This window comes from Streptomyces sp. NPDC031466 (assembly GCF_055581265.1).
Genome location: NZ_JBVIJT010000015.1, coordinates 1 through 57671, shown reverse-complemented (window position 1 = coordinate 57671; position 57671 = coordinate 1). Strand labels below are relative to the sequence as shown.

43 protein-coding genes and 4 pseudogenes (1 of these 47 running past the window's edge) are annotated in these 57671 nt (G+C 72.2%); 30 read left to right on the top strand and 17 right to left on the bottom strand.

All coding sequences use genetic code 11. The features are described from left to right. Window positions 1–1184, top strand: the 3' portion of a protein-coding gene (locus tag ACZ5GP_RS31325) for an NAD(P)/FAD-dependent oxidoreductase (protein WP_468754073.1). The gene continues 235 nt to the left of window position 1, outside the view; only the last 1184 of its 1419 coding nucleotides appear in the window; its start codon lies off the left edge, out of view; it ends in the stop codon at window positions 1182–1184. A gap of 134 nt (window positions 1185–1318) precedes the next feature. Next, window positions 1319–1795: a hypothetical protein gene (locus tag ACZ5GP_RS31320; protein WP_468754072.1), complete on the top strand. Its 477-nt coding sequence runs from the start codon at window positions 1319–1321 to the stop codon at window positions 1793–1795. Here ACZ5GP_RS31320 and ACZ5GP_RS31315 read toward each other — a convergent pair. Both ACZ5GP_RS31315 and gabT read right to left on the bottom strand, forming a co-directional pair. After that, the gene (locus ACZ5GP_RS31315) at window positions 1764–2393 is read right to left on the bottom strand and encodes a phosphatase PAP2 family protein (protein WP_468754071.1); all 630 of its coding nucleotides are present in this window, start codon (window positions 2391–2393) and stop codon (window positions 1764–1766) included. The genes ACZ5GP_RS31320 and ACZ5GP_RS31315 overlap by 32 nt on opposite strands. 342 nt (window positions 2394–2735) lie before the next feature. Beyond that, window positions 2736–4070 (bottom strand): 4-aminobutyrate--2-oxoglutarate transaminase, encoded by a 1335-nt coding sequence (gene gabT / locus ACZ5GP_RS31310; protein WP_468754070.1) that lies wholly within the window; start codon window positions 4068–4070, stop codon window positions 2736–2738. 285 nt (window positions 4071–4355) lie between these two features. Here gabT and ACZ5GP_RS31305 point away from each other — a divergent pair, with 285 nt between their 5' ends. The 10 genes from ACZ5GP_RS31305 (at window position 4356) to ACZ5GP_RS31260 (ending at window position 20340) form a co-directional block, all read left to right on the top strand. Further along, window positions 4356–6761: an ATP/GTP-binding protein gene (locus ACZ5GP_RS31305; protein WP_468754069.1), complete on the top strand. Its 2406-nt coding sequence runs from the start codon at window positions 4356–4358 to the stop codon at window positions 6759–6761. A 131-nt stretch (window positions 6762–6892) separates the two neighbouring features. Further along, window positions 6893–8611, top strand: a complete 1719-nt coding sequence (locus ACZ5GP_RS31300; protein WP_468754068.1) for a PucR family transcriptional regulator — start codon at window positions 6893–6895, stop codon at window positions 8609–8611. Between the two features lie 195 nt (window positions 8612–8806). Beyond that, complete coding sequence (locus ACZ5GP_RS31295) at window positions 8807–10252, top strand: aldehyde dehydrogenase family protein (protein WP_468754067.1); 1446 nt, start codon at window positions 8807–8809, stop codon at window positions 10250–10252. Window positions 10253–10479: 227 nt separating this feature from the next. Further along, on the top strand, window positions 10480–12417 hold the full coding sequence (locus ACZ5GP_RS31290) for an acyl-CoA dehydrogenase family protein (protein WP_468754066.1): 1938 nt from the start codon (window positions 10480–10482) through the stop codon (window positions 12415–12417). 150 nt (window positions 12418–12567) lie between these two features. Continuing rightward, complete coding sequence (dxr, locus tag ACZ5GP_RS31285) at window positions 12568–13854, top strand: 1-deoxy-D-xylulose-5-phosphate reductoisomerase (RefSeq protein ID WP_468754065.1); 1287 nt, start codon at window positions 12568–12570, stop codon at window positions 13852–13854. Then, window positions 13851–15152: a M50 family metallopeptidase gene (locus tag ACZ5GP_RS31280; RefSeq protein WP_468754064.1), complete on the top strand. Its 1302-nt coding sequence runs from the start codon at window positions 13851–13853 to the stop codon at window positions 15150–15152. The genes dxr and ACZ5GP_RS31280 overlap by 4 nt, the downstream gene beginning before the upstream one ends. A 193-nt stretch (window positions 15153–15345) precedes the next feature. Then, on the top strand, window positions 15346–16503 hold the full coding sequence (gene ispG / locus ACZ5GP_RS31275) for a flavodoxin-dependent (E)-4-hydroxy-3-methylbut-2-enyl-diphosphate synthase (RefSeq protein ID WP_468754063.1): 1158 nt from the start codon (window positions 15346–15348) through the stop codon (window positions 16501–16503). A gap of 528 nt (window positions 16504–17031) precedes the next feature. Beyond that, window positions 17032–17880 carry a GNAT family N-acetyltransferase gene (locus ACZ5GP_RS31270; RefSeq protein WP_468754062.1) on the top strand — a complete coding sequence of 283 codons (849 nt, stop codon included), beginning with the start codon at window positions 17032–17034 and terminating at the stop codon, window positions 17878–17880. 65 nt (window positions 17881–17945) lie between these two features. Then, complete coding sequence (locus ACZ5GP_RS31265; protein WP_468754061.1) at window positions 17946–18488, top strand: GNAT family N-acetyltransferase; 543 nt, start codon at window positions 17946–17948, stop codon at window positions 18486–18488. A gap of 157 nt (window positions 18489–18645) precedes the next feature. Beyond that, window positions 18646–20340 carry a proline--tRNA ligase gene (locus ACZ5GP_RS31260; protein ID WP_468754060.1) on the top strand — a complete coding sequence of 565 codons (1695 nt, stop codon included), beginning with the start codon at window positions 18646–18648 and terminating at the stop codon, window positions 20338–20340. An 81-nt stretch (window positions 20341–20421) separates the two neighbouring features. Here the strand turns inward: ACZ5GP_RS31260 and ACZ5GP_RS31255 are convergent, their stop codons facing one another. From ACZ5GP_RS31255 to ACZ5GP_RS31245, 3 genes are read right to left on the bottom strand one after another with little or no spacing between them, the layout of a single operon-like run. Continuing rightward, the gene (locus ACZ5GP_RS31255; protein ID WP_468754059.1) at window positions 20422–21315 is read right to left on the bottom strand and encodes an aminoglycoside phosphotransferase family protein; all 894 of its coding nucleotides are present in this window, start codon (window positions 21313–21315) and stop codon (window positions 20422–20424) included. A 26-nt stretch (window positions 21316–21341) separates the two neighbouring features. Further along, on the bottom strand, window positions 21342–21806 hold the full coding sequence (locus ACZ5GP_RS31250) for a ferritin-like domain-containing protein (RefSeq protein ID WP_468754058.1): 465 nt from the start codon (window positions 21804–21806) through the stop codon (window positions 21342–21344). Then, complete coding sequence (locus ACZ5GP_RS31245) at window positions 21803–22324, bottom strand: hypothetical protein (RefSeq protein WP_468754057.1); 522 nt, start codon at window positions 22322–22324, stop codon at window positions 21803–21805. The genes ACZ5GP_RS31250 and ACZ5GP_RS31245 overlap by 4 nt, the downstream gene beginning before the upstream one ends. Window positions 22325–22558: 234 nt before the next feature. Here ACZ5GP_RS31245 and rimP point away from each other — a divergent pair, with 234 nt between their 5' ends. The 9 genes from rimP (at window position 22559) to ACZ5GP_RS31200 (ending at window position 34550) form a co-directional block, all read left to right on the top strand. Next, complete coding sequence (gene rimP, locus ACZ5GP_RS31240; protein WP_358587990.1) at window positions 22559–23056, top strand: ribosome maturation factor RimP; 498 nt, start codon at window positions 22559–22561, stop codon at window positions 23054–23056. 2 nt (window positions 23057–23058) lie between these two features. Further along, a complete protein-coding gene (nusA, locus tag ACZ5GP_RS31235) occupies window positions 23059–24048 on the top strand; it encodes a transcription termination factor NusA (RefSeq protein ID WP_468754056.1) in 990 nt (329 codons plus the stop codon). A gap of 155 nt (window positions 24049–24203) precedes the next feature. After that, window positions 24204–24494 (top strand): YlxR family protein, encoded by a 291-nt coding sequence (locus ACZ5GP_RS31230; protein ID WP_468754055.1) that lies wholly within the window; start codon window positions 24204–24206, stop codon window positions 24492–24494. A 146-nt stretch (window positions 24495–24640) separates the two neighbouring features. After that, complete coding sequence (gene infB, locus ACZ5GP_RS31225) at window positions 24641–27766, top strand: translation initiation factor IF-2 (protein ID WP_468754054.1); 3126 nt, start codon at window positions 24641–24643, stop codon at window positions 27764–27766. A 160-nt stretch (window positions 27767–27926) separates the two neighbouring features. Continuing rightward, window positions 27927–28220, top strand: coding sequence for a DUF503 domain-containing protein (locus ACZ5GP_RS31220; RefSeq protein ID WP_361083374.1), 294 nt, complete (start codon window positions 27927–27929; stop codon window positions 28218–28220). 51 nt (window positions 28221–28271) lie between these two features. After that, a complete protein-coding gene (gene rbfA, locus ACZ5GP_RS31215; RefSeq protein WP_358590395.1) occupies window positions 28272–28730 on the top strand; it encodes a 30S ribosome-binding factor RbfA in 459 nt (152 codons plus the stop codon). Beyond that, the gene (truB, locus tag ACZ5GP_RS31210; RefSeq protein WP_468754053.1) at window positions 28727–29629 is read left to right on the top strand and encodes a tRNA pseudouridine(55) synthase TruB; all 903 of its coding nucleotides are present in this window, start codon (window positions 28727–28729) and stop codon (window positions 29627–29629) included. Before rbfA ends, truB begins: the two co-directional genes overlap by 4 nt. Window positions 29630–29865: 236 nt before the next feature. Continuing rightward, window positions 29866–33570: a trypsin-like peptidase domain-containing protein gene (locus tag ACZ5GP_RS31205; RefSeq protein ID WP_468754052.1), complete on the top strand. Its 3705-nt coding sequence runs from the start codon at window positions 29866–29868 to the stop codon at window positions 33568–33570. A 29-nt stretch (window positions 33571–33599) separates the two neighbouring features. Further along, window positions 33600–34550 carry a bifunctional riboflavin kinase/FAD synthetase gene (locus ACZ5GP_RS31200; RefSeq protein WP_468754051.1) on the top strand — a complete coding sequence of 317 codons (951 nt, stop codon included), beginning with the start codon at window positions 33600–33602 and terminating at the stop codon, window positions 34548–34550. On the opposite strand, the gene ACZ5GP_RS31195 is transcribed toward ACZ5GP_RS31200, so the two are convergent. From ACZ5GP_RS31195 to ACZ5GP_RS31150, 10 genes and pseudogenes are all read right to left on the bottom strand, one after another. Further along, a complete protein-coding gene (locus ACZ5GP_RS31195) occupies window positions 34547–35563 on the bottom strand; it encodes an oligopeptide/dipeptide ABC transporter ATP-binding protein (RefSeq protein WP_468754050.1) in 1017 nt (338 codons plus the stop codon). The genes ACZ5GP_RS31200 and ACZ5GP_RS31195 overlap by 4 nt on opposite strands. A gap of 37 nt (window positions 35564–35600) precedes the next feature. Then, the gene (locus tag ACZ5GP_RS31190) at window positions 35601–36617 is read right to left on the bottom strand and encodes an ABC transporter ATP-binding protein (RefSeq protein WP_468754049.1); all 1017 of its coding nucleotides are present in this window, start codon (window positions 36615–36617) and stop codon (window positions 35601–35603) included. Next, complete coding sequence (locus ACZ5GP_RS31185; protein WP_468754048.1) at window positions 36614–37546, bottom strand: ABC transporter permease; 933 nt, start codon at window positions 37544–37546, stop codon at window positions 36614–36616. The genes ACZ5GP_RS31190 and ACZ5GP_RS31185 overlap by 4 nt, the downstream gene beginning before the upstream one ends. Beyond that, entirely contained in the window at window positions 37543–38637 is a 1095-nt protein-coding gene (locus ACZ5GP_RS31180; RefSeq protein ID WP_468754047.1) for an ABC transporter permease, read from the bottom strand. Before ACZ5GP_RS31180 ends, ACZ5GP_RS31185 begins: the two co-directional genes overlap by 4 nt. Before the next feature lie 3 nt (window positions 38638–38640). Continuing rightward, complete coding sequence (locus ACZ5GP_RS31175) at window positions 38641–40569, bottom strand: ABC transporter substrate-binding protein (protein WP_468754046.1); 1929 nt, start codon at window positions 40567–40569, stop codon at window positions 38641–38643. A 335-nt stretch (window positions 40570–40904) separates the two neighbouring features. Next, window positions 40905–43649, bottom strand: a complete 2745-nt coding sequence (locus ACZ5GP_RS31170; protein WP_468754170.1) for a MinD/ParA family ATP-binding protein — start codon at window positions 43647–43649, stop codon at window positions 40905–40907. A 357-nt stretch (window positions 43650–44006) separates the two neighbouring features. Further along, a pseudogene (locus ACZ5GP_RS31165) lies at window positions 44007–44135 on the bottom strand (SCO5717 family growth-regulating ATPase); the annotation flags it as partial. A gap of 306 nt (window positions 44136–44441) precedes the next feature. After that, window positions 44442–44817: pseudogene (locus ACZ5GP_RS31160) on the bottom strand (hypothetical protein); the annotation flags it as partial. A gap of 52 nt (window positions 44818–44869) precedes the next feature. Then, window positions 44870–45205, bottom strand: a complete 336-nt coding sequence (locus ACZ5GP_RS31155; RefSeq protein WP_468754045.1) for a DUF397 domain-containing protein — start codon at window positions 45203–45205, stop codon at window positions 44870–44872. Between the two features lie 218 nt (window positions 45206–45423). After that, window positions 45424–45917, bottom strand: a pseudogene (locus tag ACZ5GP_RS31150) (type VII secretion protein EccC); the annotation flags it as partial. Between the two features lie 148 nt (window positions 45918–46065). Between ACZ5GP_RS31150 and ACZ5GP_RS31145 the strand changes: the two are divergent. The 6 genes and pseudogenes from ACZ5GP_RS31145 to ACZ5GP_RS31120 form a co-directional block, all read left to right on the top strand. Then, window positions 46066–46853, top strand: a pseudogene (locus ACZ5GP_RS31145) (type VII secretion integral membrane protein EccD); the annotation flags it as partial. 194 nt (window positions 46854–47047) lie between these two features. Beyond that, complete coding sequence (gene rpsO, locus ACZ5GP_RS31140; RefSeq protein ID WP_030784357.1) at window positions 47048–47335, top strand: 30S ribosomal protein S15; 288 nt, start codon at window positions 47048–47050, stop codon at window positions 47333–47335. A 386-nt stretch (window positions 47336–47721) separates the two neighbouring features. Then, the gene (locus ACZ5GP_RS31135; RefSeq protein ID WP_468754044.1) at window positions 47722–49950 is read left to right on the top strand and encodes a polyribonucleotide nucleotidyltransferase; all 2229 of its coding nucleotides are present in this window, start codon (window positions 47722–47724) and stop codon (window positions 49948–49950) included. Then, window positions 49947–51326: a M16 family metallopeptidase gene (locus tag ACZ5GP_RS31130; RefSeq protein WP_358699223.1), complete on the top strand. Its 1380-nt coding sequence runs from the start codon at window positions 49947–49949 to the stop codon at window positions 51324–51326. Before ACZ5GP_RS31135 ends, ACZ5GP_RS31130 begins: the two co-directional genes overlap by 4 nt. A 46-nt stretch (window positions 51327–51372) precedes the next feature. Next, window positions 51373–52125, top strand: coding sequence for a 4-hydroxy-tetrahydrodipicolinate reductase (gene dapB, locus ACZ5GP_RS31125; RefSeq protein WP_468754043.1), 753 nt, complete (start codon window positions 51373–51375; stop codon window positions 52123–52125). A gap of 16 nt (window positions 52126–52141) precedes the next feature. Then, the gene (locus tag ACZ5GP_RS31120; RefSeq protein WP_358583193.1) at window positions 52142–52594 is read left to right on the top strand and encodes a tetratricopeptide repeat protein; all 453 of its coding nucleotides are present in this window, start codon (window positions 52142–52144) and stop codon (window positions 52592–52594) included. Here ACZ5GP_RS31120 and ACZ5GP_RS31115 read toward each other — a convergent pair whose 3' ends face one another. Both ACZ5GP_RS31115 and ACZ5GP_RS31110 read right to left on the bottom strand, forming a co-directional pair. Then, a complete protein-coding gene (locus tag ACZ5GP_RS31115) occupies window positions 52595–53152 on the bottom strand; it encodes a PH domain-containing protein (RefSeq protein WP_468754042.1) in 558 nt (185 codons plus the stop codon). Window positions 53153–53308: 156 nt separating this feature from the next. Then, the gene (locus ACZ5GP_RS31110) at window positions 53309–53548 is read right to left on the bottom strand and encodes a hypothetical protein (protein WP_468754041.1); all 240 of its coding nucleotides are present in this window, start codon (window positions 53546–53548) and stop codon (window positions 53309–53311) included. Between the two features lie 190 nt (window positions 53549–53738). Between ACZ5GP_RS31110 and thyX the strand changes: the two genes are divergently transcribed. The 3 genes from thyX to ACZ5GP_RS31095 all read left to right on the top strand — a co-directional run bounded on the left by thyX (window position 53739) and on the right by ACZ5GP_RS31095 (window position 57366). Then, a complete protein-coding gene (thyX, locus tag ACZ5GP_RS31105) occupies window positions 53739–54479 on the top strand; it encodes an FAD-dependent thymidylate synthase (RefSeq protein ID WP_468754040.1) in 741 nt (246 codons plus the stop codon). Window positions 54480–54669: 190 nt separating this feature from the next. Then, complete coding sequence (gene dapA, locus ACZ5GP_RS31100; protein WP_468754039.1) at window positions 54670–55569, top strand: 4-hydroxy-tetrahydrodipicolinate synthase; 900 nt, start codon at window positions 54670–54672, stop codon at window positions 55567–55569. A 111-nt stretch (window positions 55570–55680) separates the two neighbouring features. Further along, window positions 55681–57366, top strand: a complete 1686-nt coding sequence (locus tag ACZ5GP_RS31095; RefSeq protein WP_468754038.1) for a ribonuclease J — start codon at window positions 55681–55683, stop codon at window positions 57364–57366. The last annotated feature ends 305 nt before the right edge of the window (window positions 57367–57671 follow it).

Below are 57671 nucleotides of genomic sequence, written 5' to 3'. Positions count from 1 at the left end.
CCGCCTCCGGCCGCAACGGCGGCTTCTGCGCCGCCTCCCTCACGCACGGCATCGCCAACGGCCTGGCCCGCTGGCCCGGCGAGATCGAGAAGCTGGAAGAGCTGGGCGCCCGCAACCTCGACGCGATCGAGGCGGCCGTCAAGCGCTACTCCATCGACTGCGACTTCGAACGCACCGGTGAGATCGACGTCGCCACCGCGCCGCACCAGGTGGCCGAACTGCGCGAGATGTACGACGAGATGGCCGCCCACGGCCTGGCCGGCGGCTGCGAACTCCTCGACGCGGACGCCGTGCGCGAGCAGGTCGACTCACCGACGTTCCTCGGCGGCCTGTGGGACCGCGACGGCGTCGCCATGCTGCATCCGGCGAAGCTGGCCTGGGGTCTGAAGCGGGCCTGCCTGGAGAAGGGCGTACGCGTCTACGAGCACACGCCCGCCCTCGAACTGGCCCGGGCGGGCGCCGGGATGGCGGTCCGCACGCCGTACGGCAGGGTCTTCGCCCGCCAGGTCGCGCTCGCCACGAACATCTTCCCCTCGCTGGTCAGGCGGATCCGCGCGTACACCGTCCCGGTCTACGACTACGCGCTGATGACCGAGCCGCTGACCGGCGAGCAGCTGGCCGCGATCGGCTGGCGCAACCGGCAGGGGCTCGGCGACAGCGCGAACCAGTTCCACTACTTCCGGCTCTCCGCCGACAACCGCGTCCTGTGGGGCGGTTACGACGCGATCTACCCGTACGGCGGGAAGGTGCGCGCCGAGTACGACGACCGGCCCGAGACGTACGCGAAGCTCGCCGAGCACTTCTTCACCTGCTTCCCCCAGCTGGAGGGGGTCCGCTTCACGCACGCCTGGGGCGGCGCGATCGACACCTGCTCGCGGTTCTCCGCGTTCTTCGGCACGGCGCACCAGGGGCGCGTCGCCTACGCGGCCGGGTACACGGGCCTCGGTGTCGGGGCCACCCGGTTCGGCGCCGACGTGATGCTGGACCTGCTCTCCGGCGAGCAGACCGAGCGCACGAGCCTGGAGATGGTCCGCACCAAGCCGCTGCCGTTCCCGCCCGAGCCGTTCGCCTGGACCGGTGTCGCGCTGACCAAGTGGTCGCTGGCCCGCTCCGACGCCAACGGCGGCAAGCGCAACCTCTGGCTCAAGACGATGGACAAGCTGGGACTCGGCTTCGACAGCTGAACCGGCGTACGCCGGGGGGATCACCGCGCGCCGCCGCGCTACCGGCACGTAGGCGAACTCGCGTAATGATCCGCCCCGGGGCCTCTCTCTCCTGTGACACGCACCGTTGTCGTACAGGAAAGGGAGGTCCCGCCATGACTGGCTCGGGTGGCTCGGGAACGAGGGCGGCGGTCGAATGGCTGGTGTCGGTGGCACCGGATCCGGACGCCTGCCGCTGGGAATGGGAGCGCAACCCCCTCGGCGTCGCGCTGCTGCCCGCCGGGCGCCGCTGGGACGTGCTGATCCTGCCCGGCGACCTCGGCCACCCCACGCTGGACGTGCTGAGCCGCTGCGTGGACCGCCCCGGGCCGGTGCTCACCGACTTCGGGGACGGGCGCACGGGCTTCTTCGTCCCGGCCGGCACGGCGGCCCGCTGGCTCGGCACGGGAGTGCGCGGCGCGGGGCACGGCACCTGGATCGTCGTGCCCTACCCGGGCCGCGCCGCGAGCGGCGTCCGCTGGCTGATCGCCCCCGACGGCTCGGGCACCCTGACGGACCCCGCGCTGCTCGAACTGGCGATGCACGAGGCGGCCGCGGGCCTCACCCAGGGGGCCCGGGATCAGGAGTGGTGAGCCTTTGCGACCGCCCCACCGCCACCGCCACGACCTGGAGCAGCACCCCGCACAGCAGCCACGAGCCCACCACGTCCAGCGGCCAGTGGTACCCGCGCCGCACGAGACCGAAGCCGACGGCGACGTTCAGCGCCGCACAGCCGATGAGCAGGGCGACGCGCCCGTACGAAGAGCGCGGCAGCGGCAGCAGGAGCAGCGCCGCCGCCCCATAGGCGACGGCGGCCGTCGCCGTGTGGCCCGAGGGGTAGAAGCCGTCGTGGCCGGACATGCCGGGCGGGCCGGGCCGGCCGACGGCCGCCTTGAGCGGGACGACGAGCGCGGGCACCGCGGCCAGGGCGACGGCGCAGGCCGTGCCGGGCAGCCACCAGCGGGGCACGCCGGCGCGACGGCCGCGCCAGGTCACCAGGGGGAGGACGGCGAGGAGGACCGGCACGGCGACACTCGCGTTGCCGAGGTCGGCGAAGAACTCCGCGACGCCCTCGGGGAAACCGCAGCCCGCGACGGCCCGCCCCACGCGCTCGTCGGCGCGGCGCAGCGGCCCGCCGGCCACGACCTGCCAGGTGCACAGCGCGAAGAGCAGCGAGCCGAGAGCCGGCACGAGGAAAAGGGGCGACCGCCCCGGAACAGGGGGGGAGGTTCCGGGGCGGCCGGGAGGACCGGGGTGCCGCGCGCCCCGGGGGGTGTGGGGCGTGCGGCCGTCCGATCGGTGAGGAGTTCCGGAGCCAGGGGCGCCGGGTGTGTGCGCGAAGGCACGACCGGGACGGGGCCGGGAAGGCTCCGCCCTGGTGTCGCCCACCGTCCCCTGTGGGCGGGGTGTCTCTCTCATCTGCGGAAAACCGTACGGCAGACGGTGGCGGGCCGACAGGCACCTCGGCAACCCGTCATGGGGCCCGCACACCTTCTTCACACGCCCCGACGCTCGCCCGGACGCTCGCCGGACTCAGACGCCGGCGAAGGCGCCCTCGATGATGTCCAGGCCCTCGTTCAGCAGGTCGTCGCCGATGACCAGCGGCGGCAGGAAGCGCAGCACGTTGCCGTAGGTGCCGCAGGTCAGGACCAGCAGGCCCTCCGCGTGGCAGGCCTTGGCCAGGGCGGCGGTCGCCTCCGGGTCGGGCTCCTTGGTCGCGCGGTCCTTGACCAGCTCGATGGCGATCATCGCGCCGCGGCCGCGGACGTCACCGATGACGTCGAACTTCTCGGCCATCGCGGTGAGGCGGGCCTTCATGGTGGCCTCGATGTTCTTCGCCTTGGCGTTGAGGTCGAGCTCCTTCATCGTCTCGATGGCGCCGAGCGCACCGGCGCAGGCCACCGGGTTGCCGCCGTAGGTGCCGCCGAGGCCGCCCGCGTGCGGGGCGTCCATGATCTCGGCGCGGCCGGTCACGGCGGCGAGCGGCAGACCGCCCGCGATGCCCTTGGCGGTGGTGATCAGGTCGGGGACGATGCCCTCGTCCTCGCAGGCGAACCACTGGCCGGTGCGGCAGAAGCCGGACTGGATCTCGTCGGCCACGAAGACGATGCCGTTGTCGTTCGCGAACTTCACGATGGCGGGCAGGAAGCCCTTCGCGGGCTCGATGAAGCCGCCCTCGCCGAGCACCGGCTCGATGATGATCGCGGCGACGTTCTCCGCGCCGACCTGCTTGGTGATCTGGTCGATGGCCTGCTTGGCGGCCTCGGGGCCGGCGTTCTCGGCGCCGGTCGGCCAGCGGTAGCCGTAGGCGACCGGGACGCGGTAGACCTCGGGGGCGAACGGGCCGAAGCCGTGCTTGTACGGCATGTTCTTGGCGGTCAGCGCCATCGTGAGGTTCGTACGGCCGTGGTAGCCGTGGTCGAAGACGACGACGGCCTGCCGCTTGGTGTACGCACGGGCGATCTTGACGGCGTTCTCGACGGCCTCGGCGCCGGAGTTGAACAGCGCCGACTTCTTCTCGTGGTCGCCCGGCGTCAGCTCGGCGAGCGCCTCGGCGACGGCCACGTACCCCTCGTACGGCGTGACCATGAAACAGGTGTGCGTGAAGTCCTGGAGCTGGGCGGAGGCGCGGCGCACCACGGCCTCGGCGGAGGCGCCCACGGACGTCACGGCGATGCCGGAGCCGAAGTCGATCAACCGGTTGCCGTCGACGTCCTCGATGATGCCGCCGTCCGCGCGAGCGGTGAAGACGGGCAGCACGGAGCCCACACCACCGGCGACCACGGCGGCACGGCGGGCCTGCAGCTCCTGCGACTTCGGGCCGGGGATGGCGGTGACGACGCGGCGCTCCTGCGGGATGGTGCTCATGCGGGGCTCCTGTATTTCTCGGGTTGGACGGCTGCGCCGGCGCCGGGCCAGCGCCGGTCGACGGGGTTGCCTGGTTCGACGGGGTTTCTCGCAGGTTAGGGGTGGGACGGGCGGCCGGTCATGCTCCATCGGGGTGGGGTCGGCCGGCAGGGTTGTCCGACTTGGACACAAGGGGCCGTCCGGCCGCCCGGAGGGACCGGGCGCGTAACCGGTGAACTCCCCACCCGCTGGCACTAGATTGAGCCCGGATCGACGGACGGACCGGCAGGTCAGGGGGCAACGGCCATGGACACCGAGGGCACGCACGGGGCACGCGACGGGCAGCGGGCCGCACCGGCACCGCGCCCGGCGCCACCGGCGCCCCCCGCCGCGCCGCCGATGCCCCGGCGGCCGCCCGGCGACGACCGGCCCGCCACCGTCGCCGACTGGCTCGCCGCCCCCCGCCCCGAGGCCGCCCCGGGCATCTGGCGCTACCGCCACCGGCCCCCCGCACCCGAGGCCGAGAGCGAGGGCGCCGACCGGCGCCTGGTCGTCGGCATGGTGATCTCCACCCTGCTCGGACTGCTGTTCTGGTCGCTGTGGCGGCAGGGGAGCATCCCCTACCAGTGGGCCCTGCTGAAGCTGTTCACCCCGGGGGAGTGGTGGTGGATCGGCAGCACCCAGCCCAAGGTGTGGCAGGGCACGGACGCCCGGATCGTCTACGACGGGGTGGTCTTCGGGGCGCTGGTGTACGCCGTGGGACGGCTCGGCGCCTGGCCCGACTCGATCCGCCACTTCGTGGTGCGGCGCCCGCAACCGTCCCGCGCCGTGCTCGCCTCCGTCGCCGCGGTGGGCGCCCTGATCTTCGTCTGGCCGAGCGCCCTCGGCCTGGACATGCGGCCGCTGCCCGTCGCCGACCCCGTCTTCTCCCTGGTCGCGCTGGTCACAGGCGGCTACGAAGTCTTCGCCTCACCCGTGGTCATCGACGCCCTGTACGGCCTGATCACGCTCGCCGTGCTGTGGCCCTTCGCCCGGATCGGCGGCTGGTGGCAGGCGGTCCGCGAGGCCAGGAGCGCCGGCGCGCGCCGTCCCGCCGCCCCGCCCCGCCCCCCCGCCGCCCCCGCGCACGCCCACTGGCCCGAACTGCGCGCGGCCGGCCAGGACAAGGCCGCGGACCTGCTCTGCGGCGAACTGCTCGCCGGGCGCATGACCGACGTCGACTGCGCCCGCCTCGCCCACGCCTGGCGCACGGCCGCCCCCGACCCGACCGCCCTCGCCGGGTTCGTCGACACGGTCGCGAGGAGCGGCGCCGCCGCCTGGGTCCACCCCTCGGGCCAGCGCGACCTGCCGGCCCGCACCGCCGTCCACGACCTGCTCACCGGCCAGGTCAGGATCGGCCGCTTCGCGAAGGACGAACGCAACCCCCACGCCGTACGCGACGCGGGCGCGGCCCTCGACCGGAGAGTGCTCGCCACCTCGCTGCTCGCCGTGGGCCCCTCCGGCGCCGGCAAGACCGGCCGGCTCATGCGGCCCGTCGCCGAGTCGCTCGCCCTCGGCGCCCTCACCGGACAGTGCGCGGTCGTCGTGGTGTGCGCGGCGGGCACCCGGCTCGGCGCCGACGAGACGTACGACGTCGTGGTCAAACCCGGCGCCCCGGCGTCCGTCCACGACATCGACCTGTACGCGGACTGCGCCGACGCGGACGAGGCCGCCTCCTTCCTCGCCGAGGGCCTGGTCGGCGACCTCGAAGCCGTCGACACGCGGCGCGCCGCCACCACCCTCGCCCAGCTGCTCGGCCCCTACCGCGCCCTGCACGGCCGTTTCCCCTCCGTACCCGTGCTGCGGGAACTGCTCGAAGGGGACCGAGCCGCGCTCACCGCCCTCCAGGCGGGCCTCGCCGCGGGGGAACACGCCGCCATGCGCCGTGAGCTGGACGCCCGCATCCGCCAGTCCGGTTCCCCCAACGACCCGGGCCCCGCGCTCGCCGACCGGCTCGCCCTGCTCGACCGGCCCGCGTTCGCCGACTTCTTCGACCCCGGCGGCGACGGGCACCCCTTCTCCATGCGGGCCCTCGCCCACCATCCGCTGCGCGTGCGGGTGGACCTGCCCGAACACGGCCACGAGGAGGCCTCGCGGCTGCTGGCACGCCTGCTGCTCGCCCAGTTCACCTACGTGGCGCGCGGCCGCGCCCGACGTACGCACTTCGTCGGACTGATCCTCGACGACGCCTCGCGCACGCTCACCGCCGAGAGCGTGCGCGCCATCCAGCGGCTGCGCTCGCTGAACGCCGGCGTCGTGCTGGGCCTGCGCACCATAGGAGAGGTGCCGGAGGCGCTCCAGGGGCCGCTGTACGCGGCGGTCGGCTGCCGGATGGCCTTCTCCGGAGTGACGACGTGGGACGGGCGCCGGTTCACCGAGGCCTGGGGCACCGAATGGATCGAGACCAAGGAAGTCGCGCAGCACACCGTCTTCGCCGACCAGCCGATGACACGGGCGCTGCACTCGCTGCGCAAGCTCGTCACCGGCAAGGCGGTGACCACGGACGCGGTCACCGTACGCAAGATCGAGCGGGAGCGCTGGTCCGCCTCCGACCTCGCCCACGCGCTGCCGCCCGGCCACGCCGTGCTCTCGCTCACCACCGTGGACGGCGAGCACGCGCCGCCGCTGCTCGTGGATCTGCGGAGCGGGACGGCGTCCGGCCAGAACGGGTGAGGACGGGTGCGGACGGGTGCGGACGGCGGGCTTCCGTCTTGTCCCCACCGTACGGTGAGGCAGAATCGACACAGGTCGTTCATACGGACCGGCCAAAAGATCCACCCCACCGCCGCAGACCTGAAGGTCCCATGCCGCCCACGCTCGCCTCGCTCGTCCACCACTCCGCGCTCAAGCTGACCGTGCGTGCGGGCGAGGAGCGCCTGGACACCCCCGTGCGCTGGGCGCACGCGAGCGAGCTCGCCGATCCGGTGCCCTACATGGAGGGCGGCGAGCTGCTCCTGATCACCGCGCTCAAGCTGGACGCGGAGGACCCCCAGGCCATGCGGCGCTACGTGAAACGGCTCGCGGGCGCCGGCGTCGTCGGCCTCGGCTTCGCCGTCGGCGTCCACTACCCGGACATCCCCAAGGCCCTCCTGGACGCCGCCACCGAGGCGAACCTGCCGCTCATCGAGGTGCCCCGGCGCACCCCGTTCCTCGCCATCAGCAAGGCCGTCTCCGCCGCCATCGCCGAGGAGCAGTACCGCGCGGTCACCGCCGGCTTCTCCGCCCAGCGCGAGCTGACCAAGCAGGCGCTCAGCGACGGCCCCGAGGGCCTGCTGCTCGCGCTCGCCGGACAGGTGGACGGCTGGGCCGCGCTCTACGACGCCTCGGGCGCCGTCGTCGCCACCGCCCCGGAGTGGGCCGCGCGCCGCGCCGCCCGCCTCACCGCCGACGTCGAGCGCCTCCGGGAGCGGCCCGCGCCCGCCAGTTCGGTCGTCGCCGGCGCCGAGGACCGTATCGAGCTGCACTCGCTGGGCACCGGCCGCAGACCACGGGCCGCCCTCGCCGTCGGCACGGCATCGACCCTCGGCACCGCCGAGCGCTACGCCGTGCACTCCGCCATCGCGCTGCTCACCCTGACCACCGAGCGCTCCCGCTCCCTGCACGCCGCCGAGCAGCGCATCGGTGCCGCCGTGCTGCGCATGCTGCTCGCGGGGGAGCCCGACCACGCGCGGACCGTCGCGGGCGAGCTCTACGGAAGCCTCCTGGACGCCCCCTTCCGGCTCGTCGTCGCCGAGGTGGCCTCCGCCTCGGCGGCCCGGGTGCGGGCGGGCGCGGGCGCCGCACCCGGCGAGGGCGCCGAGAGCGGCACTGCTCCGGCGCAGGCCGCCGCCCCCGCCTCGGCCTCCGCCGCGGTCCTCGCCGTGGCGGGCGACGCGTCGGGCGGCGGAGATCCGCTCGCCGCGCTCGTCGACGTCGTCGACGCCGCCGCCGCCCGCTCCGGCGAGGCACTGCTCGTCGTCCCCTACGGCCGGCGGCTGGTGCTGCTGGTCGTGGACGGCGGCGCGGGGGCGCGGGCCTGCGCGCAGTACGCGGCGGCCCTGGAGGCCGGGCGGGGCGCCGCGGGGCGCGAGGCCACGGTGTCCGGCGAGGAGGCCGAGCTGGTGATGGGCCTGTCCGCGCCGGCCGGGCCGATCGCCGCCGCCACCGCCTACAAGCAGGCCGAACAGGCACTGTCCGTCGCCCGCAGGCGCGGGCGGGCGCTCGTCGAGCACGAGGAGCTCGCCGCGGGATCGGTGCTGCCGCTGCTCGCCGACGACGCGGTGCGCGCCTTCGCCGACGGACTGCTCCGGGCCCTGCGCGAGCACGACGCGACGGGCCGCGGCGACCTCGTGGCCTCGCTGCGGGCCTGGCTCTCGCGGCACGGCCAGTGGGACGCGGCGGCGGCGGACCTCGGCGTCCACCGGCACACCCTGCGCTACCGCATGCGCCGGGTCGAGGAGATCCTCGGCCGCTCACTGGACGACCCGGACGTCCGCATGGAGCTGTGGCTCTCGCTGAAGGCGACGTCGACGGGGTCGGACTGACGTAGCGGGGGGGCGGACCAGGGCGGACGGCCCACGGGGCACGCCCCTTCCGCGTACGGAAACCCCCACCCCTGCCAAAGCGGTGCGACGCCCCCCGGCAGTACGCCGAGTCGGACAAACGCCCCGGACTTCCGCTGCCCCTACGGTGAGGGACGTACCTCCAGACACAGCTCCGCGGAAGGGCCGGGAATTCGCATGACTTCCATCCACGCCTTCTGGCTCGCCGGTCGCCAGACCACCGGCGAGACCACGTTCGACGTCACCTCGCCCTGGGACGGGCGGCTCGTCGCCAAGGCGGCCGTCCCGACCGACGCCCAGGTCGAGGAGGCCGTGGCCGCCGCGTACGCCGTGCGCGACGAGTTCGCCGCGACCCCGGCCCACGCCCGCGCCGCCGCCCTCGACCACGTGAGCCGCCGGCTCGTCGAGCGCACCGAGGAGATCGCGCAGCTCATCTCCGCCGAGAACGGCAAGCCGATCAAGTGGGCCCGCGGCGAGGTGGGCCGCGCGGTCTCCGTCTTCCGGTTCGCCGCGGAGGAGGCCCGCCGCTTCAACGGCGGCGAGGCCCAGCGCCTGGACACCGACGCCGGCGGCCAGGGCCGCCTCGCCCTGACGCGCCGCTTCCCCAAGGGCGTCGTCCTCGGCATCGCGCCGTTCAACTTCCCGCTGAACCTCTGCGCGCACAAGGTCGCCCCGGCCATCGCCGTCGGCGCGCCGATCATCCTGAAGCCGGCCCCCGCGACCCCGCTGTCCGGCCTGATCCTCGGCGAGCTGCTCGCCGAGACCGAGCTGCCCGCCGGCTCCTGGTCGGTCCTGCCGGTCGCCAACGACAAGATGCCCGCCCTCGTCCAGGACGAGCGCCTGCCGGTCATCTCCTTCACCGGCTCCGACAAGGTCGGCTACGCGATCATGGACTCGGTGCCGCGCAAGCACTGCACCCTGGAGCTGGGCGGCAACGGCGCGGCCGTCGTCCTCGACGACTTCTCCTCGGACGAGGACCTGGACTGGGCCGCCTCGCGGATCGCGACCTTCTCCAACTACCAGGGCGGCCAGTCCTGCATCTCCGTGCAGCGGGTCATCGCCGACAGCGCCGTCTACGACCGGCTCGTGGAGCGCGTCGTCAAGGCCGTCGAGGCCCAGGTCACCGGCGACCCCGCCGACCCGGCGACCGAGGTCGGCCCGCTGGTCAACGAGGACGCCGCCAAGCGCGTGGAGTCCTGGGTCGACGAGGCCGTCCAGGCGGGCGCGCGGCTGCTCACCGGCGGCAAGCGCGACGGCGCCACGTACGCGCCGACCGTCCTCGCCGACGTGCCGGCCGAGGTGACCCTCGCCCGCGAGGAGGTCTTCGGACCGGTCCTCACCCTCAAGAAGGTGAACGGCGAGGCGGAGGCGTTCGCCGCCGTCAACGACTCCAAGTACGGCCTCCAGGCGGGCGTCTTCACGCACGACCTGCAGACCGCCTTCCGCGCGCACCGCGCCCTCGAGGTCGGCGGCGTGGTCATCGGCGACGCCCCCTCCTACCGCGCCGACCAGATGCCCTACGGCGGCGTCAAGCAGTCCGGCGTCGGCCGCGAGGGCGTCCGCTACGCGATGGAGGACTACACCTACGAGCGGGTCATGGTGCTGACGGGCCTCGCCCTGTAAGCGACGTTCGTCCCCAAGGCCACGGCCGGAGCCCACTGTGCGGGGGCTCCGGCCGTTCGCGTGCGTACGCGCGGCGCGGCCCGGCGCACGGGCGGTCGCATCTCATGCGAACGCTGCGCGAGGACTGGTGGGGTCGGGACGAATGGGGTACCAACGATCCAGTAGCACCAGCCGGTAACCGAAGACCGAAGCAGCATCCGACCCCTCTGCGCGGCGAGGTGAGCTTCATGACCGCACCAACCCCCAAGCCGTCCGTGAGCGAACGCGAGGCCCGGCAGGTCGCCGAGGCCGCACGCGAACAGGACTGGCGAAAGCCGAGCTTCGCCAAGGAACTCTTCCTCGGCCGCTTCCGGCTCGACCTGGTCCACCCGCACCCCCTGCCCGCCGACGAGGACGCGCGGCGCGGCGAGGAGTTCCTCGCCCGGCTCCGCGACTTCTGCGAGACGAAGGTCGACTCGGCCCGCATCGAACGCGAGGCGCGCATCCCCGACGAGGTCATCAAGGGCCTCAAGGAACTCGGCGCCCTCGGCATGAAGATCGACACGAAGTACGGCGGACTCGGCCTCACGCAGGTCTACTACAACAAGGCCCTCGCCCTCGCCGGCTCCGCGAGCCCCGCGATCGGCGCGCTGCTCTCCGCGCACCAGTCGATCGGCGTACCGCAGCCCCTGAAGATCTTCGGCACCCAGGAGCAGAAGGACGCCTTCCTGCCGCGCTGCGCCACCACCGACATCACGGCGTTCCTGCTGACCGAGCCGGACGTCGGCTCCGACCCGGCCCGCCTGGCCACCACGGCCGTGCCGGACGGCGACGACTACGTCCTGGACGGCGTGAAGCTGTGGACCACCAACGGCGTCGTCGCGGACCTGCTGGTCGTGATGGCACGGGTGCCGAGGTCCGAGGGCCACAAGGGCGGCATCACCGCGTTCGTCGTCGAGGCGACCGCCGAGGGCGTCACCGTGGAGAACCGCAACGCGTTCATGGGCCTGCGCGGCCTGGAGAACGGCGTGACCCGCTTCCACCAGGTGCGCGTCCCGGCCGCGAACCGCATCGGCCCCGAGGGCGCGGGCCTGAAGATCGCCCTGACCACGCTCAACACCGGGCGGCTCTCCCTGCCCGCCATGTGCGTCGGCGCCGGAAAGTGGTGCCTGAAGATCGCCCGCGAGTGGTCCGGGGCCCGTGAGCAGTGGGGCAAGCCCGTGGCGTACCACGAGGCGGTCGGTGCGAAGATCTCCTTCATCGCGGCGACGACGTTCGCCCTCGAAGCCGTCCTCGACCTCTCCTCGCAGATGGCCGACGAGGACCGCAACGACATCCGCATCGAGGCCGCCCTCGCCAAGCTGTACGGCTCCGAGATGGCCTGGCTGATGGCCGACGAACTGGTCCAGATCCGCGGCGGCCGCGGCTTCGAGACCGCCGAGTCCCTCGCCGCCCGCGGCGAGCGCGCCGTGCCGGCCGAGCAGATCCTGCGCGACCTGCGCATCAACCGCATCTTCGAGGGCTCCACGGAGATCATGCACCTGCTGATCGCCCGCGAGGCCGTCGACGCCCACCTGAAGGTCGCGGGCGATCTCATCGACCCCGACAAGACCCTCGCCGACAAGGCGCGGGCGGGCGCGCGGGCCGGCGGCTTCTACGCGCGCTGGCTGCCGAAGCTGGTCGCGGGCCCGGGCCAGCTCCCGCGCTCCTACGCCGAGTTCCACCCGCCCGGCCACGTCGACCTCTCCGGCCACTTGCGCTACGTGGAGCGCGGCGCCCGCAAGCTGGCCCGGTCCACCTTCTACGCCATGTCCCGCTGGCAGGGGAAGCTGGAGAGCAAGCAGGGCTTCCTCGGCCGGATCGTCGACATCGGGGCCGAACTGTTCGCGATGAGCGCGGCCTGCGTACGCGCCGAACTCCTGCGCACCACCGAGGACCACGGCCGCGAGGCCTATCAGCTGGCCGACGCCTTCTGCCGCCAGTCCCGCATCCGCGTGGAGGAACTCTTCGCCCGCCTGTGGACCAACACCGACGACCTCGACCGCAAGGTGGTCAAGGGCGTCCTGTCCGGCACCTACACCTGGCTCGAAGCAGGGGTCATCGACTCCTCCGGTGAAGGCCCCTGGATCGCGGAAGCCGCCCCCGGCCCCTCGAAGCGCGACAACGTCCACCGCCCCATCCGCTGAGACGCCCCATTCGCTGCGACGCCTCGTCCGCTGCGACGCCCCGAGAAAAGTCGGGACATTTCCCGAAGCAAGCCGTACGGAGGCCGACACCTCCCCGCCCGCCGGGCGCGCGCGGTCCGGGCGGGGAGGCGCAGCGGCCACAATGGGGGCATGAGCGACAGCCCATCTCCCCTCGCCGACCCGCATCGCGTCTTCGACCCCCTCCCCGTCACCGACGGCGGTAACGGGACGGGGCCGCGTGACATCGTCATCCTCGGGTCCACGGGTTCGATCGGCACCCAGGCCATCGACCTCGTCCTGCGCAACCCCGACCGGTTCCGCGTCACCGCGCTCTCCGCCGCCGGCGGCCGCGTCGGCCTCCTCGCCGAGCAGGCCCGCCGGCTGCGGGTGCGCACCGTCGCGGTCGCCCGCGAGGACGTCGTACCGGCGCTGCGCGAGGCCCTCGCGGGGCAGTACGAGGCGGGGGAGCCGCTCCCCGAGATCCTGGCCGGACCGGACGCCGCGACGCAGGTCGCCGCCTCCGCCTGCCACACGGTCCTCAACGGCATCACCGGTTCCATCGGCCTCGCGCCGACGCTCGCCGCCCTCGAGGCGGGCCGCACCCTCGCGCTCGCCAACAAGGAATCCCTGATCGTCGGCGGCCCGCTCGTCAAGGCGATCGCCGCGCCCGGCCAGATCATCCCGGTCGACTCCGAGCACGCCGCCCTCTTCCAGGCGCTGGCGGCCGGCACCCGCGCCGATGTGCGCAAGCTCGTCGTCACCGCCTCCGGCGGCCCCTTCCGGGGACGCACCAAGGCCGACCTCGCGCACGTGACCCCCGAGGACGCGCTCGCGCACCCCACCTGGGCCATGGGCCCGGTGATCACCGTCAACAGCGCCACGCTGGTCAACAAGGGCCTGGAGGTCATCGAGGCGCACCTCCTCTACGACATCCCCTTCGACCGCATCGAGGTCGTCGTCCACCCGCAGTCCTACGTGCACTCCATGGTGGAGTTCACCGACGGCTCGACCCTCGCCCAGGCCACCCCGCCCGACATGCGCGGCCCGATCGCCATCGGCATCGGCTGGCCCGAACGGGTGCCCGACGCGGCGCCCGCCTTCGACTGGACCAAGGCGTCGAGCTGGGAGTTCTTCCCCCTCGACGAAGAGGCGTTCCCCTCGGTCGGCCTCGCCCGGCACGTCGGACAGCTCGCGGGCACGGCTCCGGCGGTGTTCAATGCCGCCAACGAGGAATGCGTGGACGCGTTCCTCAAGGGCGCGCTGCCCTTCAACGGCATCATGGAGACGGTGACGCGGGTCGTGGACGAACACGGCGACCCCGGCACGGCGGCGTCGGGAACTTCCCTGACCGTCGCGGACGTCCTCGAAGCGGAGACCTGGGCGCGCGCCCGGGCACGCGAACTGGCAGCCAAGACGACCGCGGAGGCTCGTGCATGACGACCTTGATGATGATCCTCGGGATAGTCGTCTTCGTGATCGGGCTGCTCTTCTCGATCGCCTGGCACGAGCTGGGGCACCTGTCGACCGCCAAGATGTTCGGCATCCGCGTGCCGCAGTACATGGTCGGCTTCGGCCCGACCCTGTTCTCGCGCAAGAAGGGCGACACCGAGTACGGCATCAAGGCGATCCCCCTCGGCGGCTACATCCGCATGATCGGCATGTTCCCGCCGGGAGCCGACGGCCGCATAGAGGCCCGCTCGACGTCCCCCTGGCGCGGCATGATCGAAGACGCCCGCTCGGCGGCCTTCGAGGAGCTGAAGCCGGGCGACGAGAGCCGTCTCTTCTACACGCGCAAGCCCTGGAAGCGCGTGATCGTGATGTTCGCCGGGCCCTTCATGAACCTCGTCCTCGCCGTGGCGATCTTCCTCGGCGTGATGATGACGTTCGGCATCAGCACCCAGACCACCCAGGTCGGCAAGGTCTCGGACTGCGTCATCCAGCAGAGCGAGAACCGCGCCAAGTGCGAGAAGGGCGACAAGGCCGCGCCCGCCAAGGCGGCCGGCCTGAAGCCCGGCGACAAGATCGTCGCCTTCCAGGGCCGGCCCGTCGACGACTGGTCCACGCTCCAGTCGCGGATCCGCGAGACCATCGGCCCGGCCACCCTCACGGTCGAGCGCGACGGCAAGCGCCTGGACCTGCACGCCGACCTCATCAAGAACCAGGTCACCAAGACCGACGGCGAGGGCGCCTACGTGGAGGGCAAGTACGTCTACGCCGGCTTCCTCGGCTTCACCCCCGCCACCGGCATCGTCCAGCAGTCCTTCGGCGACTCCGTGGAGCGCATGGGCGACATGATGGAGAGCGGCGTCGAGTCGATCATCGCCCTGCCGTCCAAGATCCCCGACCTGTGGGACGCGGCGTTCGGCGACGGGGAGCGCAAGCAGGACTCGCCGATGGGCGTGGTCGGCGCCGCGCGCGTCGGCGGTGACGTGTTCACCCTGGACATCCCGCCGCAGAACCAGATCGCGATGATGCTGTTCCTCATCGCCGGCTTCAACCTCTCGCTGTTCCTCTTCAACATGCTGCCGCTGCTCCCGCTGGACGGCGGGCACATCGCGGGCGCCCTGTGGGAGTCCGTGCGCCGCACCGTGGCGAAGGTGCTGCGCCGGCCCGACCCGGGCCCCTTCGACGTGGCGAAGCTGATGCCGGTCGCCTACGTGGTGGCGGGGATCTTCATCTGCTTCACGATCCTGGTGCTCATCGCGGACGTGGTGAATCCGGTGCGGATCTCCTAGCCGTACGTGGTGCACGGCGGCCCGGCACGGAAGGTGCCGGGCCGCCTTCCATCGGGTGGTCCTGCGGACGTGATGTGCCCGGGCACCCCGGGGTGCCGTAATCTCGAAGCCTGGAGCCCGCCGATCTCGGGACCGAGATCCACACTCCGGTGACCCGCACTCTGTGATCCACACTCTTGGGGATGCTCGCCAGATGACTGCCGTATCGCTCGGAATCCCGTCCGTTCCGACCAAGCTCGCCGACCGAAGGGTCAGCCGCAAGATCCAGGTCGGTTCGGTGGCCGTCGGCGGCGACGCGCCCGTGTCGGTGCAGTCGATGACCACGACGCGTACGTCGGACATCGGGGCCACGCTCCAGCAGATCGCGGAGCTGACGGCGTCCGGCTGCCAGATCGTGCGCGTCGCCTGCCCCACGCAGGACGACGCCGACGCGCTGCCCGTCATCGCCAAGAAGTCGCAGATCCCGGTGATCGCGGACATCCACTTCCAGCCGAAGTACGTGTTCGCGGCGATCGACGCGGGCTGCGCGGCGGTGCGGGTGAACCCGGGCAACATCAAGCAGTTCGACGACAAGGTCAAGGAGATCGCGCGCGCCGCCAAGGACGCGGGCACGCCGATCCGCATCGGCGTCAACGCCGGCTCCCTGGACGCCCGTCTCCTGAAGAAGTACGGCAAGGCGACCCCCGAGGCCCTCGTCGAGTCGGCCCTGTGGGAGGCGTCCCTCTTCGAGGAGCACGACTTCCGGGACATCAAGATCTCGGTCAAGCACAACGACCCGGTGGTCATGGTCAACGCCTACCGCCAGCTCGCGGCCCAGTGCGACTACCCCCTGCACCTCGGCGTGACCGAGGCCGGCCCCGCCTTCCAGGGCACGATCAAGTCGGCGGTCGCCTTCGGCGCGCTGCTCTCCGAGGGCATCGGCGACACGATCCGCGTCTCCCTCTCGGCCCCCCCGGCGGAGGAGATCAAGGTCGGCATCCAGATCCTGGAGTCGCTGAACCTGCGCCAGCGCCGCCTGGAGATCGTCTCCTGCCCCTCCTGCGGCCGCGCCCAGGTGGACGTCTACAAGCTGGCCGAGGAGGTCACGGCGGGCCTCGACGGCATGGAGGTCCCGCTGCGCGTCGCGGTCATGGGCTGCGTGGTGAACGGCCCCGGCGAGGCCCGCGAGGCCGACCTCGGTGTCGCCTCCGGCAACGGCAAGGGCCAGATCTTCGTCAAGGGCGAGGTCATCAAGACCGTCCCGGAGTCGAAGATCGTGGAGACGCTCATCGAAGAGGCGATGAAGATCGCCGAGCAGATGGAGAAGGACGGCGTAGCCTCCGGCGAACCCACCGTGGCCATCGCCGGCTGACCCTCCCCACACCCCACGGCCCCACCCCGCCCCTCTCCCCACACTGCCCCGCCGCTCCCCAAGCGCCGGGGCACACCCATCTCTGCCCGCATCCCCCTCAGGGACCCCGCCCTCTGGCGTCCGGTGCCCCCCCGCCCCTACGGCACCACGCTGTCGCGGGGAAACGGGCAAGTGGGAGCCCTCCGCCCCTACGGCACCGTGCTGACCCGGGGAAACGGGCGAGTGGGAGCCCCCCCGGCCCCGACGGCACCGTGCTGACCCGGGCTCAACGGGCGAGTGGGCCCCGGCCCCGACGGCACTACGTTGCCCCGGGGTAAACGGATGAGCGGGAGTCCCCCCGCTCCTACGGCACCGAGCCGACCCGGGGCAAACGGGTGGGTGGGTGGGAGACCCGCCGCGAAGCGGCGAAAGACCCGCCCAGAGGAAGAGCCGCCCCCCCAAGGGGCGGACAAAAGGCACCCCCCGCACAAGGCGCCCCCGCCAGGTACAGTGCGGAGATCAGCAGACCGTATGGTGAGGCCCCCGCACGTGTTGACTCAGACCACCACCAGGGTCCTCGACCCGAGTGACCTGGACGCCGCGCTCGCCGTGCTCGACCGCGAGCCGGTCACGAACGCCTTCGTGACCGCCCGCGTCCAGGTGGCCGGCCTCGACCCCTGGCGCCTCGGCGGCGAGATGTGGGGCTGGTACGAGGACGGCATGCTGGCGTCCCTGTGCTACGCGGGCGCGAACCTCGTCCCGATCTGCGCGACCCCGCGAGCCGTCCGCGGCTTCGCCGACCGCGCCCGCAGGGCCGGTCGCCGCTGCTCCTCGATCGTCGGCCCCGCGACCTCCACCGCCCAGCTGTGGCGCCTCCTGGAACCCTCCTGGGGCCCCGCCCGCGAGGTCCGCTCCCGCCAGCCCCTGATGGTCGCCGACCGGCTCCCGGACGACATCACCCCGGACCCGTGCGTCCGACGCGTCCGCAAGGACGAGATGGACACGATCATGCCCGCCTGCGTGGCGATGTTCACCGAGGAGGTCGGCGTCTCGCCGATGGCCGGCGACGGCGGCCTGCTCTACCAGGCGCGCGTCGCGGAACTGGTCGGCTCGGGCCGGTCGTTCGCCCGCCTCGACGAGGACGGCAAGGTCGTCTTCAAGGCGGAGATCGGCGCCGTGACGCCCCACGCCTGCCAGGTCCAGGGCGTCTGGGTGGCGCCCGAGTACCGCGGCCGCGGCCTCGCGGCCCCCGGCATGGCGGCCGTCCTGCGCTACGCCCTCGAGGACATCGCCCCCGTGGCGAGCCTGTACGTCAACGACTTCAACACCGCGGCCAGAGCCGCGTACCGACGTGTCGGCTTCCAAGAGGTCGGCGCGTTCATGAGCGTCCTGTTCTGACGCCCGGCCGCCGCCGCCCGAGCGCCCTGTTCAGATGCGCGACAGCGCCAAGTAGGGTCGGCCCCATGACTGACGACGTCGTGATCGGGCCGATCGACCTCGCCGCGCGGGTGGACGAAGCGCTGGACGTCCAGGCCCACGCCTTCGGGCTGAGCGACGAGGAGGTGGCCGTGCGGCGCCATATCGTCCTGCGCCACCTCACCTACCGAGGCGCCCGCTCGTTCGGCGCGACCACGCCCGATGACCGGCTCGTCGGCTTCGTCTACGGCATGCCCAACGACCGCCACCACTGGTGGTCGACGGTCGTCGAGCCCTACCTGCGCGGCCGGGACCTGGACGACTGGCTCGACGACTCCTTCGTCATCACGGAACTCCACGTGCGCCCCGGCCACCAGAACCTCGGCATCGGCCGGGCGCTGATCACCACCATCACGGAGGGCGTCGCCGAGCCCCGCTCGATCCTCTCCGCGATCGACGTCGAGAGCCCGGCCCGCGGCCTGTACCGCTCCCTCGGCTACACGGACCTGGCGCGCCGCGTGCTCTTCCCGAGCGCCGCCAAGCCGTACGCCGTGATGGGCGCCCCGCTGCCCCTGCCGCGCCGCGTCTGAGACGAGGACGGGCCGGGGTCCGAGGAGAACCGGCCGGGGTCCGGACCCAAACCGATTTCCGCCCGCGCCCGCGCCCCGGCTAACCTCCTGTTCATTACCCTCCCCACGCTCTCGGCCGTGCCGAGCAGAGGGGACCCCCTTGTAGCAGGAGTTGATCATGGCCCAGGTCCAGCGCATGTCCCGATTGATGGTCAAGACACTGCGCGACGACCCCGCGGACGCCGAGACGCTCAACCACAAGCTCCTCGTCCGGGCCGGTTACGTCCGCCGTACCGCCGCCGGCATCTGGACCTGGCTGCCGCTCGGCAAGAAGGTCTACGAGAACATCGCCCGCGTGGTGCGCGAGGAGATGGACGCCATCGGCGGCCAGGAGGTGCTCCTCCCGGCGCTCCTGCCCAAGGAGCCCTACGAGGCGTCCGGCCGCTACGAGGAGTACGGCGACCTGCTCTTCCGCCTCAAGGACCGCAAGGGCGCCGAATACCTCCTCGGCCCGACCCACGAGGAGATCTTCACCCAGGTCGTCAAGGACCAGTGCTCGTCCTACAAGGACCTGCCGGTGATCCTCTACCAGATCCAGACCAAGTACCGCGACGAGGCGCGCCCCCGCGCCGGCGTGCTGCGCGGCCGCGAGTTCCAGATGAAGGACTCGTACTCCTTCGACACCACCGACGAGGGCCTCGCCGAGTCCTACGCCCTGCACCGCGGCGCCTACCAGCGCATCTTCGAGCGCCTCGGCCTCGACTACCGCATCGTGTCCGCCGTCGCGGGCGCCATGGGCGGCTCGAAGTCCGAGGAGTTCCTCGCCCCGGCCCCGGCCGGCGAGGACACCTTCGTGGACTGCCCGGCGTGCGACTACGCCGCCAACACGGAGGCCGTCACCTTCGCGCTCGCCCCGGTCGACGGCTCCGCGCACGGCCCCGTCGAGGAGCTGGACACCCCCGACACCCCGACCATCGAGACCCTCGCCGAGCACCTCGGCGTCCCCGCGTCGGCGACCCTGAAGAACCTCCTGGTCAAGGTCGACGGCGAGATCGTGGCCGTCGGTGTCCCCGGCGACCGCGAGGTCGACCTCGGCAAGCTCGGCGAGCACCTGGCCCCGGCCGAGGTCGAGCTGGTCACCGCCGAGGACTTCGAGGGCCGCGAGGACCTCGTACGCGGCTACGTCGGCCCCCAGGGCCTGGACAAGGTCCGCTACATCGCCGACCCGCGCATCGCGCCCGGCACGGCCTGGATCACCGGCGCCAACAAGCAGGACACCCACGCCAAGAACGTCGTGTGCGGCCGTGACTTCGAGGTCGACGACTACCTGGACGTCGTCGTGGTCGAAGAGGGCGACCCGTGCCCCAACTGCGGCGCCGGCCTCAAGCTGGACCGCGCCATCGAGATCGGCCACATCTTCCAGCTCGGCCGCAAGTACGCCGACACCTTCCAGCTCGACGTCCTCGGCAAGGAGGGCAAGCCGGTCCGCGTGACCATGGGCTCCTACGGCATCGGTGTCTCCCGCGCGGTGGCGGCGCTCGCCGAGCAGACCGCCGACGACAAGGGCCTGTGCTGGCCCAAGGAGGTCGCCCCCGCCGACGTCCACGTGGTCGCCGCGGGCAAGGCCCTCCAGACGGAGCTGGCCCTGGACGTCGCCGAGCAGCTCGGCGCCGCGGGCGCCCGCGTCCTGGTGGACGACCGCGCCGGGGTCTCCCCGGGCGTGAAGTTCACCGACGCCGAGCTGATCGGTGTCCCGCAGATCCTCGTCGCGGGCCGCCGCTCCGCCGAGGGCGTCCTGGAACTGAAGGACCGCCGCACGGGCGAACGCGAGGAACTGACGGTCGCGGAGGCCGTCGCCCGCCTCACCGCCTAGGGAAAGCGCCCCACAGGGCGCGGGGGACTGCGCGGCCGGCCACGTACGGTCCGCAGCCTCCGCGCCCACCGGGTCGACCGGTCACAACCACCCGGCGAACTCCAGCAGCAGCTCCGCGTCCTGCCCGCGCCCCACGCGCAGTGCCCGCACCCCGGACTCCACGGCCCGGAACAACGTCCACCCGCGCAGCCGCTCCTGGTCCACCTCGAGGGACTCCGCGAGCTTCTTCACGCGCCGCCGCGTGATCGAGGCGCCGGACGGCGAGGCGATCAGGTCCTCCACCCGGTCCCGGACGAGCCGCGCCAGGTCGAACGCGGGCTCACCGACCACCGGGTCGGGCCCCACGGCCAGCCACGGCATCCGCTCCCCGGCCAGCACCTTGCTCTGCCGGAACGTGCCGTGCAGCAACCGCGGCTCCGGGGTCCCGGCGAGCAGTTCCTCACGCGCCACGAGCGCCGCGTCGACCAGCGGCGCGACCTCCGCGTCGGCGGAGGCCCGCATCGCCTCGGCCTGCCGCCCGGTCCGCTCGGCGACGGTCTCGAAACGGTGCCCGGCGGGTGGCGGGGCCCACAGCCGCCGCAGCGTCCCCGCGGCCTCCAGCAGCGCCTTGGCCTCGGGCAGCGACCGCACGGAGACGTCACGGTGCAGCCGTTCGAGGAGCAGCGCGCCGTCCGAGCACTCGGGGTCCAGCAGCCGGGCCGCGCCGAGCCCGGCCCAGTGCGCGAGGGCGGCCCGCTCGCTCTGCGGGCGCGACCGGGGCGGCACCAGCTTGAGCACGGCGGGCGTGCCGTCGGCCCGGCGCACCAGCACGACCAGGCCACTGCGCCCACCGGGGACATGGACTCGCTCGACGGTCAACTCGCGGAGCGCGACGGCCCGTTCCACCGCCTCGGGCAGCTTCTCCAGCCAGTCGTCGCCGGGCTGCGCCGTCTCGCGGTATGCGGTGACGAGGCGCCGCGGCGGTTCGAAAGCCATGCGCGAGTTGTTCCCTTCTGAGCGCGTTACGCCTTGGGTGTCGCCGGTGCCGACGCGGGTGACGTCCGCTCGGCGAGCCCAGGGAAGGCTACGCTCCCGCCCCGCCAGCGCGCCGCCCGGACCGCCGCCTCGCGCAGTGCCCGGGCGGCGGTGTCACGCCGGTGGCCCGAGGAGGCGCGTACGAGATCGGAGTAGACCCCGGCGAGGCGGTCCTCCAGTTCGGTGGCGAGCCGGGCGGCGGCGGGGGCGTCCGGGACCGGGAAGGGCAGCGCGTAGGCGGCGTCCGCGGGCTGCGGCTCGCCGCCCAGATCGCGCACGGCGCGCTGCAGCGCGTCGCGCCGTGCGCGATGCGCGTCGTACGCCGTGCGCGCCTCGTCCCTGCGCCCCTCGCCGATCCGGGCGCCGACGACGCCGTAGCCGTACACGGCGGCGTGCTCGGCGCCCAGGGCGGCCTGTACGGCCTTCAGCTCCTCGTCCTTGGCCTCGCTCACTTGTCCCCCTCCGTCAGCAGATACGCGTGGGCGGCCCCCGCGGCGGCCACCGAGGCCAGCAGCCTCGCCTGTTCGGCCGGGGCGTCGACCAGCGCCGCCCCCCGCCGGTCGGCCAGCTGCCGCTCGGCCTCGGCGAGTTCCCGTACCGCCTTCTTGGGATCCGAGGACACCGCGGGCGCCGGGGAGGCGGCACCGCGCGCGGTCGGCGCGGGCGCCGGCGCGTGGCCGTCCGCGAACGCCTCGGTGTGCTTGTCCACCTCGGCCCGCAGCGGCCGCAGCCGCCCGGCGAGCGAGGGGTGGGCGGCCAGTACGGCGTCGTAGCGCGCGAGCAGCTCCCGGCCGTCCTTGGCCGCCGCGGCGCGCAGGCGGCGCGCCGCGGAGCGCTCCTCGGCGCCGGGATCCGCGGCGTCCGAACAGCCCGTGAGCAGCGCCGCGGACGCGACACCGGCGGCGCCGGCGAGCAGGCTCCTGCGGCGCGGTCGCGGGCGGGACCGTGGGGCGGTGGGGTACGACGGCACGGCAGACGTCCTCGGAAGGAAGGCCAAAAGGCGCGAGCGAGAAGGAAGGAAGTGGGCGCGGGCCCGGTGATCACCGTACCTTCGGACGGTCTCCGTACGTGTGAGCGACTCGGCGCCGACCGGGGCACCGCCCCCAGGTGGGCGGCGACACCCCTTCGGACCGGATACCCTTTGACCTGACACGCAGACTTGCAACGCACCCACAACAGCACACGCGGCCGAGGAGTCACCCGGATGAGCACCACCCAGAGCGAGAGGCTGCGGCAACTACTGGAACCGCTCGTCAGCTCCCAGGACCTGGATCTCGAAGAGATCGAAGTGGCCTCGGTCGGACGCAAGCGTGTGCTGAGAGTCGTGATCGACTCCGAGGACGGCGTGGATCTGGACCAGATCGCGGAAGTGAGCCGCCTGCTCTCCGCGAAGCTCGACGAGACCGACGCGATGGGCGAGGGCGAGTACGACCTGGAGGTCGGTTCCCCCGGCGCCGAGCGCGCGCTGAGCGAGCACCGCCACTACGTGCGCGCCGTCGGCCGCCTGGTGAGATTCCAGCTCACCGAGGGCGGCGAGGTGACCGCCCGCATCCTCACCGTGGACGACGAGGGACTCGACCTCGAGGTGCCCGGTGTGAAGGGCCGCAAGGCCACCTCCCGCCGCCTCGCCTTCGGCGAGATCGACAAGGCGCGCGTGCAGGTGGAGTTCAACCGCAAGGACAAGAAGGAAGAGGAGGCGTAGCCGTGGACATCGACATGAGTGCCCTGCGGGGTCTGGTCCGGGAGAAGGAGATCTCCTTCGACCTCCTCGTCGAGGCGATCGAGTCGGCCCTCCTCATCGCCTACCACCGCACCGAGGGAAGCTTCCGTCGTGCCCGGGTGAAGCTGGACCGCGAGAGCGGCCACGTCACGGTGTGGGCGACGGAGGACCCGGCGGACCTCGAAGAGGGCCAGGAGGCCAAGGAGTTCGACGACACCCCGTCCGACTTCGGCCGCATCGCCGCGACGACCGCCAAGCAGGTCATCCTGCAGCGGCTGCGCGACGCCCAGGACGACGCGACGCTCGGCGAGTACGCGGGGCGTGAGGGCGACATCGTCACCGGCGTGGTCCAGCAGGGCCGCGACCCGAAGAACGTCCTGGTCGACATCGGCAAGCTGGAGGCCATCCTGCCGGTGCAGGAGCAGGTCCCCGGCGAGGAGTACCCCCACGGGATGCGCCTGCGCAGCTACGTCGTCCGGGTGGCCAAGGGCGTCCGGGGTCCGTCCGTGACGCTGTCGCGCACGCACCCGAACCTGGTCAAGAAGCTCTTCGCGCTGGAGGTGCCCGAGATCGCCGACGGTTCCGTCGAGATCTCGGCCATCGCCCGCGAGGCCGGCCACCGCAGCAAGATCGCTGTGCGCTCGACGCGCTCGGGGCTCAACGCCAAGGGCGCCTGCATCGGCCCGATGGGCAGCCGTGTGCGCAATGTCATGGCCGAGCTGAACGGCGAGAAGATCGACATCGTCGACTGGTCGGACGACCCGGCGGACATGGTCGCCCACGCGCTCTCCCCGGCCCGCGTCAGCAAGGTCGAGATCGTCGACCTCGGCGCCCGCTCGGCCCGTGTGACCGTGCCGGACTACCAGCTCTCGCTGGCCATCGGCAAGGAGGGGCAGAACGCCCGCCTGGCCGCGCGGCTCACGGGCTGGCGCATCGACATCAGGCCCGATACCGAGCAGCCCGCCGACCAGTAGCGGACCGGCACCACGGCCCGTCGGCGGTCAGCTCCGCCGACGGCCACGGGAATAAATCCGGGCGCGCACCGCTTGGATCACGACAGTATGTGGCGAGTAGCCGTTCGATTCTTGCCCCACAGGGGTGAGGTCGGTGCGGGGAGGTAGACTTAAGCGTGTCTGGCCGGACGCATGCCCGCGCATGCCCTGAGCGCACCTGTGTGGGGTGCCGGGAGCGAGCGGCCAAGAGCGATTTGCTGCGCATCGTGGCGATCGAGGGCGCCTGCGTCCCCGACCCAAGCGGTACGCTGCCCGGCCGGGGCGCCTATGTGCACCCCGCCCTGGTCTGTCTGGACCTGGCGGTCCGCCGCCGGGCGTTTTCGAGGGCCTTCCGGGCCCCGGGACCGTTCGGCACAGAGGCGTTGCGCCGCCTCGTCGAGACAGTTGCCGAGCAGGCAACACCGTAAGACGTGGTCGCACGGAACCCCGTGCGGCCTTGGTATTCCGCGAGTTGGAAGTAGGTCGAGATTGCGATGAGCACTCGATGAGCACGCGATGAGTACGCCCATGAAGTAGCGACGGTCCGGCGTAACCCGGACCTAAAAGGAGCGAAGTGGCTAAGGTCCGGGTATACGAACTCGCCAAGGAGTTCGGGGTAGAGAGCAAGGCCGTCATGGCCAAGCTTCAAGAACTCGGTGAATTCGTACGTTCGGCGTCCTCGACGATCGAGGCGCCCGTGGTACGCAAACTGACTGACGCATTCCAGCAGGGCGGCAGCGGCAAGTCCGCCGCCAAGCCCGGCGCGCCGCGCAAGCAGGCCGCCCCCAAGCCGCCGGCCCCCTCGGGCTCGGCGTCCCCCTCTCCCGCGCAGGCCGCCCGTCCGGGTCCGGCCGCGCCCAAGCCGCCGGCCCCCAAGCCCGCGGCCGAGAAGCCCGCGGCTTCTCCCGCGACTCCGGGCCCGCGCCCCGGCCCGAAGCCCCCGGCCCCCAAGCCGGCCCCGGCTTCCCCGGCGCCGACCACCCCGGAGTTCACGGCTCCGCCCGCCGCACCGGCGGCTCCGGCCGCTCCGGAAGCCCCCGCCGCCCCCGCGGCGTCGCAGGCCCCGCGTCCGGCCGCGGCCCGTCCCGGCGCCCCCAAGCCCGGTGGCCGTCCGGCTCCCGCCCAGGGTGGCCAGGGTCAGGGCCAGGGCGGTCGTGGCGAGCGTCCTGAGCGCTCCCCGCGCCCCGGTGGCCAGGGCGCCCCGCGTCCCGGCGGTGCCCGTCCCGCGGGTCCGCGTCCGGGCAACAACCCGTTCACCTCCGGTGGCTCCACCGGCATGGCGCGCCCGCAGGCGCCCCGTCCCGGCGGCGCCCCGCGTCCCGGCGGCCAGGGTGGCCCCGGCGGCGCCCCGCGCCCGCAGGGCCAGGGCGGCCCCGGTGGCGCCCCGCGTCCGCAGGGTCAGGGCGGCGCCCGTCCGACCCCGGGCGGCATGCCCCGCCCGCAGGCGCCTCGTCCCGGCGGCGGTCCCGCCGGTAACCGTCCGAACCCGGGCATGATGCCGCAGCGTCCCGCTGCGGGCCCGCGTCCCGGTGGTGGCCCCGGCGGTGGCCGTGGTCCCGGTGGCGGCGGCGGTCGCCCGGGTGGCGGCGCCGGTCGTCCCGGTGGCGGCGGCTTCGCCGGCCGTCCGGCCGGTCCCGGTGGTGGCGGCGGCGGCTTCGCCGGTCGTCCCGGCGGTCCCGGTGGCGGCGGTGCGGGTCGTCCCGGCGGTGGCGGTGGCTTCGGCGGCCGTCCCGGCTTCGGTGGACGTCCCGGTGGCCCCGGTGCCCGTGGTGGCACGCAGGGCGCGTTCGGCCGTCCCGGCGGGCCCGCCCGTCGTGGCCGCAAGTCGAAGCGGCAGAGGCGCCAGGAGTACGAGGCCATGCAGGCCCCGTCGGTCGGCGGCGTCATGCTGCCTCGCGGCAACGGACAGACCGTCCGCCTGTCGCGCGGTGCCTCGCTCACCGACTTCGCCGAGAAGATCAACGCCAACCCGGCGTCGCTCGTCGGCGTGATGATGAACCTCGGCGAGATGGTCACCGCCACGCAGTCCGTCTCCGACGAGACGCTGAAGCTCCTCGCGGACGAGATGAACTTCGTCCTGGAGATCGTCAGCCCGGAGGAGGAGGACCGCGAGCTCCTGGAGTCGTTCTCCATCGAGTTCGGCGAGGACGAGGGCGGCGAGGAGATGCTCGTCTCCCGTCCGCCGGTCGTCACCGTCATGGGTCACGTCGACCACGGCAAGACCCGTCTGCTCGACGCCATCCGCAAGACGAACGTCGTCGCGGGCGAGGCCGGTGGCATCACCCAGCACATCGGTGCCTACCAGGTCGCGACCGAGGTGAACGGCGAAGAGCGCGCCATCACCTTCATCGACACCCCCGGTCACGAGGCGTTCACCGCCATGCGTGCCCGTGGTGCGAAGTCCACCGACATCGCGATCCTCGTGGTCGCGGCGAACGACGGTGTGATGCCGCAGACGATCGAGGCGCTGAACCACGCCAAGGCGGCCGACGTGCCGATCGTGGTCGCGGTCAACAAGATCGACGTCGAGGGTGCCGACCCGGTCAAGGTGCGCGGTCAGCTCACCGAGTTCGGTCTGGTGGCCGAGGAGTACGGCGGCGACACGATGTTCGTCGACATCTCCGCGCGCCAGGGCCTCAACATCGAGCAGCTGCTCGAAGCCGTGGTCCTGACCGCGGACGCCTCGCTCGACCTGCGGGCCAACCCGGAGCAGGACGCGCAGGGCATCGCCATCGAGGCCCACCTCGACAAGGGCCGCGGCGCCGTCGCGACCGTCCTCGTCCAGCGCGGTACCCTCCGCGTCGGCGACACGATGGTCGCCGGTGACGCCTACGGCCGAGTCCGCGCGATGCTCGACGACAAGGGCGAGAACGTGGAGGAGGCGACCCCGTCGACTCCGGTCCTCGTGCTCGGTCTCACCAACGTCCCGGGCGCGGGCGACAACTTCCTGGTCGTCGACGAGGACCGCACGGCCCGTCAGATCGCCGAGAAGCGTGCCGCCCGTGAGCGCAACGCCGCGTTCGCCAAGCGCACCCGCCGGGTGTCCCTCGAGGACCTCGACCAGGTGCTCAAGGCGGGCCTGGTCCAGGACCTCAACATCATCATCAAGGGCGACGCGTCCGGTTCGGTGGAGGCTCTCGAGTCCTCGCTGCTCCAGCTCGACGTCGGCGAAGAGGTCGACATCCGCGTCCTGCACCGCGGTGTGGGTGCGGTCACCGAGTCGGACATCGACCTGGCGATGGGCTCCGACGCCATCGTCATCGGCTTCAACGTCCGCGCGGCCGGCCGTGCCGCGCAGATGGCGGAGCGCGAGGGCGTCGACGTCCGCTACTACTCGGTGATCTACCAGGCCATCGAGGAGATCGAGGCGGCCCTCAAGGGCATGCTCAAGCCGGAGTACGAGGAGGTCGAGCTCGGCACCGCGGAGATCCGCGAGGTCTTCCGCTCGTCCAAGCTCGGCAACATCGCGGGTGTCCTCATCCGTTCCGGCGAGGTCAAGCGCAACACCAAGGCCCGACTGCTCCGCGACGGCAAGGTCATCGCGGAGAGCCTCAACATCGAGGGTCTGCGCCGCTTCAAGGACGATGTCACCGAGATCCGCGAAGGGTTCGAGGGCGGTATCAACCTCGGCAACTTCAACGACATCAAGATCGACGACGTCATCGCGACGTACGAGATGCGCGAGAAGCCGCGCGGCTGATCGACTGCCTCACCGCAGTCCGATGCACGCGGTGGTGTCGGGGCCGGTCGACGGGGGAAATCCCGTCGATCGGCCCCGGCCGTTGCGTGTACGGTTCTGGTGTCCCCGCCAAGTGGTTGGCGGGGCGCCGACCCCGTACCGGCGGGACATCCGGACACACATGTATGTGGGGACTCTGTCCTTCGACCTGCTCCTCGGCGACGTACATTCGCTGAAGGAGAAACGCTCCGTCGTCCGCCCGATCGTCGCCGAGCTCCAGCGCAAGTACGCGGTGAGCGTGGCGGAGGTGGGCGGTCACGACCTGCACCGCAGGGCCGAGATCGGCCTCGCCGCGGTGTCGGGCGACTGGGGCCATCTCACGGACGTACTGGACCGGTGCGAGCGCCTGGTCGCCGCCCGGCCCGAAGTGGAGCTGCTGTCGGCCAGACGGCGGCTGCACGGCGACGACGACTGAACAACAGCAAGACAAGCCCAGGGAATGCCCGGGGATAAGGGAGACGGAGCAGTGGCCGACAACGCGCGGGCGAAAAGGCTGGCGGACCTCATCCGGGAGGTGGTTGCCCAGAAGCTGCAGCGCGGGATCAAGGACCCGCGGCTCGGGACGCATGTGACGATCACGGACACCCGGGTGACCGGTGACCTGCGGGAGGCCACGGTCTTCTACACGGTCTACGGCGACGACGAGGACCGCGCGGCCGCGGCCGCCGGCCTGGAGAGCGCCAAGGGCGTCCTCCGTTCGGCGGTGGGCCAGGCCGCGGGCGTGAAGTTCACCCCGACGCTGGCCTTCGTGGCCGACGCCCTGCCGGACAACGCCCGGGCCATCGAGGACCTCCTCGACAAGGCGCGGATGTCCGACGAGAAGGTGCGGGAGGTCTCCGCGGGCGCCGAGTTCGCGGGTGACGCGGACCCGTACAAGAAGCCCGAGGACGACGCAGACGAGACGGACGGCGACGCCCGCGCATGAGCAGCACCACAACGCCGGACGGACTTGTCATCGTCGACAAGCCGTCCGGCTTCACTTCGCACGACGTGGTGGCCAAGATGCGCGGGATCGCAAGGACCCGCCGCGTCGGACACGCGGGCACCCTCGACCCGATGGCCACGGGTGTCCTCGTGCTCGGCGTCGAGCGCGCCACCAAGCTCCTCGGCCACCTGGCGCTGACCGAGAAGGAGTACCTGGGCACCATCCGCCTCGGCCAGGACACCCTCACCGACGACGCCGAGGGCGAGATCACCTCGTCGGCCGACGCCTCGAAGATCACCCGCGAGGCGATCGACGCGGGCATCGCCCAGCTCTCCGGCGACATCATGCAGGTGCCCTCCAAGGTCAGCGCCATCAAGATCGACGGCAAGCGGTCGTACGCGCGCGCCCGCAAGGGCGAGGACTTCGAGATCCCGGCCCGGCCCGTGACCGTCTCCGCCTTCACGGTGTACGACGTCCGCGACGCCGTCGCCGAGGACGGCACCCCCGTCCTGGACCTGGTCGTCTCGGTCGTCTGCTCCTCGGGCACCTACATCCGGGCGCTCGCCCGCGACCTCGGCGCCGGCCTCGGCGTCGGCGGCCATCTGACCGCGCTGCGCCGCACCCGCGTCGGCCCGTACAAGCTGGACACGGCCAAGACCCTCGACCAGCTCCAGGAGGAGCTGACCGTGATGCCGGTGGCCGAGGCCGCGCGACAGGCCTTCCCGCGCTGGGACGTGGACGACAAGCGCGGCCGGCTGCTGCTCAACGGCGTGCGGATCGACATGCCCGAGGAGTACGCGGGGGCGGGCGCCGTCGCCGTCTTCGACCAGGAGGGCCGCTTCCTGGTCCTGGCGGAGGAGTCACGGGGCAAGGCCAAGAGCCTGGCCGTCTTCGCCTGAGCCGGTCCGCCGGCATCTCGCCTCGTCGTGGAGCGGCGGACTCCAGTACGCCGCTCCACGCTCCCCCCCCATCCCCCACTCAAGGTCTATCCACCGCGCCGCCCCGATTCACCCCTTCGGACGGGCGCTCGGAGTGAACCGAGGGAGCGGAAGGGGGCGCGTTCGCACCGCGTCCTGTCCGGCCGATCACCGCCGACCTACGGTCGGGACACGGGGAACAGCCGGGAGGTTCGAGCATGGCGGGACGGGGTCCGCGGGCCACAGGCGCCGGGGACGCCGCGGGCGCGGGGGAGCGGAGCGCCTCCGCGGCGCTCGACCGTGCCCTGGTGCGGGTGTGCGACCTGGCGGGCCGCCCCCGCGGCACCGGATTCGCCGCCGACGAGCACGGCACGGTCGTCACCAGCCATGAGGCCGTCGACGGACTCGCCAGGATCGTCCTGCACGCCCCGGGCGGGCGCACCTGCGTGGTGGCCGCCGACGCCGTGGTGGCGCTGCCCGACACCGGTCTCGCGCTCGTGCGCACCGAGGGTCTGGAGCTGCGGCCCCTGCCCCTGACCGTGCGCCACACCGTGGCGACCGGGACCTACGTGCGGATCGCCGCGCTCGGCTGGCGCGAGGCCCGGGTCCTCGGCCGCTCCCCGGTGACGTACACGGCGACGGACCGCTTCCACCGGCTGGGCACCGCCCTGGAGCTGGCGATCGGCACGGAGGGCGCCGACGCGCTGCGGCGCGGCGGCGGGGCCGCGGGCGGGCCGGTGGTGGACACCTCGTCCGGCGCGGTCCTCGCCGTCCTCGGCACCGCGCTGCTGCCCCAGGAGCCCGCCCCGGGCCCGCTGGGCGAGGCGCCCGTCACCCACCGCCCGCCCGGCTTCGCGATCCCGCTGCGGGAGGCGGCCGCCGCCGACCCGGGCGGCCCGCTCGCCGCGCTCGTCGTCCGCAACGCCGCGACCGTGCCCGCGTACGGCGCCGACCTCAACCTGGCGGGCGCCCTGCACCTGACGGCCACGTCCGCGGGGTCCGACGGGCCCCGCGCCACCCGGCCCGACCCCGTCGAACGGCCCGATGTGGCAAGGCAGTTCACCCTCTTCACCGACGGCCCGGCGCACGTGCTCGGCCTCGTGGGGGACCCGGGCACAGGGCGTACGACGGAGCTGGCCGCGCTCGCCGCCCGACGGGCCAGGGGCGCCGAACCGGCCCCCACCCTGTGGCTGCGCGGCGCCGACCTGCGGGACACCGACACGGGTGTCGGCGACGCGGTGGAGCGGGCCCTGGAACGGGCCGGACGCATCCTGGCGGCCGCGCGGGAGGCGCCGGGCGGCGACCACCTCACGGACGTCTCGGCGGACCGCGTGGCACGGCTCGTGCGGGACGCGGGGCGGCCCCTGCTGTTGCTGCTCGACGGACCCGAGGAGATGCCGCCCGCGCTCGCCCACCGCCTCGCCGCATGGAGCGAGGGCACGGCCGCGTGGCTGCGGGAGACGGGCGCCCGCCTCGTGATCGCCTGCCGGGCGGAGTACTGGGAGCAGGCCGGGGCCCACTTCGACGCGGCGCTGCTGCACGGCGTGCCGGGGGAGGGTGGGCCACGCGCGCCCAGCGCCCGCGTTCCCGGGCCGGCCGCGTTCCCTGCGTGCGTGCGCCTCGACGACCTGCCGGAAGCGCGGGCCCGCCGGGCCCGCACGCTCTACGGCATCCCGGACGGGGCGCTCACCGGCGCCGACGCGCGGCATCCACTGACGCTGCGGCTCCTCTCCGAGGTGCGGGCCGCCCTGCGCGACGCGCCACCGCCCGGCACCCTCGGCCGGGAAGAGGTCTTCGCCGCCTACCTGGACCTGCTGTGCCTCAGGATCGCCGTGCGCCTCGCGGCGCCGAACGGCCTGCGTGGCACAGCCGTACGCCGCCTCGCGGCGAAGGTGGCCGGCCAGGTCCACGAGGCGGCACGGCGCTGCCTGGGACCGGGTCAAGGAGAGCTGCACCGCGAGTCCTTCGAGGCGCTCTTCCCCTGGGGCGCGCTCCCGGGCGCCCACGGCTGCACCGGGTGGGCCCCGGCCGTGCTGACGGAAGGGCTGCTGGTGCCGGCGGGCGCGGGCTACCGCTTCGCGCACGAGGAGCTGGCCGACTGGCTCCAGGGCGCCCACCTGGACGTGGACGGCGCGCTGGCGTCCCTGGTCCACCGGCACCGGCGAACCGCGCGCTCCCCGGTGGTCCCCGAGCAGCGCGGCCGAGGACCCACCTCCGCCCGCCCGATCCCGGTGCCGCGCCACCGCGTCGGCCCGGTGATCCAGGCCCTGCTGTCGCTCGGCCGCCAGCGGGGGCTGGCCGAACTGGACGAGCGGTTGCGGGAGTTGACGTACGCCCTGGCCGACCTCACGGCACAGGCGCCGGACAGCGAGGCGGACGCCGCCGCTGACGCCCGGTGGTGGGCCGCGCGCCTGCTGCGCGGCGTACTGGTGCGCGTGCCGGACGCGGCGGCCCACTTCCCGGTGCTCGAAGCGCTGGCCGAGCGCGGGGAGTTCGAGGCCGCCTTCTGGCTGGCGCTGCCGCTCGGTCCGGCGGAACGCTTCGCGCTGCTGCGGCGGCTCATCGTCCGCGACGGGCCGCCCGGCACCCCCGGCCGCTGCCTCGACGCCGTCGCCCGCCTCCTGGCCGCCGATCCCGTCGGCGTACCACCCCATCTGGTGGGCTGGTTCACCGACGAGCGGCCGCTGGACGCCGCGCCCGACGCCACCGTGGCCTCCGCCGCCCAGGCACTGCTCCACACCCACCGGCGCCGGGCCGTCGACGACCTCACCGAAGCCCTCGTCGAGTGCGCCCACGCCCGCGCCGAGGAACTGCTCGCCGCCCTCGCCGAGGAGGAGCCCGCGGCCCTGTGCCGCGCCGTCGAGCGCTGGGCGCGCGACGAGCGGCCCGACCGGCGCGCGGCCGCCGCCTCCCACGGCCCGCGAGCCGCCCGGCACACCACCGCCGACATCGACCGCGAACGGCTGCGGAACGCGGCCCTCGCCCTGCTCGCCCGCCCCGGCGACGACGCCCTGCACGGCGCGGCGCTCGCCCTCCTCGTCCGCGATCCGACGACACGCCCGCACTACCTGGCCCGTGCCCTTCGCCGCTTCGCCGCCGGGGACGCGCGCCTGCCCGCCGACACCGTCGCCGAAGCCCTGGCCACCCACCCCGAGCCGGTGCTCGCCGCGTTCGGCACCCGGCTGCACCAGCCGGGGCCGGACGCCGACGACGCGCTGCGCCGCCTCCTCGACAGCACCACGCCCGCCCTCGCGTGCCGCGTCGCCGACCTGGTGCGGGACCTGCTGGAGGCCCGCCCCGAGACGGCCGCCACCGCCGCCGCCCACCTCGACCACCTGCTCGAACAGGACCCCGGAGCGCGCCCCGCCCTCTTCCCGCTGATCGCCGGTCTGCTGCGGAGCCGCCCCGCTCAGGTGCGCGTCGCCCTCGCCCCCGTCCTCGCCGCCCGGGGCACAGCTGCCTCGCGGGAGCTGCGGGACGAGCTGCTCGACGTACTGCTCGGCCAGGAGCGCGACCCGGCGGTCCTGGAGAGCGTGCTGCGGGCCGTTGCCCGGGAGGCGGTGCGCGGCGGCGAGGTCCGCGCCCGCGCGCGTGTGCACCGCGTCGGACTGCTCCTCGGACGCACCCTGGAAGGCGCTTCCCGCTTCGACCGGTGCCTGGTCGAACAGGCCCGTCACGAGCCGCGCTTCGCCGCGCTCGTGGCGCACTGGCTCCGCGACGCACCCGAGGAATGGGCCGCCCTGACCGGCCCGAGCGCCTCCCGGACGATTCTCGGCCTCGCCCCCGGTGGTGCCCGGGTGCCGGCCCGGCACGGAGTGACCCCCGCCACCCCCTCCGAAGAGACACCGATGGCGGAGGGAACCGGTCGGCATGGCAGTCTTAGACCTGCGCAATCGGCAATGGGTACGCACAGACGTACGTGACACACACGGGTTCGGCGAGGAGCAAAGAAGTGCAGCGCTGGCGTGGCTTGGAGGACATCCCCCAGGACTGGGGGCGCAGCGTCGTCACCATCGGTTCCTACGACGGCGTGCACCGCGGTCATCAGCTGATCATCGGCCGCGCCGTGCGGCGCGCCCGGGATCTCGGTGTGCCCGCCGTGGTCGTCACCTTCGACCCGCACCCCAGCGAGGTCGTGCGCCCCGGCAGCCACCCGCCGCTGCTCGCCCCGCACCACCGGCGCGCCGAGCTGATGGCCGACCTCGGGGTGGACGCGCTGCTGATCCTGCCCTTCACCAGCGAGTTCTCCAAGCTGTCGCCCGCCGACTTCGTGGTGAAGGTCCTCGTCGACAAGCTGCACGCGCGCGTGGTCGTCGAGGGCCCCAACTTCCGCTTCGGCCACAAGGCCGCGGGCAACGTCGACGTCCTGGCCGAGCTCGGCCGGACGTACGACTACGAGGTCGACGTCATCGACCTGTACGTCACCGGTGAGGCCGGCGGCGGTCGGCCCTTCTCCTCCACGCTGACCCGGAGCCTGGTCGCCGAGGGCGATGTGACGGGCGCCGCCGAGATCCTCGGACGCCCGCACCGCGTCGAGGGCGTCGTCGTGCGCGGTGCCCAGCGCGGCCGCGAGCTGGGCTTCCCCACCGCCAACGTGGAGACGCTGCCGCACACGGCCATCCCCGCCGACGGCGTCTACGCCGGGTGGCTGCACGCCCAGGGCGAGGCGATGCCGGCGGCGATCTCCGTCGGCACGAACCCGCAGTTCGACGGCACCGAGCGCACCGTCGAGGCGTACGCGATCGACCGCGTCGGGCTCGACCTGTACGGGCTGCACGTCGCCGTGGACTTCCTCGCCTTCGTGCGGGGCCAGGCGAAGTTCGACTCCATCGACGCGCTCCTCGTCGCCATCGCGGACGACGTGAAGAAGTCCCGCGAGCTCATCGCGGAGACCGGCGCCTAGTCGCCGGGCGCCTCCTGAGGCGTCCCGCCGGCCGCCGCCCAGTGGCAGGCCACCTGCGTCCGTCCGGCGCCGGACAGCACGGCCAGGTCCTGGGTACGGCACCGGCTCGCGACGCCCGCGGCGTCCGCCTCGCCCGCGGCGAGCACCTGGCACCGCACGTGGAACCGGCACCCCCCGGGGATCCGCGAGGGGTCCGGTGGCTCACCGGTGAGGACGACGGGAGAGCCCGGCGCCTCCGGCAGCACCGACAACAGGGCCTGTGTGTACGGGTGTTGCGGCGCCGTCAGTACCTCTTCCACCGTGCCCGTCTCGACGATGCGCCCCAAGTACATCACCGCGACGCGATCCGCGATGTTCCACGCGAGGCCCAGGTCATGCGTCACCACCAGCGCGGACAGGCCCAGTTCGGCCCGCAGGCGCAGCAGCAGCGCCAGGATCTCCCCGCGCACCGACGCGTCCAGGGACGCCACCGGCTCGTCGGCGACGATGAGTTCCGGCTGCAGGACCAGCGCGCCCGCGATGACGACACGCTGGCGCTGGCCGCCCGACAGCTCGTGCGGGTAGCGCAGGAAGAACCGCTCCGGCGGCCGCAGCCCCGCCCGGGACAGCGCCTCGGCGACCGCCGCCCGCTCGTCGCCCGCGTACCGGTGGATGCGCAGCCCCTCGGCGATGGCCTCGTACACCGTGTGCCGGGGGTTGAGCGACCCGCTGGGGTCCTGGAGGACCAGCTGGACGCGCTTGCGGTACGCCTTGAGGGCGCGCCCCGAGTAGTCCAGCGGCTGCCCGGCGAACGTCACCGTGCCGGAGGTCGGCGGCACGAGCCCGAGCAGGGAGCGGGCCAGCGTCGTCTTGCCGCAGCCCGACTCGCCGACCAGGGCGACGATCTCACCGCCCTGGATGTCGAGGTCGACGCCGTCCACCGCCCGCGCGGTCGGCGCGCCCCGGCGGCCGGGGAAGGCGATGTGCAGATCGGCTGCGGACAGCAGGGGGCCGCCGGGCTCGCGAGTGGTCATGCGCGGTTCCTCTTCACGGGGTCACGGAGGCTGTCGGTCACGGCGCGCGCTCCGCGGCCGGGGGCGCCGCGGTGGGCTGCGCGCCCGCGTGGACGCACGCGGCGCGGTGGTGCGGGCCCGCGTCCCGCAGCGTCTGGTCCTGTGTCGTGCAGACGTCCAGGGAGACGGGACAGCGCGGATGGAACGTACAGCCGGTGGGCAGCGCGGAGGGGTCGGGCGGGTCGCCCGGCAGACCGCGCGGCGCGAACCGGGACGCCGCGTCCCCGATCCTCGGGAAGGCCGCCGACAGGGCCTGCCCGTAGGGGTGCCGGGCGCTCTCGTAGACCTGTGTGGCCGGGCCCTCCTCGACGACGCGGCCCGCGTACATCACCGCGAGCCGGTCGCAGGTGTCGGAGAGCACCGCCAGGTCGTGGCTGATCATCACCAGGCCGAGGTCCTGCTCGGAGACCAGCTGCTGGATCAGGCGCAGGATCTGCGCCTGGATCATCACGTCGAGCGCGGTGGTCGGCTCGTCCGCGATGATCAGCCGGGGATCGCAGGCCAGCGCCATGGCGATCATCACGCGCTGCCGCTGGCCGCCGGACAGCTCGTGCGGGTAGGCCTGCGCGCGGGCGGCGGGCAGACCCACGTGTTCGAGCAGCTCGCCGACCTTCTTCCGCGCGCCGGCCTGCGTCGCCTTCTTGTGCAGCAGGATCGGCTCGGCGATCTGGTCGCCGACGCGGTGCACGGCGTTCAGCGAGTGCATCGCGCCCTGGAAGACGATCGAGGCGCCCGCCCAGCGCACCGCGCGGACCCGCCCCCACTTCATGGTGAGGACGTCCTCACCGTCGAGCAGGACCTCGCCGGAGACCTTCGTGCCCGCGGGGAGCAGCCGCAGCAGGGCCAGCGCGAGCGTGGACTTGCCGCAGCCCGACTCGCCGGCGACGCCGAGCTTCTGGCCCGCGTCGACATGGAGGTGCACGCCACGCACGGCGGCGGCGCCGTTCGGGTACGTCACCTTCAGGTCGAGCACGTCGAGGAGCCGGGCCCCCGGCGTCTTTCGTACGTCGTTCAACGGGTGGCCCCCAGCCTGGGGTTGAGCACGGATTCCACGGCGCGCCCGCACAGGGTGAACGCCAGGGCGACGATCGCGATGGCGAGGCCGGGCGGGGCGAGGTACCACCAGTGGCCGGCGCTGACCGCCCCGGCCTCACGGGCGTCCTGGAGCAGGCCGCCCCAGGAGACGCTCGTCGGGTCGCCGAGGCCGAGGAAGGCGAGTGTCGCCTCGGTGAGGATGGCACCGGAGATGACGAGGGTGGTCTGCGCGAGGACGAGCGGCATGACGTTGGGCAGGACGTGCCGGGTCATGATGTGGCCGTGGCCGCCGCCGAGCGCCCGGGCCCGTTCGATGTAGGGCCGGGACTCGACCGCGAGTGTCTGCGCGCGCACCAGGCGGGCCGTGGTCGGCCAGGTCGTCACGCCGATCGCCAGAATGATCGTCCAGATCGAGCCGGAGAGCACCGCGGCGAGGGCGATGGCGAGGACCAGCGTCGGCATCACCAGGAACCAGTCGGTGACGCGCATGATCACCGTGGCGTACCAGCCCTTGAAGTGGCCCGCCGTGATGCCGACGAGTGTGCCGATGGCCACCGAGAGCACGGCGGCGAGCAGCCCCACGGTCAGCGACATGCGCGCGCCCCACACCAGCAGGCCGAGCAGGTCGCGCCCGAACTGGTCGGTGCCGAGCGGATAGGCGGCGCTCGGCGACTCCATCGGCCTGCCCGGCGCGTCGGTCACGCTCTGCGCGTCCGAGCCGACGAGCAGCGGCGCGAGGACGGCGGCGAGGGCGATCACCAAGAGCGCGGCGAGGCCGACGAGGCCGGCCCGGTGCGTGCGGTACTCCCGCCAGAAGCGTGCCGCGGAGTGCCGGCGCCGGGTCCGGGCGAGGGAGCGCGCGCTCTTGACCGGCGCGGCGGGGGTGGTCGGTGCGGATTCGGTCGTCATCGGCCCACCCGGGGATCGAGCAGCGGATAGATCACGTCGGCCAGGGTGTTCATCAGGATCACCGCGGTGGAGAAGACGAAGAACAGGCCCTGCACGAGCGGCAGGTCGGGCACGCTCAGCGCCGAGTAGAACAGCCCGCCGAGCCCCGGCCAGGAGAAGACGGTCTCGACGAGGATCGCGCCCGCCACCACCGTGCCGAGATTGACGAACATCAGGGTGACGGTGGGCAGCAGCGCGTTGGGCACGGCGTGCCGACGGCGTACGAGGTCGTCGCGGAGCCCCTTGGCCCGCGCGGTCGTCAGGTAGTCGCCGCCCATCTCGTCCAGGAGCGAGGACCGCATGACGAGCAGCGTCTGGGCGTATCCGACGGCGACCAGCGTGATGACGGGCAGCACCATGTGGTGGGCGACGTCGACGACGTACGCGAAGCCCGTCTCCCCGCCCGACTCCAGGCCGCCGGTGGGGAACATCCCGGGAATCGGCCCGATCCCCACCGAGAAGGTGATGATCAGCAGCAGTCCGAGCCAGAACGACGGCACGGAGTACAGCGTCAGCGCGAGCCCGGTGTTGAGGCGGTCGCCGAACCCGCCGTTGCGCCATGCGGTGCGCGTGCCGAGCCAGATGCCGAGCAGCGTGTAGAGGACGTAGGCCGTTCCGGTGAGGAGCAGCGTGGCGGGCAGCGCCTCCGTGATCTTGTCGAGGACGGGCGCGTGGAACTGGTAGGACGTGCCGAAATCGCCGGTCAGGACATTGCCGGTGTAGTCCAGGAACTGGGTCATGACCGGCTGGTCGAGGCCGAACTCCTGGCGCATGGCGGCGAGCTGCTCGGCCGAGACGCGCTTGCCGCCCGTCATCTGCTTGACGGGATCGCCGGGGATGAGCCGGAAGAGGAAGAAGCTGGTGACGAGCACGGCGAACAGCGACACGATCGCGCCGCCGAGCTTGCCCGCCACATAGCGGAGATAGGCGCGGGTGGTGCGGGCACGTGGCCCGCGGGCCGACGGCGACCCGGCATCGGCCGGGCCACCGCCGGCCCCGGGGCCCAGCGGGCCCTCGGTGTCGAGCAGTGCGGGGTTGCTGTCAGCGGTCATGCGTTACTCGCGGTCCTCTGCGGTAGAACGGCGGCGCAGGGCGAACAGGACTCCGCCGCCCACGAGCACCACCGCGGCAGCGGCGATACCGATGATGACACCGGACGAGCTGCCGTCCTTGGAGGAACTCTTCCCCTCCGCGGGGACCGCCGACCACCAGCTCCAATACCCGTCCTGGCCGTAGATGTTCCCCGCGGCCGTCGGCATGGTGGTGATGGACTTGATCTGGTCGGTGCGGTAGGCCTCGACGGCGTTCGGGTACGCGAGGACGTTCATGTACCCGGAGTCGTACAGCCACGACTGCATCCGCTTGACGATCTCCGCCCGCTTGGCGGGGTCGTACTCGGCCAGCTGCTGCGCGTACAGCTCGTCGTACTTCTTGTCGCAGATGAAGTTGTCGGTGGCGGCGCTCTCCTTGGCCTTCACCGGCAGCGCGGCGCAGGTGTGGATGCCGAGCACGAAGTCGGGGTCGGGGTTGACGGACCAGCCGTCGAACGCCAGATCGTACTCACCCGCGTACCAGGGCACGGAGACGTCGTCGAGGCAGTTGACCTTGAGCCCGATCCCGAGGTCGCCCCACCACTCCTTCAGGTACTTGCCGACCGCCTTGTCGTTGGGGTCGGTGGCGTGACACAGGATGCGCAGGTTGAGCGGCCTGCCGTCCTTGCCGACGCGCTCGCCGTCACCGTTCTTCTTGTACCCGGCCTCGTCGAGGAGGCGCGCGGCCTTCTTCGGGTCGTACGTCATCTCCTGGCCGGCGGCGGGCTTCCAGGCGTAGTCGGAGAAGCGCGGCGGGATGTAGCCGGCGCCCTCGACGGCGTTGCCCTGGAACACCTTGTCCACGATGGTCCTGCGGTCCACGGAGAGGAACAGCGCCTGGCGGACCCGCTTGTCCAGTAGCGCGGGGTGCCCGTCACCGAACTTCTTCCCGTCCCGCGTCTTCGCGCCCGGGTTGGTGGCGATGGCGAAGAAGCGGCGGCCGGGCCCCTCGTTGACCTTGATGTTCTTCTCGTTCTCCAGGGACGTGGCCTGCGCCGGTGTGAGGGCGGGCTGCCCGGCGACGAAGGAGACCTCGCCCTTCCTGAGGGCGGAGACGGCCGCGTCCTGGTCCTTGTACGTCTTGAAGACCAGCTCGTCGAACTTGGGCGCGCCGCGCCAGAAGCCCTTGTTGGCCTTGAGCCGCACGTACTGGTCGACCTTGTAGTCCGTCAGGATGAACGGGCCGTTGCCGACGACGGGGAAGTCCTTGTCGTTGTTGAACTTCGAGAGGTCGTCGACCTTCTCCCACACGTGTTTGGGAACGATCGGCACATCGAGCGCGGCCATGGTGGCCTGCGGCTTCTTCAGCTCGATGACGAGCTTGGTGGGGCTGGGCGCGGTCACCTTGCGGAAATTGGTGACGAAGTTGGAGTTCGCGGTGGCGGTGCCCTCCTTGGACATCACCTTGTTGAACGTCCAGGCGGCGTCCTCGGCCGTCGCCTTCTTGCCGTCCGACCAGGTGGAGTCGGACCGGATGGTGTACGTCCAGGTCAGCTTGTCGGCCGAAGGCTTCCAGTCGGTGGCGAACCCGGCGATCGCCTTGTTGTTCTCGGCGTCGTAGTTCGTCAGGTACTCGTACGTCAGCCGGTGGATGCTGGTGCTGAGCAGCCGCTGGGCGAGGAAGGGGCTGAGCGAGTCGACACTCTGCGCCACGGCGACGGTCAGGACCTTCTTGTCCCCGCCGTCCTCGGCCGCGGCCTGCTGCGGGGCCGGCGCGAGGGGCGTGGCGAGACCGGCCGTAAGAGTGAACGCGGCGGCCCCCGCGGCGAGGAGGGGCTTCAGGCGGCGACGGCGCGTGCCGTCGCCGCGCGGGCGGGGCCCGGGGGCGAGGGCGGGGGCGGCCGGTGATGCGTCGGGTGCTGCTGGTCTGCCGTGCTGATCTTGTGTGTCCATGGGTCGGTGACCTCGCGTCATCGCTCGCGCAGGGATGGCTGGTGGCACGCTGGTTGATCAAGGGACGTCGGCGGGTTGATGTGTGTGTCTACCAGCGGCGGTCTGGGCGAGTCAACGGCAGGTGAACCCCATGTGGCCTGCGGAAATAACGAGTTGACCGGAATTTCACCCGCATTGGTCAAGACCTCTGACGCCTGGCTGGTGAGGGGGTGGCGGTGCGGCGGACCACGCCGTGGGCAGGCGTTCCGCCCGGCGCGCGAGGGACGGAACGGGAACGGGCCCGCGCCGGGGAACGGCGCGGGCCCGCTGGGGACGAGGGGTCTTGCTGACGGGTCTTACTGCTGGGGCGGCTGCGGTTGCTGCGGCTGCTGTGGTGGGGGCTGGGGCGGCTGGAAGGGTGCGCCCGGCTGGACGGGGCCTCCCGGCTGGAAGGGTGCCCCGGGCTGCGCGGCGGGCGGGGGCGCCTGGCCGTCGTGGGCCGGGGGCTGGTGCGGCTGGGGGTGGGGGTGGGGCTGGTAGGGCTGCTGAGGCTGGTGCGGCGCCTGCGACGGCCATGCCTGGGGCGCGCCCGGCTGCGGGGGATACGCCTGCTGGGGCGCCGGTGGCTGGGGTTGCGGCTGCTGTCCCTGCGGCGGCTGGGCGGGAGCGTACGGCTGGGGCTGCGGCGCGGGGGCGTACGACTGAGGCTGCCCGCCGGGAGAAGCCACCTGCTGGCCGGGCAGCGGCGGAGCCACGTGCGGCGGCGGATTCCCGTCCGACGTCCAGAGCCCTTGCTGCTGCTGCGCCCGCACGAAGTCCTCGGCCACCATCGCCGAGAGGTTGAAGTACGCCTCCCGCACCTTCGGCCGCATCATGTCGAGGTCGACCTCCGCACCCGCGGCGAGATGCTCGTCGAAGGGCACGACGACGACGCCCCGGCACCGTGTCTCGAAGTGGGACACGATGTCATCGACCTTGATCATCTTTCCGGTCTCGCGCACACCGGAGATGACGGTGATGGACCGCGAGACGAGATCCGCGTACCCGTGCGCGGACAGCCAGTCCAACGTCGTGGACGCGCTGCTCGCCCCGTCCACCGACGGCGTCGAGATGATGATCAGCTGATCGGCGAGATCGAGTACGCCCCGCATGGCGCTGTACAGCAGGCCCGTACCGGAGTCCGTCAGGATGATCGGGTACTGCTTGCCGAGTACGTCGATCGCGCGCCGGTAGTCCTCGTCGTTGAACGTGGTCGACACGGCCGGGTCGACGTCGTTGGCGATGATCTCGAGACCGGACGACGCCTGCGAGGTGAAGCGCCGGATGTCCATGTACGAGTTGAGGTACGGGATCGCCTGGACGAGGTCACGGATGGTGGCCCCGGTCTCGCGCCGCACGCGCCGCCCGAGCGTACCGGCGTCCGGGTTGGCGTCGATGGCGAGGATCTTGTCCTGCCGCTCGGTGGCCAGCGTCGAGCCCAGCGCGGTGGTCGTGGTCGTCTTGCCCACGCCGCCCTTCAGGCTGATGACGGCGATGCGGTAGCAGGAAAGCACCGGCGTGCGGATCAGCTCCAACTTGCGCTGCCGCTCGGCCTCTTCCTTCTTGCCGCCGAGCTTGAACCGCGAACCGCCCCCGGCCCGGCTGCTCTTGGCCTTCGGCTTGGTGTTGCGCAGCAGCCGGTCGGAGGACAGTTCGACGGCGGCGGTGTAACCGAGGGGAGCCCCCGGGTTGGTGCGCTCACGCTGATCGTGCCGCACGGGCTGCGGCCAGGCGGTACCGGTACGGGGGTCGACGGGCGGCTGGCCCTGCTGAGGCTGCGGGGCCTGGGCCTGGGCCTGGACCGGCGGCTGCGGAGCCTGGTGCTGCGGGACCTGAGGTGGTTGCGCCTGCGGCTGCTGTGCCTGAGGTGCGGGCGGCTGGGGGAATCCGTAACCGGCGCCCGTGGCAGGCGAGTTGACCCCGGCGTCGGCAGGCGCGCCCTGCTGCGGGAACCCGTATCCGGCCTGCGGCGCGGGGAGGGGGCCGGGTGCCTGGGCCTGGGCCTGGGCCTGGGCGGGAGGCTGCGCAGGCGTGAAGGGCGCGCCGGGCGCCGCCTGCGGAAAACCGTATCCGCCTTGGGGCTGCTGGACCGGGACTTGCGGCTGCTGGACCGGCACCTGCGCCGGGGCCTGCTGTGATGGCTGGACCGGCGCCTGCTGAGGCACCGCGGCGGGAGGCGGAGTCTGCGCCTGTACGGGCGCGGGCGCCGGCTCGGCCTGAACCGGGGCCACGGGCGGCGAGGCCTGCGTGGGCGCGGGCCACTGCGGGGCGGAAGTCGGGGCCGCGGGCTGGTAGGCGGGCGGCAACGGCGGAATGCCGCTCTGGGGCGCGGGCGGCGGCGGAGTCCACGAGCGCGGTACGGAGTCGTGCACGTCGTCAGTGCTGACGGCGGGGGCGGAGCCCTGAGGCGGCACACCGTGCTCCCCGGCGGAGGCCGGGGAACCGACGGAGTCATCGCCCACAGGAGGCTCGGCGTCACCGGAGACCCCGCCGGCTACCTCACCGGTGCTCACGTCGGGGTCACTCGCAGGGGAGCCACCCGCAACGGTGTCATCGTCGGCCTCCGGCTGAGCCTCACCCCGGGCGACAGGGACGACCGCAACCGCAGGCTCTGCCTCTGCCTCAGCCCCTCCCCCTGCCTCTTCCCCCGACTCGGGTGCCGAGGCGGTAGCGCGCTTCTCGATCTCCCGCTGGAGGGCGCGAGCGGAGAACCGCATGGTGGCCCCGCTCTCAAGGTCGCCACTCCCGTCCACGGGCTCGACGGCCTCAGCCTCAGCCTCGGACTCCGCCTTGGCCTTGGGCTTGGCTTCAGCGAGGTCGTCGACCTCGTTCTTGGGTACGACACCGGTCACGTGAACGGAGGCGGCGGGCCCGGCAACGGCGCTGCTCCAGTCGGTGACACCGCCCCCGGCCACCGGCTCCTCATCGCGAGCGGCAGGCCGGAACCCACTCCCCACCGGGAGCTTCGGCACGACGCTGGGCACGGCGTTCGAGTCGCCCTCGACCGGCGCCTCGGCAGGGGCGGGCGGCACCGGCCCGGCGGGCGGAGCGAAGGACGGCATGGCAGGAACCGACGGAACCTCCGCCGGGGCGCCGGAACGACCCGACGCGGAATCACTGGCCGCAGAGGGAGCCGAACCGTCCGAATCAGTGCCGCCCGACCTAGAGATGACCGGAGTAGAGCCGTCCGACGCAGGGCCACCCGACTCAAAGCCGTCCGACGCAGAGCCAACCGGAGCAGGAAGAACCGGATCGGAGCCGCCCGAACCAGAGTCGTCAGCGCCACTCGAACCGGAGTCGTCGGAGCCAGCCGAGCCGGAGTCGTCAGAACCGCCCGAACCGGAGTCGTCGGAGTCGCCCGGAACAGAGCCGGCGGACGCACCCGAGGGCGTCTCTTCCGTACGGCCCGAAGCGTTCTGCGTGTACCAGGCGGGCGGCGCGTAGTCGATGGTGAACTCGCCCGTCGTCTCGGCGGCGGACTCCGCGTCGGACTGATCATCGACGGGTGTGTCCCAGCCCCCGCGGATCTCGTCCCGATCGCTGTTCACAATGCCTCCTGGTGTGGTCGAGCACCCTCGTGCCGTGGTGGGGGGCGACCGTTCCTGTCGTCCGATCCGCCTGGCTCTCCCCGTTGAGGACGCGCGCGGCCCGCTGGCGGGTTTCCGGCGTCGCGTCCTTCCCCAGACTAATCACCGAAACCACCGGCACGTCAGGGCAGGCCACCCCGCCCGCACCGCCCTTTGCGTCCCGCTCGGCGCAGGGGTGATCCACACGCCACGAAAGGCACTGGACAAACCACTCAACAGCGCCCGGAACGCCCCGAATCCGCAGTCCATGAGCGTCCCCGGCCCTCGATCCATCCGCCGAGCGGCACCCAACAATCCGGTCTCGACGTCCGTGGCCTGCGTCATCACGTACTGCCGGACGTACTGCCGGGCACGATCGGCACACCACAACGTGACCCGTCCGCGAGCGTCGGCAACGTTTCCACGTCCTCCCGGGGCAACCCCAGCGACCGCCCGATCTGCACCGCCTCGTCGGGCGACACCCGCTGCGCCCCGACGAGCCGCGCCCGCTGAATGAGCCGAGGCGCGATGGGGCTCAGACAGGGCAGCACGGTCAGCGCGGACTGCCAGGCCCCGGGGACGACCCGCCCCGGGGCGGCCGCATCCCGCAGTCCCGCACCACCAGCACAGGGCTCCTGGCCGAGGCCCCCCGAGGCGGCACCCGCGACCATGACCGGCGTTACATCACGTCCCCGCCGCCACCCGGCAGCGGCCCCTCATCCCTGCGCAGCGACCCCACCGTTCCGCGGCGACGGCTCCAGGTCGAACTCCCCGTCCCTGGCCCCCAGCACGAACGCCCGCCACTCCGCCTCCGTGTACCGCAGCACCGTCTCCGGGTCCAGCGACGACCGCATCGCCACGGCGCCCTCGGGGAGGTAGGCGATCTCCACCCGCTCCTCGTGTTCCTCGGTGCCCGGCGCGCTGTGCCATTCGGCGCCGGAGATGTCGAGGGCGTAGAGCTCCTCCTTCTCGCGTTCTTTACGCGCCTTCTCCTGGGCCTCGATGTCCTCGGTCTTGATGTCCTGGGCCTCGGGGTCGTGGGCGTCGGTCATGGCGGAGGGGTCCCTTCACAACGTACGAAAGAGCTACGAAAGAGCTGCGCGTCCACCCTACTTGGGGTGATCCTCCCCTGTTCGGACGTTGCGGCAGCCCGCACTCGGGCACACCGGACGGCACAGCGACGGGCGACGCCGGGGGCCCTGAGACCAGCTGCGCTCGGACACCCTGGCCGAGGAACAGGGGGCCTGGCGGCAGATCGACTGGAGCGGGGCCCCGCCATCCGCGCCTTCTCGTGGTCGTGGGTGTTCGCGTACGGGCCCGCGTCCCGCAGCAGCTCCTGGCGGCGGTTGAGTTCGCCCCGGATCGAGTCGCCCACCCGGTCGGCCGGCGTCAGGTCGTCGGCGAGGTTGGTGATGAGCGCGGCGACGTGCGGCAGTTGGCCCTGTACGCGAAGGTGGCGCCGCCTTTCTTGCCGGAACCGGTGGCGTCGACACACGGGCCGTGCGGGCCCATGGCCTCCTGCGCGGCCTCCTTAAGGTCGAGCATCACGGGGCGGCCGTCCGCACCGACCCCGATCGGGACGCGCAGCCGTTCCGCCTGGGTGCGCGGGTGCCACGTCCTGCCGGTGTCCACCGACTCCGCGTAGCCCGGGTTCGGCAGCCCGGTGAACTCCAGTTCGGCCAGTGGGAGTTCGGCCTCGTCGCCGCCGGACGGCTCGCGCGGCGGCGCCAGTTGGCGGGCCGGCGCCTCCGCCCCCTCGGGCGAGGCGAGCGCGACAGCGCGACAGCGCGAGCGCCGTGAGCGGCTCCAGCTGGTCCACAGGAGCGGTTTGCGGCGACACAAGGGGCGTGGCGAGTTCCCTGTGGGCCGAGACCGACGTGCACGGGACGCGACCATGACCATGCCCATGACCGCCTCCGCAATGAGCCCCCTCGCCGCGTTCCTCGCCGGCCTCCAGCGGCTGACGCCGGCCGAGTCCGCCGCACTGTGCGCCCCCTTCGCCGTGGGAGCCCTCGCCTTTCTCCCCGGGCTCTCCATGCGGTTCGCCCGCCTGCCCATCGGCTTCGAACCCCCGGCCGGCAGCCGCGGGCCCTACGAACCGGAGCGCACCCCGCAGGAACCCGTCGACGCCGAGCGCGTCGCCGTCCGGGCACGCCGCGGCCGTGAGCTGCTGATAGGCCTGGTGGGCGGCCGCGCCCTGGTCGTCGTGGGCTCCGCGGCCGTCCTCGGCTTCTCCGACGCCGTATGGGCGCAGCTCCTGGCCCTCGCCACCGGCATCGCGATGCTCACCCGGGCCCAGCTCTTCCGCTATACCGCTATACCGCTATACCGCTATACCGCTATACCGCTATACCGCTATACCGCTATACCGCGCGGGTCGCGACGGCCCTCGCCGCCGGCCTCACGGCTCTGGTCCTGCTCGGCGCGGGTCTGTGCCTCGACCCGCCGCAGGGCCTCCCGCGCGCCGCCCGGGCCGGCGACCCGGCCGCGCCCGACCTGCGTACCGTCTGGCTCGTCGCCGCGATCGCCGCGGCCACGGCGCTGGTCACCGCATCGCTCTGATTCGTCCCGCGCGCGGGTGTGACACCCTTCTGGGGCCGCTTCCCGGAGATCGCCGAGGGCTTCGTCCTCCTGACCCTGGTGCCGCTGGCCCTCGCGGTCTTCGACGTGTACGCCGGGGCCAGAGCGATGACGAGCTGACGGCCCCGCCGCCCGGAGGCGAAGCGCGCTCAAGCCGACTGGTACCCTGTTTGACGACCGTCTGTCTGCGCCCTGGTCCCCGGGACCGGAACCCGCGCCCGACGGCTCATCCCCGCCTCCCGAGTCACGGAAGCTCCCCTGAGATGTAGACCAGGGGCACTCGGAGGCACTCGAAGACATCACGAGGAGTACGCGTGTCGCTCGACACTGCTACGAAGAAGCAGATCATCACCGAGTTCGGCCAGAAGGAGGGCGACACCGGCTCCCCCGAGGTCCAGGTCGCCATGCTCTCGCGCCGCATCTCGGACCTGACCGAGCACCTCAAGACGCACAAGCACGACCACCACTCCCGTCGTGGTCTGCTGATCCTGGTCGGCCAGCGTCGCCGCCTGCTGCAGTACCTGGCCAAGAAGGACATCCAGCGCTTCCGCGCCCTGGTCGAGCGCCTCGGCATCCGCCGCGGTGCGGCGGGCGCCAAGTAAGACGCCGTGGAGGGAGCGGTTCCCACTCGAAGCACTCGAAGGGGGCCGCTCCCTTTGCCGTACGTGCGCTGCCGTACGTGCGCGGTGCCACCGACGCTTTGTAGTGTGGGTGATGAAAGCACGTCCCCGCGGGTAGGGATCATGGAAGATCCACCGGCCCCCGGGACATCGAGCACAACCCCATGAGGGAGAGGCGCACCTCGCCGCCGCCGGTCCTCGGTAGTGGCCCCCGGGAGACATCCCCGGGTGCTTCGATCGAAGACCGGCCCGCACCCACGGCGCGCTTCTCCACCCAGTCCCGGTCCACGAAGGACCCACGGGACGCCGCCTCCGGACCACACGGGCCCGGACGGCGAGAAGACGAAACGTAGACACGTAGGAGAACAGTGGAGAACGAGACCCACTACGCCGAGGCCGTCATCGACAATGGCACCTTCGGCACCCGCACCATCCGCTTCGAGACGGGCCGTCTGGCCCGTCAGGCCGCCGGCTCCGCCGTGGCCTACCTGGACGACGACACGATGGTCCTCTCGGCCACCACCGCGTCCAAGAAGCCCAAGGACCAGCTCGACTTCTTCCCCCTCACGGTGGACGTCGAGGAGCGCATGTACTCGGCCGGCAAGATCCCCGGCTCCTTCTTCCGCCGCGAGGGCCGCCCCTCCGAGGACGCGATCCTCACCTGCCGCCTGATCGACCGCCCGCTGCGCCCTTCCTTCAAGAAGGGCCTGCGCAACGAGATCCAGGTCGTCGAGACGATCATGGCTCTCAACCCCGACCACCTGTACGACGTGGTCGCGATCAACGCCGCCTCCTGCTCCACGCAGCTGGCCGGCCTGCCCTTCTCGGGCCCGATCGGCGCCACGCGCGTGGCGCTCATCAAGGGCCAGTGGGTCGCCTTCCCGACGCACACCGAGCTTGAGGACGCCGTCTTCGACATGGTCGTCGCCGGTCGCGTCCTGGAGGACGGCGACGTCGCGATCATGATGGTCGAGGCCGAGGCCACCGAGAAGACCATCGAGCTCGTCAAGGGCGGCGCCGAGGCGCCCACCGAGGAGGTCGTGGCCGCCGGTCTCGAGGCCTCCAAGCCCTTCATCAAGCTCCTGTGCAAGGCCCAGTCGGACATCGCCGCCAAGGCCGCCAAGCCCGTCGGCGAGTTCCCGATCTTCCTCGACTACGAGGACGACGTCCTGGAGGCCCTGACCGCCGCGGTCAAGACCGAGCTGGCCCAGGCGCTCACCATCGCCGGCAAGCAGGAGCGCGAGGCCGAGCTGGACCGCGTCAAGGCGCTGGCCGGCGAGAAGCTGCTCCCGAAGTTCGAGGGCCGCGAGAAGGAGATCTCCGCCGCGTACCGCTCGCTGACCAAGTCCCTGGTCCGTGAGCGCGTCATCAAGGAGAAGAAGCGGATCGACGGTCGCGGTGTCACCGACATCCGCACCCTCGCCGCCGAGGTCGAGGCCATCCCGCGCGTGCACGGCTCGGCGCTGTTCGAGCGCGGCGAGACCCAGATCCTGGGTGTCACCACGCTGAACATGCTCCGCATGGAGCAGCAGCTCGACACGCTGTCCCCGGTGACGCGCAAGCGCTACATGCACAACTACAACTTCCCGCCGTACTCCACCGGCGAGACCGGCCGCGTCGGCTCCCCCAAGCGCCGCGAGATCGGCCACGGCGCGCTCGCCGAGCGCGCGATCGTGCCGGTGCTGCCGACGCGCGAGGAGTTCCCCTACGCGATCCGTCAGGTGTCCGAGGCCCTCGGCTCCAACGGCTCGACGTCCATGGGCTCCGTCTGCGCCTCCACCATGTCGCTGCTGAACGCCGGTGTGCCGCTGAAGGCCGCCGTCGCCGGTATCGCCATGGGCCTGATCTCCCAGGAGATCGACGGCGAGACGCACTACGTCACCCTCACCGACATTCTCGGTGCGGAGGACGCCTTCGGCGACATGGACTTCAAGGTCGCCGGCACGAAGCAGTTCGTGACCGCGCTCCAGCTCGACACCAAGCTCGACGGCATCCCCGCCTCGGTCCTGGCCGCCGCGCTGAAGCAGGCCCGTGACGCGCGTCTGCACATCCTGGACGTCATGAACGAGGCCATCGACGTCCCGGACGAGATGTCCCCCAACGCCCCGCGGATCATCACCGTCAAGATCCCCGTGGACAAGATCGGTGAGGTCATCGGCCCCAAGGGCAAGATGATCAACCAGATCCAGGAGGACACCGGCGCCGACATCACGATCGAGGACGACGGCACCATCTACATCGGTGCCGCCCAGGGCTCGCAGGCCGAGGCCGCCCGCGCCACGATCAACGGCATCGCCAACCCGACCATGCCGGAGGTCGGCGAGCGCTACCTGGGCACCGTCGTGAAGACGACGACCTTCGGCGCGTTCATCTCGCTCATGCCGGGCAAGGACGGTCTGCTGCACATCTCGCAGATCCGCAAGCTCGCCGGCGGCAAGCGCGTGGAGAACGTCGAGGACGTCGTCGGCGTGGGCCAGAAGGTCCAGGTCGAGATCGCCGAGATCGACTCCCGCGGCAAGCTCTCCCTCATCCCCGTCATCGACGGCGAAGAGGGCGACGAGCAGGCCGCCGACCAGAAGGACGACACCGACAAGTGACGTCGCGTAGCACCACGACGACGGCCCGCACCTCCTCGGAGGCGCGGGCCGTCGCCCGTACCCAAACCCTCATCAAGGGCGAGCACGGCATCGGCACCGTCCGTAGGACGACCCTCCCCGGAGGCCTGCGCGTCGTCACCGAGACCCTGCCCTCCGTCCGCTCCGCCACCTTCGGCATCTGGGCGAACGTCGGCTCACGCGACGAGACCCCGTCGCTGAACGGCGCCACGCACTACCTGGAGCACCTGCTCTTCAAGGGCACCAAGAAGCGCAGCGCCCTGGACATCTCCTCCGCGCTCGACGCGGTCGGCGGCGAGATGAACGCCTTCACGGCGAAGGAGTACACGTGCTACTACGCGCGCGTGCTCGACACGGACCTGCCGCTGGCCATCGACGTCGTCTGCGACATGCTGACGGGCTCCCTGATCCGCCAGGAGGACGTGGACGCCGAGCGCGGCGTCATCCTCGAAGAGATCGCGATGACCGAGGACGACCCGGGCGACTGCGTGCACGACCTGTTCGCGCACACGATGCTCGGCGACACCCCCCTCGGCCGCCCGGTCCTCGGCACCGAGGAGACCATCAACGCCCTCGACGCCGACCGCATCCGCCGCTTCTACAAGAAGCACTACGACCCCACGCACCTGGTGGTCGCCGCCGCGGGCAACATCGACCACAACAAGGTCGTACGCCAGGTCCGCGCCGCCTTCGAGAAGGCCGGCGCCCTCGGGCGCACCGACGCCACCCCCCTGCCCCCGCGCCAGGGCTCCCGCGCCCTGCGCACCTCGGGCCGCGTCGAGCTCATCAACCGCAAGACCGAGCAGGCCCACGTCATCCTCGGCATGCCGGGCCTGGCCCGCACCGACGAGCGCCGCTGGGCCCTTGGCGTCCTGAACACCGCGCTCGGCGGCGGCATGTCCTCCCGCCTCTTCCAGGAGGTGCGGGAGAAGCGGGGCCTGGCCTACAGCGTGTACTCGTACACCTCCGGCTTCGCGGACACCGGCCTCTTCGGCGTGTACGCGGGCTGCCGCCCGAGCCAGGTGCACGACGTGCTGAAGATCTGCCGCGACGAGCTGGACCAGGTCGCGCAGCACGGCCTGTCGGACGACGAGATCGGCCGCGCCATCGGCCAGCTCGCGGGCTCCACCGTCCTCGGCCTGGAGGACACCGGCGCCCTGATGAACCGCATCGGCAAGAGCGAGCTGTGCTGGGGCGAGCACATGTCGGTCGACGAGATGCTGGCCAAGATCTCCGCGGTCACCCCCGACGAGGTGCGCGAAGTGGCCCGCGACGTCCTCGGCCGCCGCCCGTCCCTCGCGGCCATCGGCCCGCTCAAGGACAAGCAGGCGGCCCGCCTCCACGACGTGGTCGCCTGACACGCAAGGCTCAACGCCCCAGGGCTCGACGTAAGGAATGAAGGACATGAGCAAGCTGCGCGTGGCGGTCATCGGCGCCAGGGGCCGCATCGGCTCCGAGGCCGTCAAGGCCGTCGAGGCCGCCGACGACATGGAACTGGTCGCGGCGCTCGGCCGGGGGGATGCGCTGGAGACCCTCACGGAATCCGGCGTCCAGGTCGCGGTCGAACTGACCCACCCCGACTCGGTGATGGGCAACCTCGATTTCTGCGTACGCCACGGCATCCACGCCGTGGTCGGCACGACGGGCTGGACCGACGAGCGCCTCGCGCACCTGCGTACGTCGCTGGCGGCGTCACCGGAGACGGGCGTGCTCATCGCCCCGAACTTCTCCATCGGCGCCGTCCTGACGATGAGGTTCGCACAGCTCGCGGCGCCCTACTTCGAGTCCGTCGAGGTCATCGAGCTGCACCACCCGAACAAGGCGGACGCCCCCAGCGGCACCGCCACCCGCACCGCCCAGCTCATCGCCGAGGCCCGCCGCCGGGCCGGCAGCCCGGCCCAGCCCGACGCCACGTCGACGGCGCTGGACGGCGCCCGCGGCGCGGACGTCGACGGCGTACCGGTGCACTCCGTGCGCCTGCGCGGGCTCCTCGCGCACCAGGAGGTCCTGCTGGGCGGCGAGGGGGAGACCCTGACCGTCCGCCACGACTCGCTGCACCACAGCAGCTTCATGCCGGGCATCCTGCTCGGCGCGCGCCGGGTGGTGAGCACTCCTGGCCTGACCTTCGGCCTGGAACACTTCCTGGACCTCGGCTGACCGGGAAGCGGACCCCATGCGAGCGAAGATCACCTATGCCGTCACGGCAGCCGTCCTCGTCGTCTACTTCGTCCTGGTCGGCAGCCGTGGCGTGCTCCTGATCCAGCACGGCACCGTGCTCACCGTCACCTTCGGTGTCGCGGTGCTGATCCTGCCGTTCATCGGCATCTGGTTCCTCTGGAAGAACACCCAGTTCGTCCAGCGCGCCAACCGGCTCGCCGCCGAACTGGAGGCCGAGGGCGGACTGCCCGTCGACGAGTTGCGGCGCACCCCGGGCGGCCGCATCGACCGCGACTCGGCCGACGAGGTCTTCGCCCGCCGCAAGGCGGAGACGGAGGACGCGCCGGACGACTGGCGCTGCTGGTTCCGCCTCGCCGTCGCCTACCACGACGCGCGGGACACCCCCCGCGCGCGCAAGGCCATGCAGCGGGCGATCGCCCTGCACGCGGGCAAGCCGGTCAACGTCTGATCAGGCCGTGGGCCGGTACTCCTCGGCCCACCCCTCGATGGAGTCGGCGGCCTGGTTGAAGGCCTCGTGCCGGGCCAGGAAGTCGGCGTTGCGGTCGGTCATCAGCAGTTGCCCGTCGACTGCCTCACCACGGCGTACGAGGATGAGGGCCTGCCCCTGCACCGTGCGGGGCAGCCCCATCCACCGCACGGGCTGCTGAGCGGTCCGCACGGCGGAGATCTGCTCCCACGGCACGGTCCGCGTGCGCAGGAAGCCGACCCGGCGCACCCCGCGCGCGCTCACCCAGGTGCCCACGCGCAGCAGGCGCAGGGAACCGACGATGACGGCCACGGCCAGTCCCGCGCAGATCGCGCCCCCCGTGAGCGAGTCCGCGAAGGCGACGATCACGGCGGCGAAGAGCAGATACGAGGCGAGCAGCAGTGAGAGCGCGGCGGCGCCGACCCGCCAGGGGCCGGGGCGGTAGGGGCGGCGCCACTGATCACGGTCGTCGAAGGGCAGCGGTTCGTCGTCCGCCGCGTCGTCGACAGTGCGGTCCGCGGTCAGGAAAGGCAGGGGCACGGGCTGATCCTCACTCAATCCGCACATGGGCTGTGCCCGGTGAGGCTATCGAGCCGTGCCCCCCGCTACCACCCACGGGGGGCCATGGGGGTGCCTCCCACGCCATCAGAGCAGTGGGGGCGGGTCAGCCGCCGCCCGGCCGGCGACCCTGGCAGGTCAGCGGCCGTTCGAGGCCTCGGACTGCTGCGTCTTGGCGGGCGACTGGTCCGCCGACATGGCGGGCATCCCGAAGAGCAGGGAACCCACGAGACCGGCCACCACGGTCAGGCCTATGAGCGTGCGGCCCATGATCTGACCGGCCGACGCGCGCTCTCGGGGCGGGGGAGTGACGTTGCTGCGGAACTTGTCGGCTTCGGCGATGAAGGCGAACGGGACGGGCTCTCGCCGACGGAACATGGGGCGCGCTTCTCCTCACGGGTATCGAACTTTCTCTCTCATCCGGACAGACGCTCGAATCGCCCAAAAGGTGCCCTGTTTCGGCAAATTAGTCGAAGAATGTCGTGGCGGGTCACCGAACGGCCGATTGTCGGTGCCGGGCCATAGAGTGGGCGCCGCCCGAGTGATGCACATGGAAGGACCCCCGCCTGTGAGCGAGACCCCCACCGAAGACCTCAAGCCCAGCTTCCGCAGCGAGGTCACCGTCGAGCTGGTGAAGCACGCCGCCACCGACTCCGACGTCCTGTGGGCCGCCCGTGTCTCCACGGCGGGCGAGCAGTCGCTGGACGAGCTCCAGAAGGACCCGGAGCGCTCCAAGGGGCTGATCAACTACCTGATGCGGGACCGCCACGGCAGCCCCTTCGAGCACAACTCGATGACGTTCTTCATCAGCGCCCCCATCTTCGTCTTCCGCGAGTTCATGCGACACCGCGTGGGCTGGTCGTACAACGAGGAATCGGGGCGCTACAGGGAGCTGGAGCCCGTCTTCTACGTGCCCGACGAGTCCCGCAAGCTGGTCCAGGAGGGCCGCCCCGGGAAGTACGTCTTCGTGGAGGGCACCCAGGCCCAGCAGGAGCTGACCGGCCGCGTCATGGAGGACTCCTACCGCCAGGCGTACGAGGCGTACCAGGAGATGCTCGCCGCCGGCGTCGCCCGCGAGGTCGCCCGTGCCGTGCTCCCCGTCGGCCTCTACTCCTCGATGTACGCGACGTGCAACGCCCGTTCGCTGATGCACTTCCTCGGCCTGCGCACCCAGCACGAGCTGGCCAAGGTCCCGTCCTTCCCGCAGCGGGAGATCGAGATGGTCGGCGAGAAGATGGAAAAGTACTGGGCGGAACTGATGCCTCTCACCCATGCGGCCTTCAACAAGAACGGACGCGTGGCGCCGTAAGGCACTGATGTACGGATGCGCGGAGCGAAGTGTCCGTATTGCGGCACTTCGTGAAGTTCATCTAGCCTGATCAAACGGACCCGGCACTGCTTGAACCCCCGAGCAGGCAGTGCCGGGCTCCGCACTTGTCAGGTCCGCTCACGTCCCCCGAGGGGGGACCCCGTGCTGAGCAGCGAGTAGCGTGTTACCCATGGCTCCGACCTCCACTCCGCAGACCCCCTTCGGGAGGGTCCTCACCGCCATGGTCACGCCCTTCAAGGCGGACGGCGCACTCGACCTCGACGGCGCGCAGCGGCTCGCCGCCCACCTGGTGGACGCAGGCAATGACGGCCTGATCATCAACGGCACCACCGGCGAGTCCCCGACTGTCAGTGACGCGGAGAAAAACGAGCTCGTACGGGCCGTACTGGACGCCGTCGGAGACCGCGCCCACGTCGTCGCGGGCGTCGGCACGAACGACACCCGGCACAGCATCGAGCTCGCCCACGCCGCCGAGCAGGCCGGCGCCCACGGCCTCCTGACCGTCACGCCGTACTACAACAAGCCCCCGCAAGAGGGACTGCTGCGGCACTTCACGGCGATCGCCGACAGTACCGAGCTGCCGGTCATGCTCTACGACATCCCGGGCCGCAGCGGCGTACCGATCAACACCGAGACCATCGTCCGCCTCGGGGAGCACCCCCGGATCGTCGCCAACAAGGACGCCAAGGGCGACCTCGGCCGCGCGAGCTGGGCCATCGCCCGCTCCGACCTGGCCTGGTACTCCGGCGACGACATGCTGAACCTCCCGCTGCTGTCGGTCGGCGCGTGCGGCTTCGTCTCCGTCGTGGGCCACGTCGTCACCCCCGAGCTGCGCGCGATGCTGGAGGCGTACCTCTCGGGCGACGTCCAGAAGGCCACGGAGATCCACCAGAAGCTGCTGCCGGTCTTCACGGGCATGTTCCGTACGCAGGGTGTCATCACGACCAAGGCGGCGCTCGCCCTACAGGGCCGCCCCGCCGGCCCGCTGCGCCTGCCGATGGTGGAGCTGACGGCCGAGGAGACGGCACAACTCAAGATCGACCTCGCCGCGGGCGGGGTACAGCTGTAACCACGGACTTCACAACTGAATACGTTCCACCCAACAACAACTGCTACTGCACGAACGTCATACGCGCCACGTGCCCCGGAGGTACGTGGCGCGCGTGGTGAGGAGAGTCTTTTGAGTCATCCGCATCCTGAACTCGGCGCCCCGCCCAAGCTCCCGAAGGGCGGCCTGCGGGTCACCCCGCTCGGCGGCCTCGGCGAGATCGGCCGCAACATGACCGTATTCGAGTACAACGGTCGTCTTCTGATCGTCGACTGCGGAGTGCTCTTCCCCGAGGAGGAGCAGCCCGGCATCGACCTGATCCTGCCGGACTTCACGTCCATCAGGGACCGCCTCGACGACATCGAGGGCATCGTCCTCACGCATGGTCACGAGGACCACATCGGCGGTGTCCCCTATCTCCTGCGCGAGAAGCCGGACATCCCGCTGATCGGCTCCAAGCTGACCCTCGCGCTGATCGAGGCGAAGCTCCAGGAGCACCGCATCCGTCCGTACACGCTCGAGGTCGTCGAGGGCGACCGCGAGCACCTGGGCCCGTTCGACTGCGAGTTCATCGCGGTCAACCACTCCATCCCGGACGCCCTGGCCGTCGCCATCCGCACCCCCGCGGGTCTGGTCGTCGCCACCGGTGACTTCAAGATGGACCAGCTGCCGATGGACGGCCGCCTGACCGACCTGCACGCGTTCGCACGGCTGAGCGAGGAGGGCATCGATCTCCTCCTCTCCGACTCCACGAACGCCGAGGTGCCGGGCTTCGTCCCGCCGGAGCGCGATATCTCGGGCGTGATCCGCGGCGTCTTCGCCGGCGCCCAGAAGCGCATCATCGTGGCGAGCTTCGCCAGCCATGTGCACCGCATCCAGCAGATCCTGGACGCCGCGCACGAGTACGGCCGAAGAGTCGCCTTCGTCGGCCGCTCGATGGTCCGCAACATGGGCATCGCCCGCGACCTGGGCTACCTGCGCGTCCCGCCGGGCCTCGTGGTGGACGTCAAGACGCTCGACGACCTGCCCGACAGCCAGGTCGTCCTGGTCTGCACCGGTTCGCAGGGCGAGCCGATGGCCGCGCTCTCCCGCATGGCCAACCGCGACCACCAGATCCGCATCGTCCAGGGCGACACGGTGATCCTGGCGTCGTCGCTCATCCCCGGCAACGAGAACGCGGTCTACCGCGTGATCAACGGCCTGACCCGCTGGGGAGCCAACGTCATCCACAAGGGCAATGCGAAGGTGCACGTCTCCGGCCACGCCTCGGCCGGCGAGCTGCTGTACTTCTACAACATCTGCAAGCCCAAGAACCTGATGCCGGTCCACGGCGAATGGCGCCACCTGCGTGCCAACGCCGAGCTCGGCGCCCTCACCGGCGTCCCGCACGACCGCATCGTGATCGCCGAGGACGGCGTCGTCGTGGACCTCGTCGAGGGCAAGGCGAAGATCGTCGGCAAGGTCCAGGCCGGATACGTGTACGTCGACGGCCTCTCCGTCGGCGATGTCGGTGAGCCCGCGCTGAAGGACCGCAAGATCCTCGGCGACGAGGGCATCATCTCGGTCTTCGTGGTGGTGGACTCCAGCACCGGCAAGATCACCGGCGGCCCGCACATCCAGGCCCGCGGCTCGGGCATCGACGACGGGGTCTTCACCTCCGTCATCCCGAAGGTCCAGGAGGTCCTGGAGAAGTCGGCCCAGGACGGCGTCGTCGAGCCCCACCAGCTGCAGCAGCTCATCCGCCGCACGCTGGGCAAGTGGGTGTCGGACAACTACCGCCGACGCCCGATGATCCTGCCCGTGGTCGTCGAGGTCTGACCCTCCTGACCGTGTGCTCTCCGGAGCGGGGCGCCTCGATTTGCATCGGGGCGCCCCGCTCCGTTAGGTTTACGGCTCCGCCCAACCGGGAAGCACCGCGCACCTGTGTGCGAGGAGCTGCTCCGACCGGGGCGGGAAATCCGACTCAGAACTTCTGATAAAGTCGGAGCCGCCGGAAAGGGAAACGCGAAAGCCGAAAGGCTGGAGCGGGAACCGGAAAGGCACCGAGGAAATCGGACACGAAAGAGTCTGATAGAGTCGGAAACGCAAGAACAAAAGAAACACCGAAGGGAAGCGCCCGGAGG

Excerpts from the sequence above, each read along its gene's own strand:
- ACZ5GP_RS31320 (WP_468754072.1), top strand. The coding sequence starts at position 1,319 with ATGACTGGCTCGGGTGGCTCGGGAACGAGGGCGGCGGTCGAATGGCTG.
- gabT (WP_468754070.1), bottom strand. The coding sequence starts at position 4,070 with ATGAGCACCATCCCGCAGGAGCGCCGCGTCGTCACCGCCATCCCCGGC.
- ACZ5GP_RS31305 (WP_468754069.1), top strand. The coding sequence starts at position 4,356 with ATGGACACCGAGGGCACGCACGGGGCACGCGACGGGCAGCGGGCCGCA.
- ACZ5GP_RS31300 (WP_468754068.1), top strand. The coding sequence starts at position 6,893 with ATGCCGCCCACGCTCGCCTCGCTCGTCCACCACTCCGCGCTCAAGCTG.
- ACZ5GP_RS31295 (WP_468754067.1), top strand. The coding sequence starts at position 8,807 with ATGACTTCCATCCACGCCTTCTGGCTCGCCGGTCGCCAGACCACCGGC.
- ACZ5GP_RS31290 (WP_468754066.1), top strand. The coding sequence starts at position 10,480 with ATGACCGCACCAACCCCCAAGCCGTCCGTGAGCGAACGCGAGGCCCGG.
- dxr (WP_468754065.1), top strand. The coding sequence starts at position 12,568 with ATGAGCGACAGCCCATCTCCCCTCGCCGACCCGCATCGCGTCTTCGAC.
- ACZ5GP_RS31280 (WP_468754064.1), top strand. The coding sequence starts at position 13,851 with ATGACGACCTTGATGATGATCCTCGGGATAGTCGTCTTCGTGATCGGG.
- ispG (WP_468754063.1), top strand. The coding sequence starts at position 15,346 with ATGACTGCCGTATCGCTCGGAATCCCGTCCGTTCCGACCAAGCTCGCC.
- ACZ5GP_RS31265 (WP_468754061.1), top strand. The coding sequence starts at position 17,946 with ATGACTGACGACGTCGTGATCGGGCCGATCGACCTCGCCGCGCGGGTG.
- ACZ5GP_RS31260 (WP_468754060.1), top strand. The coding sequence starts at position 18,646 with ATGGCCCAGGTCCAGCGCATGTCCCGATTGATGGTCAAGACACTGCGC.
- ACZ5GP_RS31255 (WP_468754059.1), bottom strand. The coding sequence starts at position 21,315 with ATGGCTTTCGAACCGCCGCGGCGCCTCGTCACCGCATACCGCGAGACG.
- rimP (WP_358587990.1), top strand. The coding sequence starts at position 22,559 with ATGAGCACCACCCAGAGCGAGAGGCTGCGGCAACTACTGGAACCGCTC.
- ACZ5GP_RS31220 (WP_361083374.1), top strand. The coding sequence starts at position 27,927 with ATGTATGTGGGGACTCTGTCCTTCGACCTGCTCCTCGGCGACGTACAT.
- truB (WP_468754053.1), top strand. The coding sequence starts at position 28,727 with ATGAGCAGCACCACAACGCCGGACGGACTTGTCATCGTCGACAAGCCG.
- ACZ5GP_RS31205 (WP_468754052.1), top strand. The coding sequence starts at position 29,866 with ATGGCGGGACGGGGTCCGCGGGCCACAGGCGCCGGGGACGCCGCGGGC.
- ACZ5GP_RS31195 (WP_468754050.1), bottom strand. The coding sequence starts at position 35,563 with ATGACCACTCGCGAGCCCGGCGGCCCCCTGCTGTCCGCAGCCGATCTG.
- ACZ5GP_RS31185 (WP_468754048.1), bottom strand. The coding sequence starts at position 37,546 with ATGACGACCGAATCCGCACCGACCACCCCCGCCGCGCCGGTCAAGAGC.
- ACZ5GP_RS31180 (WP_468754047.1), bottom strand. The coding sequence starts at position 38,637 with ATGACCGCTGACAGCAACCCCGCACTGCTCGACACCGAGGGCCCGCTG.
- ACZ5GP_RS31175 (WP_468754046.1), bottom strand. The coding sequence starts at position 40,569 with ATGGACACACAAGATCAGCACGGCAGACCAGCAGCACCCGACGCATCA.
- ACZ5GP_RS31170 (WP_468754170.1), bottom strand. The coding sequence starts at position 43,649 with ATGCCGTCCTTCGCTCCGCCCGCCGGGCCGGTGCCGCCCGCCCCTGCC.
- ACZ5GP_RS31155 (WP_468754045.1), bottom strand. The coding sequence starts at position 45,205 with ATGACCGACGCCCACGACCCCGAGGCCCAGGACATCAAGACCGAGGAC.
- dapB (WP_468754043.1), top strand. The coding sequence starts at position 51,373 with ATGAGCAAGCTGCGCGTGGCGGTCATCGGCGCCAGGGGCCGCATCGGC.
- ACZ5GP_RS31120 (WP_358583193.1), top strand. The coding sequence starts at position 52,142 with ATGCGAGCGAAGATCACCTATGCCGTCACGGCAGCCGTCCTCGTCGTC.
- ACZ5GP_RS31110 (WP_468754041.1), bottom strand. The coding sequence starts at position 53,548 with ATGTTCCGTCGGCGAGAGCCCGTCCCGTTCGCCTTCATCGCCGAAGCC.
- dapA (WP_468754039.1), top strand. The coding sequence starts at position 54,670 with ATGGCTCCGACCTCCACTCCGCAGACCCCCTTCGGGAGGGTCCTCACC.